Annotated in this window: 47 protein-coding genes (1 of these 47 running past the window's edge); 35 read left to right on the top strand and 12 right to left on the bottom strand. The window is 59.4% G+C overall.

What is annotated here, in order from left to right:
* From HMPREF2822_RS07820 to HMPREF2822_RS07830, 3 genes are all read left to right on the top strand, one after another.
* Positions 1 to 1,345: thiamine pyrophosphate-dependent enzyme (locus tag HMPREF2822_RS07820; RefSeq protein ID WP_070523309.1), on the top strand; the 1,345-nt coding region annotated here is incomplete at its 5' end.
* 12 nt (positions 1,346 to 1,357) lie between these two features.
* Entirely contained in the window at positions 1,358 to 2,692 is a 1,335-nt protein-coding gene (locus tag HMPREF2822_RS07825; RefSeq protein WP_070523312.1) for an aromatic amino acid transport family protein, read from the top strand.
* Positions 2,693 to 2,705: 13 nt separating this feature from the next.
* On the top strand, positions 2,706 to 3,746 hold the full coding sequence (locus HMPREF2822_RS07830) for a histidinol-phosphate transaminase (RefSeq protein ID WP_070523317.1): 1,041 nt from the start codon (positions 2,706 to 2,708) through the stop codon (positions 3,744 to 3,746).
* On the opposite strand, the gene HMPREF2822_RS07835 is transcribed toward HMPREF2822_RS07830, so the two are convergent.
* Positions 3,743 to 4,510 carry a TetR/AcrR family transcriptional regulator gene (locus HMPREF2822_RS07835; RefSeq protein ID WP_083306825.1) on the bottom strand — a complete coding sequence of 256 codons (768 nt, stop codon included), beginning with the start codon at positions 4,508 to 4,510 and terminating at the stop codon, positions 3,743 to 3,745. The two genes, HMPREF2822_RS07830 and HMPREF2822_RS07835, sit on opposite strands and share 4 nt — an antisense overlap.
* 48 nt (positions 4,511 to 4,558) lie before the next feature.
* Here HMPREF2822_RS07835 and HMPREF2822_RS07840 point away from each other — a divergent pair, with 48 nt between their 5' ends.
* The 6 genes from HMPREF2822_RS07840 to HMPREF2822_RS07865 all read left to right on the top strand — a co-directional run bounded on the left by HMPREF2822_RS07840 (position 4,559) and on the right by HMPREF2822_RS07865 (position 13,184).
* On the top strand, positions 4,559 to 6,070 hold the full coding sequence (locus HMPREF2822_RS07840) for a flavin monoamine oxidase family protein (RefSeq protein WP_070523320.1): 1,512 nt from the start codon (positions 4,559 to 4,561) through the stop codon (positions 6,068 to 6,070).
* A gap of 2 nt (positions 6,071 to 6,072) precedes the next feature.
* Positions 6,073 to 7,017: a universal stress protein gene (locus HMPREF2822_RS07845; protein ID WP_070523323.1), complete on the top strand. Its 945-nt coding sequence runs from the start codon at positions 6,073 to 6,075 to the stop codon at positions 7,015 to 7,017.
* Positions 7,014 to 8,567 (top strand): APC family permease, encoded by a 1,554-nt coding sequence (locus HMPREF2822_RS07850; protein WP_070523326.1) that lies wholly within the window; start codon positions 7,014 to 7,016, stop codon positions 8,565 to 8,567. The genes HMPREF2822_RS07845 and HMPREF2822_RS07850 overlap by 4 nt, the downstream gene beginning before the upstream one ends.
* 25 nt (positions 8,568 to 8,592) lie before the next feature.
* Complete coding sequence (locus HMPREF2822_RS07855; RefSeq protein WP_070523329.1) at positions 8,593 to 9,969, top strand: NAD-dependent succinate-semialdehyde dehydrogenase; 1,377 nt, start codon at positions 8,593 to 8,595, stop codon at positions 9,967 to 9,969.
* A gap of 549 nt (positions 9,970 to 10,518) precedes the next feature.
* Complete coding sequence (locus HMPREF2822_RS07860) at positions 10,519 to 11,703, top strand: class II histone deacetylase (RefSeq protein WP_070523333.1); 1,185 nt, start codon at positions 10,519 to 10,521, stop codon at positions 11,701 to 11,703.
* Complete coding sequence (locus tag HMPREF2822_RS07865) at positions 11,700 to 13,184, top strand: APC family permease (protein ID WP_209167620.1); 1,485 nt, start codon at positions 11,700 to 11,702, stop codon at positions 13,182 to 13,184. Before HMPREF2822_RS07860 ends, HMPREF2822_RS07865 begins: the two co-directional genes overlap by 4 nt.
* A gap of 222 nt (positions 13,185 to 13,406) precedes the next feature.
* On the opposite strand, the gene HMPREF2822_RS07870 is transcribed toward HMPREF2822_RS07865, so the two are convergent.
* A complete protein-coding gene (locus tag HMPREF2822_RS07870; RefSeq protein WP_070523337.1) occupies positions 13,407 to 14,636 on the bottom strand; it encodes an aromatic amino acid transport family protein in 1,230 nt (409 codons plus the stop codon).
* A 78-nt stretch (positions 14,637 to 14,714) separates the two neighbouring features.
* Entirely contained in the window at positions 14,715 to 16,043 is a 1,329-nt protein-coding gene (gene gabT, locus HMPREF2822_RS07875) for a 4-aminobutyrate--2-oxoglutarate transaminase (protein ID WP_070523340.1), read from the bottom strand.
* A gap of 118 nt (positions 16,044 to 16,161) precedes the next feature.
* Between gabT (HMPREF2822_RS07875) and HMPREF2822_RS07880 the strand changes: the two genes are divergently transcribed.
* On the top strand, positions 16,162 to 17,607 hold the full coding sequence (locus tag HMPREF2822_RS07880; protein ID WP_070523344.1) for a PucR family transcriptional regulator: 1,446 nt from the start codon (positions 16,162 to 16,164) through the stop codon (positions 17,605 to 17,607).
* 4 nt (positions 17,608 to 17,611) lie between these two features.
* Here the strand turns inward: HMPREF2822_RS07880 and HMPREF2822_RS07885 are convergent, their stop codons facing one another.
* The gene (locus HMPREF2822_RS07885) at positions 17,612 to 19,021 is read right to left on the bottom strand and encodes a helix-turn-helix domain-containing protein (RefSeq protein WP_070523347.1); all 1,410 of its coding nucleotides are present in this window, start codon (positions 19,019 to 19,021) and stop codon (positions 17,612 to 17,614) included.
* A gap of 228 nt (positions 19,022 to 19,249) precedes the next feature.
* On the opposite strand from HMPREF2822_RS07885, the gene gabT (HMPREF2822_RS07890) reads away from it, so the two are divergent.
* From gabT (HMPREF2822_RS07890) to HMPREF2822_RS07920, 7 genes are all read left to right on the top strand, one after another.
* Positions 19,250 to 20,575, top strand: coding sequence for a 4-aminobutyrate--2-oxoglutarate transaminase (gabT, locus tag HMPREF2822_RS07890; RefSeq protein ID WP_070523350.1), 1,326 nt, complete (start codon positions 19,250 to 19,252; stop codon positions 20,573 to 20,575).
* A 35-nt stretch (positions 20,576 to 20,610) separates the two neighbouring features.
* On the top strand, positions 20,611 to 22,059 hold the full coding sequence (locus HMPREF2822_RS07895; protein WP_070523353.1) for a flavin-containing monooxygenase: 1,449 nt from the start codon (positions 20,611 to 20,613) through the stop codon (positions 22,057 to 22,059).
* 15 nt (positions 22,060 to 22,074) lie between these two features.
* The gene (locus HMPREF2822_RS07900; protein WP_070523356.1) at positions 22,075 to 23,055 is read left to right on the top strand and encodes an alpha/beta hydrolase; all 981 of its coding nucleotides are present in this window, start codon (positions 22,075 to 22,077) and stop codon (positions 23,053 to 23,055) included.
* 99 nt (positions 23,056 to 23,154) lie between these two features.
* The gene (locus HMPREF2822_RS07905; RefSeq protein ID WP_070523365.1) at positions 23,155 to 24,465 is read left to right on the top strand and encodes a YkvI family membrane protein; all 1,311 of its coding nucleotides are present in this window, start codon (positions 23,155 to 23,157) and stop codon (positions 24,463 to 24,465) included.
* Positions 24,466 to 24,497: 32 nt separating this feature from the next.
* On the top strand, positions 24,498 to 26,216 hold the full coding sequence (locus HMPREF2822_RS07910) for a helix-turn-helix domain-containing protein (RefSeq protein WP_070523368.1): 1,719 nt from the start codon (positions 24,498 to 24,500) through the stop codon (positions 26,214 to 26,216).
* A 117-nt stretch (positions 26,217 to 26,333) separates the two neighbouring features.
* Entirely contained in the window at positions 26,334 to 27,452 is a 1,119-nt protein-coding gene (locus HMPREF2822_RS07915) for an alcohol dehydrogenase catalytic domain-containing protein (RefSeq protein WP_070523370.1), read from the top strand.
* 102 nt (positions 27,453 to 27,554) lie between these two features.
* The gene (locus HMPREF2822_RS07920; RefSeq protein WP_070523373.1) at positions 27,555 to 29,087 is read left to right on the top strand and encodes a permease family protein; all 1,533 of its coding nucleotides are present in this window, start codon (positions 27,555 to 27,557) and stop codon (positions 29,085 to 29,087) included.
* Positions 29,088 to 29,253: 166 nt separating this feature from the next.
* Here the strand turns inward: HMPREF2822_RS07920 and HMPREF2822_RS07925 are convergent, their stop codons facing one another.
* Complete coding sequence (locus tag HMPREF2822_RS07925; RefSeq protein WP_070708197.1) at positions 29,254 to 29,943, bottom strand: TetR/AcrR family transcriptional regulator; 690 nt, start codon at positions 29,941 to 29,943, stop codon at positions 29,254 to 29,256.
* A 144-nt stretch (positions 29,944 to 30,087) separates the two neighbouring features.
* Between HMPREF2822_RS07925 and HMPREF2822_RS07930 the strand changes: the two genes are divergently transcribed.
* From HMPREF2822_RS07930 to HMPREF2822_RS07940, 4 genes are read left to right on the top strand one after another with little or no spacing between them, the layout of a single operon-like run.
* Positions 30,088 to 31,596 carry a flavin monoamine oxidase family protein gene (locus tag HMPREF2822_RS07930; RefSeq protein WP_070523376.1) on the top strand — a complete coding sequence of 503 codons (1,509 nt, stop codon included), beginning with the start codon at positions 30,088 to 30,090 and terminating at the stop codon, positions 31,594 to 31,596.
* A 13-nt stretch (positions 31,597 to 31,609) separates the two neighbouring features.
* Positions 31,610 to 32,500, top strand: coding sequence for a universal stress protein (locus HMPREF2822_RS12965; protein WP_083299233.1), 891 nt, complete (start codon positions 31,610 to 31,612; stop codon positions 32,498 to 32,500).
* Positions 32,497 to 34,020, top strand: a complete 1,524-nt coding sequence (locus HMPREF2822_RS07935) for an APC family permease (protein WP_070523379.1) — start codon at positions 32,497 to 32,499, stop codon at positions 34,018 to 34,020. The genes HMPREF2822_RS12965 and HMPREF2822_RS07935 overlap by 4 nt, the downstream gene beginning before the upstream one ends.
* An 8-nt stretch (positions 34,021 to 34,028) precedes the next feature.
* Positions 34,029 to 35,402 (top strand): NAD-dependent succinate-semialdehyde dehydrogenase, encoded by a 1,374-nt coding sequence (locus HMPREF2822_RS07940; RefSeq protein ID WP_070523382.1) that lies wholly within the window; start codon positions 34,029 to 34,031, stop codon positions 35,400 to 35,402.
* A 47-nt stretch (positions 35,403 to 35,449) separates the two neighbouring features.
* Here HMPREF2822_RS07940 and HMPREF2822_RS07945 read toward each other — a convergent pair whose 3' ends face one another.
* The gene (locus HMPREF2822_RS07945) at positions 35,450 to 36,631 is read right to left on the bottom strand and encodes an acyl-CoA dehydrogenase family protein (RefSeq protein WP_070523385.1); all 1,182 of its coding nucleotides are present in this window, start codon (positions 36,629 to 36,631) and stop codon (positions 35,450 to 35,452) included.
* An 87-nt stretch (positions 36,632 to 36,718) separates the two neighbouring features.
* Here HMPREF2822_RS07945 and HMPREF2822_RS07950 point away from each other — a divergent pair, with 87 nt between their 5' ends.
* From HMPREF2822_RS07950 to HMPREF2822_RS07970, 5 genes are all read left to right on the top strand, one after another.
* Positions 36,719 to 37,129 carry an acyl-CoA thioesterase gene (locus HMPREF2822_RS07950; protein ID WP_070523388.1) on the top strand — a complete coding sequence of 137 codons (411 nt, stop codon included), beginning with the start codon at positions 36,719 to 36,721 and terminating at the stop codon, positions 37,127 to 37,129.
* A gap of 77 nt (positions 37,130 to 37,206) precedes the next feature.
* On the top strand, positions 37,207 to 38,178 hold the full coding sequence (locus HMPREF2822_RS07955; RefSeq protein WP_070523392.1) for an NAD(P)H-dependent flavin oxidoreductase: 972 nt from the start codon (positions 37,207 to 37,209) through the stop codon (positions 38,176 to 38,178).
* Positions 38,179 to 38,180: 2 nt separating this feature from the next.
* Entirely contained in the window at positions 38,181 to 38,981 is an 801-nt protein-coding gene (locus tag HMPREF2822_RS07960; RefSeq protein ID WP_070523396.1) for an enoyl-CoA hydratase-related protein, read from the top strand.
* A 234-nt stretch (positions 38,982 to 39,215) separates the two neighbouring features.
* Positions 39,216 to 39,596 (top strand): MmcQ/YjbR family DNA-binding protein, encoded by a 381-nt coding sequence (locus HMPREF2822_RS07965; protein WP_209167619.1) that lies wholly within the window; start codon positions 39,216 to 39,218, stop codon positions 39,594 to 39,596.
* 55 nt (positions 39,597 to 39,651) lie between these two features.
* Positions 39,652 to 40,098: a MarR family winged helix-turn-helix transcriptional regulator gene (locus HMPREF2822_RS07970; RefSeq protein WP_070523402.1), complete on the top strand. Its 447-nt coding sequence runs from the start codon at positions 39,652 to 39,654 to the stop codon at positions 40,096 to 40,098.
* A gap of 21 nt (positions 40,099 to 40,119) precedes the next feature.
* On the opposite strand, the gene HMPREF2822_RS07975 is transcribed toward HMPREF2822_RS07970, so the two are convergent.
* Together HMPREF2822_RS07975 and HMPREF2822_RS07980 are read right to left on the bottom strand one after the other, a co-directional pair.
* Complete coding sequence (locus HMPREF2822_RS07975; protein WP_070523405.1) at positions 40,120 to 41,355, bottom strand: M20 family metallo-hydrolase; 1,236 nt, start codon at positions 41,353 to 41,355, stop codon at positions 40,120 to 40,122.
* A gap of 9 nt (positions 41,356 to 41,364) precedes the next feature.
* Complete coding sequence (locus HMPREF2822_RS07980; RefSeq protein WP_070523408.1) at positions 41,365 to 42,957, bottom strand: amidohydrolase; 1,593 nt, start codon at positions 42,955 to 42,957, stop codon at positions 41,365 to 41,367.
* Between the two features lie 141 nt (positions 42,958 to 43,098).
* On the opposite strand from HMPREF2822_RS07980, the gene HMPREF2822_RS07985 reads away from it, so the two are divergent.
* The 6 genes from HMPREF2822_RS07985 to HMPREF2822_RS08010 all read left to right on the top strand — a co-directional run bounded on the left by HMPREF2822_RS07985 (position 43,099) and on the right by HMPREF2822_RS08010 (position 51,013).
* Entirely contained in the window at positions 43,099 to 44,238 is a 1,140-nt protein-coding gene (locus HMPREF2822_RS07985; RefSeq protein ID WP_070523568.1) for a PucR family transcriptional regulator, read from the top strand.
* 138 nt (positions 44,239 to 44,376) lie between these two features.
* Entirely contained in the window at positions 44,377 to 45,729 is a 1,353-nt protein-coding gene (locus HMPREF2822_RS07990; protein ID WP_070523412.1) for an MFS transporter, read from the top strand.
* Positions 45,730 to 45,794: 65 nt separating this feature from the next.
* Positions 45,795 to 46,403 (top strand): cation efflux transmembrane domain-containing protein, encoded by a 609-nt coding sequence (locus tag HMPREF2822_RS07995; protein ID WP_070523415.1) that lies wholly within the window; start codon positions 45,795 to 45,797, stop codon positions 46,401 to 46,403.
* A 408-nt stretch (positions 46,404 to 46,811) separates the two neighbouring features.
* Entirely contained in the window at positions 46,812 to 48,194 is a 1,383-nt protein-coding gene (locus HMPREF2822_RS08000) for a hypothetical protein (protein ID WP_070523418.1), read from the top strand.
* A gap of 219 nt (positions 48,195 to 48,413) precedes the next feature.
* A complete protein-coding gene (locus HMPREF2822_RS08005; protein WP_070523421.1) occupies positions 48,414 to 49,568 on the top strand; it encodes an alpha/beta hydrolase in 1,155 nt (384 codons plus the stop codon).
* 50 nt (positions 49,569 to 49,618) lie between these two features.
* On the top strand, positions 49,619 to 51,013 hold the full coding sequence (locus HMPREF2822_RS08010; RefSeq protein WP_070523571.1) for a GntP family permease: 1,395 nt from the start codon (positions 49,619 to 49,621) through the stop codon (positions 51,011 to 51,013).
* Here the strand turns inward: HMPREF2822_RS08010 and HMPREF2822_RS08015 are convergent.
* From HMPREF2822_RS08015 to mmuM, 3 genes are all read right to left on the bottom strand, one after another.
* A complete protein-coding gene (locus HMPREF2822_RS08015; RefSeq protein WP_070523424.1) occupies positions 51,010 to 51,501 on the bottom strand; it encodes a gluconokinase in 492 nt (163 codons plus the stop codon). The two genes, HMPREF2822_RS08010 and HMPREF2822_RS08015, sit on opposite strands and share 4 nt — an antisense overlap.
* Positions 51,502 to 51,569: 68 nt before the next feature.
* Positions 51,570 to 51,956: a hypothetical protein gene (locus tag HMPREF2822_RS08020; RefSeq protein ID WP_070523427.1), complete on the bottom strand. Its 387-nt coding sequence runs from the start codon at positions 51,954 to 51,956 to the stop codon at positions 51,570 to 51,572.
* Between the two features lie 43 nt (positions 51,957 to 51,999).
* Positions 52,000 to 52,890 carry a homocysteine S-methyltransferase gene (gene mmuM, locus HMPREF2822_RS08025; RefSeq protein WP_070523430.1) on the bottom strand — a complete coding sequence of 297 codons (891 nt, stop codon included), beginning with the start codon at positions 52,888 to 52,890 and terminating at the stop codon, positions 52,000 to 52,002.
* 555 nt (positions 52,891 to 53,445) lie between these two features.
* Between mmuM and HMPREF2822_RS08030 the strand changes: the two genes are divergently transcribed.
* Together HMPREF2822_RS08030 and HMPREF2822_RS08035 are read left to right on the top strand one after the other, a co-directional pair.
* Complete coding sequence (locus tag HMPREF2822_RS08030; protein WP_070523433.1) at positions 53,446 to 54,000, top strand: CAP domain-containing protein; 555 nt, start codon at positions 53,446 to 53,448, stop codon at positions 53,998 to 54,000.
* 82 nt (positions 54,001 to 54,082) lie between these two features.
* A complete protein-coding gene (locus tag HMPREF2822_RS08035; RefSeq protein ID WP_070523436.1) occupies positions 54,083 to 55,423 on the top strand; it encodes an AAA family ATPase in 1,341 nt (446 codons plus the stop codon).
* Between the two features lie 158 nt (positions 55,424 to 55,581).
* On the opposite strand, the gene HMPREF2822_RS08040 is transcribed toward HMPREF2822_RS08035, so the two are convergent.
* On the bottom strand, positions 55,582 to 57,096 hold the full coding sequence (locus tag HMPREF2822_RS08040) for a sodium:solute symporter family protein (RefSeq protein ID WP_070523444.1): 1,515 nt from the start codon (positions 57,094 to 57,096) through the stop codon (positions 55,582 to 55,584).
* 240 nt (positions 57,097 to 57,336) lie between these two features.
* On the opposite strand from HMPREF2822_RS08040, the gene HMPREF2822_RS08045 reads away from it, so the two are divergent.
* Positions 57,337 to 57,671, top strand: the 5' end (the start) of a protein-coding gene (locus HMPREF2822_RS08045) for a FadR/GntR family transcriptional regulator (RefSeq protein ID WP_070523448.1). 382 nt of this gene lie beyond the right edge of the window; 335 of the gene's 717 nt are visible here — the first part of the coding sequence; the start codon lies at positions 57,337 to 57,339; its stop codon lies beyond the right edge, outside the window.

Raw genomic sequence — 57,671 nt, forward strand, 5'->3', positions numbered from 1 at the left:
AAAATCAACGCACTCTAAAACCGGAAGGGCCCCCAAAGCCTGGTTCGGCACCCAAACCAAGCAGATCTTCGTCCTCGACGATCCGGAGCGCGCCTCCCGCGTCGTAGCCGAAGCCTTCTTCCAAGCCCAGCAGGGCCGCCCCGGCCCCGTCATCGTGGGGCTTCCGGAGGATGTTCTCCACAAGGAGTACACCGGCACTATCCACCCGCCCATCCCGGTTGCGGAGGGTGCGCTTTCCGACGATCACCTGGACCTCCTCTCCCGCGAACTGAGCCGCGCAGAACGTCCACTCATTTTTGCCGGCGGTCCACGCTGGACCCCAGAGACCGCGGAGAAGATCACTAGCTTCGCCGAAGAGCACCGTATCCCGATCATTCAAGACTTCCGCGCCGCTGACCGCGTGCCTTTCGACTCCCCCGCCAACGCTGGTTGGCTCGGTTATGGCCGCGACCCACGCGCGGCGCAACTGTTGGAAGCCGCCTCCCTCGTCATCGAAGTTGGTGCCGTTCTCGGTGATGTTCCTACCGACGGCTATACCTTGCGCCAATCACCGCAGGCAGGAAACATTGCTATCAACCCCGATACCAGCTTGCGCGGCCACTCGGTGGCGCTGTTAGAACACATCGTGGCAAGCCCTGTGGCCTTCGCAAACGCCCTGGACCGCTTTTGCGTCGAGGGCAAGGACAAGCGCGGCGAGTGGTTCGACTCCGCACACGCCAACCACCTCGACTTCGCCACCCTTCCCGAACCCGCGGACTACCGCCCAGGCAAGGAAGGAACCGCCCACATGGAGGCCATCCTCGCAGCGCTCCACGAGCAGTTGCCCAAGGATTCCATCTACACCTTTGGCGCCGGCAACCACTGCATCTGGGCCCAACAGTTCCTGCGCTCCTCGGTCTACCCGTCCCAATTCAGCGTGCGCAACGGCTCGATGGGCTACTCCATCCCGGCCGCCGTAGCCACCAAGCTGCAATTCCCAGAGCGCACCGTGGTCACCATTGCTGGCGATGGCGAATACCTCATGAACGGCCAGGAGTTGGCCACGGCACTGCAATACGGTGCGCCCTTCCTCATCATCGTGATGTCCAATGGCGAGTTCGGAACCATCCGCGACCACCAGAAGAAGCACTTCCCCGATCGCGTTTCCGGCACGCAGCTGGTGAACCCGGACTTCGCGGCGGTTGCCCGCGGCTTCGGTGCCCACGGCGAGCTCGTCACCGATGACGCGCAAGCACCAGAGGCAGTGGCACGCGCCCTGCGCGTCATCGCCAACGACGGGGTACCGGCACTGATCAACGTCATCACCGACCAAGAGCATTCCCTGCCTATTCCGCCCACCAACTAAAGGAGGCTCATCATGAGCTCTACCAACACTCCCCCAACAACCACGCCACCCACCACTGAGCTGAAGGAGGGCGAGCACATTGTGGGCGATGGGGTCGTCGCCAAGCAGCGCCCCGCCGCCTCCACCGCATCGTGGATCATTACGCTCTTCGGTACCGCCGTGGGTGCCGGCATCCTCTTCCTACCGCTCAACGCCGGTGGTTTCGGGTTCTGGCCGCTGGTCTTCGCCACGGTCTTCATCTTCCCGCTGGTGTATTTTTCACACCGCACCTACGCGCGCATCGTCGCGGGCGCCCCCAAAGAGGACCACGGCAAGGACATCCTCGAGCTGGTCTCGCAGTACCTGGGCAAGGGCCAAGGAATCGTCTTCGCGGTGCTGTATTGGATCACGGTCTTTTCCACCGTCCTGATTTATGGTGTCTCCATCACCAACGCGGTGGATAGCTTCATCGTCAACCAGCTGGGCGGGCCGTCGCTCGACCGGTGGCTGCTGGCCATGCTCTGCGTCGGCGTCATGACCGGCGCCTTCGCCATCGGCCGCAAGCCCATGATTTGGCTAGCCCAGGTGCTGGTGTACCCGCTGATTATTGCGCTGGCAGTTACCTCCATTTACCTCATCCCGCGTTGGGACTTGGAGAGCTTCCTTCACTTTGACGACGGCTCGGATGGCTACGGCGGCATTTTCAAGGGTATTTTCCTCATCCTACCGGTGCTGGTCTTCTCCTTCTCCCACATGGCAGCGCTGTCGCAATTCGCCCTCGACATGCAGCCGCAGTACGGCGAGAAGACCGAAAAGCGCGTCTCCCGCACGGAGTTCTACACCGCCATCCTGCTCGTCGTCTTCACCATGTTCTTCGTCTGGTCCTGCGTCCTCGCGCTCGGCGCCGACGGCATGAATGAGGCCCTCGAGCAAAACATCCCGGTGCTCTCCTACTTCGCCAACGTCACCGGCACGCCATTCATGGCCTACATGGCGCCCATCGTGGTCATCTGCGCCATCGTCTCCTCCTACTTCGGCCACATGCTCGGCACAGAAGAGGGCACGGAGTACCTGCTGAAGAACGCCGCTCCACAGCTGGCGGAGAAGGTCTCGCACCGCACGCTGCTCAACATCATCTACGTCATCGTCTTCGTGTGCACCACGCTGGTTGCCATCTTTAACCCCTCCATTATTTCGATGATTTCCGTGGTCTCCGGCGTCTTCGTGGCGTTCATCGTCTACCTGGTTCCGGTGTACATGTTCAAGAAGCTGGACGTGTACAAGCACTTCCGCAATGACCCGTGGAACTACTTCGTCTTCGGCATGGGCCTGCTGATTATGGCCGTGACCATCTGGGACATGATTTAGAAAGGACGTGATTATGCTTCGCAATGATCTCTCGAGCTTCCCCGAATACAAGGTGGGCAAGGACTTCCCCAACGCGCTCAAGCTCTCATCCAATGAGGTCCCCTTCCCGCCCGCTGAGGACATCATCGCCGCGGTTGCCGACGCCGCCCGCACCACCAACCGCTACCAACAGCCCGGCAGCCTAGAGCTCACCAACGCCTTGTGCAATTACCTGGGAATTCCGGCGGATAATATCTTCGTCTCGGCGGGTTCCACACCCATCCTGCAGGCCACCATCTTGGCTTCTTGTCAGACGGGTGATGAGGTCATCGTGCCCTGGCGCAGCTTTGAGGCCTATCCCCTGTACGTGCGCATGGCCGGCGCGGAGCCGGTTCTGGTCCCACTCACGGAGGATTACCGCGTCGATCTGGAAGCAGTACTCGAGGCGCTAACGGAGAAGACCAAGCTCATCATCCTGTGCAACCCCAATAACCCGACGGGCACCGTGATTACCCGCGGTGAATTCCGCGCCTTCATGGACCGGGTGCCCAAGGATGTCGTCGTGCTGTTGGATGAAGCCTATTGGGAATACAACGACGCCCCCGATACCCCGGATTCAGTAGAGGAATACCAGCGCTATCCCAACCTGCTCGGCGTGCGCACCTTCTCCAAGGCGTGGGGTTTGGCCGGCATGCGCGTGGGTTACGCGGTGGCAGGCGAAGAGATCATCAATGCTCTGCGTCTGCTCTCCCTGCCGCTGACGGTGACTGCCATGGCGGAAACCGCCGCCGTGGAGGTGCTCAAGCGCCACGACGAGCTTGCCGACGCCGTCGAGATCACCAAAGCACAGCGCGACCGCGTCTGCGCGGAGCTGGGTGCTGAGAAGTCCTACGGCAACTTCGTCTGGCTGCCGCGTGCGGATGCCTCGGAGGTAGAGACGAAGATGCTCGATGAGGGCGTGGTCATCCGCCGCTACCTCGACGAAGGCGTGCGCGTGTCCATCACCGATGAGGCCGAGACCACCCAGTTCTTGGAGGCCTGGCGACGCGCGGGCATTGAGCCTTGGAGGGGCTAGCCATTCTTCTCGTCGGGGAGATCTGACAGGAGGGCTTCAAGGCCTAAGCGGAACGGCTCGTCGGCGTAGGGATTCCTCTGATCCTGACTGTCTGCGATGGAGGCGTCCGGTGAAAAAGCGCCGCGCGCATCGGCCAGTGCCGGTGCGCGCGCCTCACTATCCACCGGAAGGTCAAAGATGTCTTCGGGGGCGTGGACGTCGTAAGCACTGCCATAAATGAAAGATTCCAACGCCACGATGCGTGGCATGATGGCCGAGCTTGGAAGACCAGTCAGCTTCAAAACTCGGGCTAGCACCTCGTACATTTCAACCGTACGAGGTGCTCCAGAAATAGGTGTCAACGCAATAATCCGCACGAGCGGAACATGCCGTGCACAGACATCGCGGTAGGACGTTGCCCAACGTATGAGTGCATCGCGGGGTGAGAGTGTCGGGGTGGCCTCCAATGCGGCATACAAGGAACTGCATTCCACTTGCTCCATGACTGCATCTTCGATCAGCGCGAGCAAGTCATCTTTCCCCGAAAGGTGGTTGTACAACGCGCTGGTTCCCACGTTTAGACGGCGGGCAATGCGCGCCATTGTGAGTTTTTCATATCCTTCTTCCCCCACAATGGTGAGCGCAGCCTTAGCGATTTTTTCGCGCGTAACCAGCGCTTTATGGGGACGACCTTTAGACCGATGTGAATTCCCAGCTTCAAAACCTTGTCTCACGTTACGTTCCTTCTGTACAGTGATACGAGACACAAAATGAATGATGTTCATTTTGCCACACCTGCCCCTTCATCGTCCCATAGGAACGGAGACACCTTCATGACTTCACTCGTCAATCCAGACAATCCCGTTATCGAGCGCGATGTCGTCGTTATCGGCGCCGGCCCCGCTGGCCTCATGGCCGCACATACCCTAAAGAAGAAGGGCCTGAGCGTAGCCGTCCTCGAAGCTCGCGAGCGCGTCGGCGGCCGTACCTGGAACGGCAAGGTCAAGGATGCACAGGGAGTCGAGCACTTCGTAGAGCTCGGAGGCCAGTGGATCTCCCCCGACCAGACCCGCCTCATCGAGCTCGTTGATGAACTCGGCCTCGAAACTTTCTCCCGCTACCGCGAGGGCAAGTCGATCTACGTCTCCCCTGATGGCACCCGCCACGAGTACGAAGGCACTGTATTCCCAGCCGATGAGAAGACCATTGCTGAGATGGACCGCCTCATCAAGATCATGGATGAACTCGCAGCGGAAATGGACCCCGCAAACCCTTGGTCCCACCCGCGCGCCAAAGAGCTAGACTCCATCTCTTTCCGCTCTTGGCTTGAGGAGCTTTCCGACGACACTGAGGCCATCGACAACGTTTCGATTTATGTGGCGTCCGGCATGCTGACCAAGCCCTCCTACACGTTCTCGACTCTTCAAGCAGTGCTCATGGCTTGCTCCGCAGGCTCCTTCAGCAACCTTGTCGATGAGGACTTCATCCTGGATAAGCGCGTCGTCGGCGGTATGCAGTCCGTTTCCTTAACTCTTGCCAAGGGCTTGGGCGACGATGTCCACCTCGGCACTCCTGTGCGCGAGCTTCACTGGGCGGAGCCGGATGCATCTACCGCGGACGAACTCAACAACATCAAGGCAGATGTTCGCAATGGTGTCGCGGGTAATGGCGAGGCTGGAAACGTTACCGCCATTTCGGAGAAGGTCACTGTAAAGGCCCGTTTCGCCGTTCTGGCTGTTCCGCCAAACCTGTACAACCGCATCTCCTTCGTCCCGCCGATGCCGCGCGACCAGCAGATTGCGCACCAGCACATCTCCATGGGACTGGTTATCAAGGTCCATGCCATCTACGACACCCCGTTCTGGCGCGAAGAAGGACTCTCCGGCACCGGCTTTGGTGGCGGTCGCCTCGTTCAGGAGGTTTACGACAACACCAATTACGGCAAGAATTTTGCCGAATCGACCGCAGATAAGGAAGACACCTACGGCACCCTCGTGGGCTTTGTCTCCGACGTTTATGCAGAGGAGATGTGGCACCTGCCGGCTGAAGAGCGCAAAGAACGCATTCTCGACGCCATGGCAGATTACCTTGGCCCAAAGACCAAAGAGCCCATCGCTTTCTACTTGTCTGACATGGCAGCCGAAGAGTGGACGCGTGGTGCCTACGCTACCTCCTATGATCTCGGTGGACTCTCGCGCTGGGGGCACCTCCAGAATCAGCCGACCGGCCCCATCTACTACGCATGCTCCGACATCGCTGCGGAAGGTTACCAGCACGTCGACGGCGCAGTACGCCAGGGCGAGATCGCCGCACTGGCTATCGCAGAGCAAGCAGCGAAGGCTTAAACATGGCTCCCGCAAGTTTCCCTCGCCGCAGCACTAGTGGTTGCATCCTCGTGGGCTACGTCGCTACCGATTTCGGCAAAGACGCGTTGCGCTTAGGAATTGCTCTCGCAAAAGAGCGCAACGTGCACCTCGAACTCGTTATGGTAGCCCCCGCGCATAGCTCCTTCTCGGGCGTTTACCCGCACGACCGTGGCTATGACTCCATTGTGGAGGAACAAATCGCTGGATGGCTGGAGGAGGCTCTCGCGGAGGTTCCTGAAGAAATCACTGCAACCGCACGCATCGTGACGGGAGATTCCGAAGCTGCCGCGCTCTGCGAAACTGCGGAGACCCTTGGTGCTGACTTGCTCGTCGTTGGTGCCCGGAAGGGCGGCCTCTTCGGACGTTTCCAGATGGGTTCCGCGGTCAATGCGCTCTTGCACTCTGCCCCCGTTCCTGTCGCGCTCGCGCCGCGCGGATACTCCTACCCAGGCCCTATCACTCGAGTCACGACCTTCTTTGGCCCTCGCCGTGGCACCTCCGATGTCATTGCGATCGGCCTTGATCGTGCGCGTCGCCGTGAGATTCCCTTGCGCCTCGTCTCGCTCGTCCTAAGCGGTGAGTCTGACATGCATGGGCTCGGAACCGACGTGCCCAGTGCGCTCAATGCTTATGCCAACCGAAAACTGGCTGACTCCGCTCAACACATGCTTGACGCCGGACACGCCACCACCGAGGTGGCGTCTGGCAAGGACGTCAGCACAGCCCTAGAAAAGTTGAGCTGGCAAGACGGCGAAATCGCCGTTGTCGGTTCCTCCCGTATGGCCGTTCCTGGACGGCTCTTCTTAGGCTCAACAGCGTCTCGAATGCTCCGCTTGATCCCAGTCCCCATGATTGTTGTGCCCGCCGGCTACATGCAAGCCGGCGAAGAAAACAATCTTCTATCGAAAGGTGGTGACAACACATGACCACCACGACCCCTTCGACGCCAACCACCCACTCGGTAAATGAGACAGCGTCGGACAAAGGCCTAGCTACGGGCCGCGTCGGATTACTTGGCGCAGTCGTCATTGGCGTCAGTTGCATCGCCCCTACCTATACGCTGACCTCCGGTATTGGCCCAACGATTTCAGCTGTGGGTCAATACGTCCCGGCAGTGCTGTTGCTGGGCTTCATCCCCATGCTGCTTGTAGCGTTTGCCTACCGCGAGCTCAACAACGCAGTCCCTGATTCAGGTACTTCCTTCACGTGGGCTACAAAGGCCTTCGGCCCGTGGGCCGGCTGGATGGGAGGATGGGGGCTTATCACCGCCACGATTCTGGTGCTATCAAACCTGGCGGCGGTGGCCGTCGATTTCTTCTACCTACTTCTTGGTCAGCTCTTCAATAACCCGGCTATTAGTGATCTGACCCGGAACCTGTGGGTTAATATCCCGACTACCTTCGTCTTTATCGCTATCGCGGGCTACATTTCTTACCGCGGACTCGACTCAACTCAAAAGCTGCAGTATGTACTCGTTGCGATTCAGATTGCTGCCATTGTGCTTTTCGACGTCGTCGCAATCCACAACGCCTATAACAACGGCGGATTCGACTTCACACCGATTTCGCTCGAATGGTTCAACCCGGTTGGCATCGGTAGCTTTTCCCTCATTGCTGCGGGCATCTCACTGTCTATCTTCATGTTCTGGGGATGGGACGTAACCCTCACGATGAACGAGGAAACAAAGAACCCCGAAAAGACGCCCGGTCGTGCAGCTACGATCACGGTGCTCATCATCATCGCGCTGTATATCCTCACCGCGCTGGCAGTCATCACTTGGGCCGGCACAGGTGACACGGGCCTGGGCGCTGGTAATCCAGAAAACCAGGAATCGATTTTCGCGGCACTTTCAGAGCCCGTCTTGGGTAAGGCCTCGATCCTGATCTATATCGCGGTCCTGTCCTCTTCCTTCGCCTCCCTGCAATCCACGATGGTGGGCCCCGCCCGCACCTTGCTGGCCATGGGCTACTACCGCGCATTGCCGCCGGTGTTCGCAAAGATCAGCCCCCGCTTCCGTACACCGTCGACGGCCACCATTGTTTCCGCTGCAGCAGCAGCCGTGTTCTACGCGGTAACCCGCCTTATTTCGGAAAACGCGCTATGGGACACCATCGCTACGATGGGCCTCATGGTCTGTTTCTACTATGGAATTACGGCCGTGGCCTGCATCTGGTACTTCCGAACCGAACTGTTTAGCTCGATGCATAACATCGTGTTCAAGTTCCTCTTCCCCACTGTGGGCGGCGGATTCTTGCTCATGATGTTCTTCATCACTGCATTCGATTCCATGGATCCGTCCTACGGATCCGGGTCTGAAATCGGTGGTATCGGCATGGTCTTCATTTTGAGCGTCGCTGTCTTAGGGCTCGGCGTATTCATCATGCTGTTCACTCGCTTTGCCCATCCAGGATTCTTCAAGGGCGAAACCCTCACGCGAATTTCCTCGCGCGACGACGACCAGCAACCGCTGGTCTAACTACACACGAGAAAAGGAGTAATCAATGTCCAACACCTATCGCGTACAGAACCCCGTAACCAATGAGGTAGTCGAAACCTTCGATACCGCTACCGACGCTGAGATCGAAGCAGCACTGGCAAAATCTGCCGCGGCTTATAAAGAGTGGTCTGCACGCCCCATCTCTGAGCGCGCAGAAATCATGACCCGCGTCAGCGAGCTCTTCGAGGAGCGCAAGGAAGAACTAGCCCAGATCGCCGGCGAGGAGATGGGCAAGTTCCACTCCGAAGGCATCGAGGAAGCTGAGTTCTCTTCCGCCATTATCAAGTACTACGCCGATAACGGCGCAGACTTCACCAAGGACCAAGAGATCCCAACTGCCTCCAACGGCACGGCAGTCATCCGCCGCCTGCCTATCGGCCCACTGCTCGGCATCATGCCGTGGAATTTCCCCTACTATCAGATCGCCCGTTTCGTGGCGCCCAACCTGATGCTGGGCAACACCATCATTCTCAAGGATGCGGAAATCTGTCCGCGCTCGGCCCTCGCCGTTCAGAAGATCATGGATGACGCTGGCGTTCCTGAAGGCGTGTACAACAACGTCTTTGCTTCCCACGACCAGATTTCCACCATCATCGCGGACTCTCGCATCCAAGGTGTATCTCTTACCGGTTCTGAGCGCGCAGGCTCCATCATCGGCGCGCAGGCCGGCGAAAACCTCAAGAAGGCTGTTCTCGAGCTCGGCGGCTCTGACCCGTATGTCCTGCTCGATACTGACGACGTCAAGGCAGCTGCGGAGCTGGCATGGGGCACGCGTATGTACAACACCGGCCAGGCCTGCAACTCGAACAAGCGCATGATTGTCATGGAAGACATCTACGACGAGTTCGTCGCTGAGCTCGAGCGCCTCGCCAACGCTGCTGTAAAGTCCACTCCGGACAACCAGCCTGAAGGCGCATACTCTGCGCTGTCCTCCCGTGAGGCAGCCGAAAAGCTGCGTGACCAGCTGGACCGTGCCGTTGCTGCCGGTGCTAACTTGCGTGCAGGCGGCGAGCTCTCTGCGGAAGGCGCTTACGTCTCCCCTGCTGTCATCACCGATATCCCGGTTGGCTCCGATATCTACTACGAGGAGTTCTTCGGCCCAGTCGCGACCGTTTACAAGGTAAGCAGCGACGAAGAAGCCCTCGATTTGGCTAATAACACCCAGTACGGCCTCGGCGGCACCGTGTTCTCCCAGGACCCCGAACGCGCCGCCGCTGTCTCCCGCCGTCTCGAGTGCGGCATGGCTAACGTGAACACCCCCGCTGGCGAAGGCGAAGAAATGCCATTCGGTGGCGTGAAGCGCTCCGGCTTTGGCCGCGAGCTCGGCCCGCTTGGCATGGATGAGTTCGTTAACAAGCAGCTCTACTACGTGGAGAAGTAGCCCGAAATAGATCACTAAAAGGGTGTTGGATTATCGACGGATAATCCAACACCCTTTTGGTTTTCGTACGCCCCAATTGAAGTAAAACCTGTTTCATCAAACTCAATACGAGTCCACCCGTAAACGGAATGAACGCATCCATCGAGGTTGGATTAATTCCTATAACAAATTACAATCCAACAATCCTTCCCGCGAGCCAATATTGCCGCAAATATCGCCAGTAAAACATTGCAAAAGCTTTCACTTCCATGAGATAGCCTGCATGTATACAAATATTTACGCACGATAGATAGACTAACTCGCAACCAATTCACCCTCACAAAGGGGTAGGCAGCCGTTAGCTTTATTCGATTCAAAATGGCTATACCACCATTAGCCAATACCTCTAACAGCAGTTCAAAAACAACGGACTCCACTGCCAATATTAAAAAGCATAATGGCACCTTAGAGAAATTAACCTTCCCCGCAATTAAGGCGAAAACAGTCTCTCAAATCACACTCGACAAGTACTATGGTCTGCAACACTACAGCCGAAAGGAAGGATTGTAAATGTCAACCAAAAAGCAAGATAAAGTCTCTGTGGGTTATCTCTGGGACACGCTCTACGGATGGCACGACACAGGCACGGGTGGCAATGCGCCGGCGAACCCAGCCCTTGGCCTACAACCCGTGAACCGCCACTTCTCTTCGCCGGAACCAAAGCGACGCCTAAACGAATTAGTGCAGGCCTCGCAGCTCCGCAAACACCTCACCAATCTTTCGGCAAAGCCGGCGACGAAGGAGCAACTCGAAAGAATTCACTCCAAAGAACACATCGAGTCGATGCTCCAACAGTCTCAACTACCGAAAGGTGGCGATTGTGGAGATGGAGGATCACCGTTCGGACAAGGAGGCGCAGACATTGCGAAGCTCTCAGCTGGCGGCGCAATTGAAATGACTCGAGCTGTACTAGACGGAGAGGTTGACCGTGGGTATGCCTTGATTAATCCTCCGGGACACCATGCTGAGAGGAACCGTGGCTTAGGCTTCTGCCTTTTCAATAACGCGTCGGCTGCAGCGTCTTTTGCTCTCGAGGAACGCGGTCTAGAAAGAGTCGCAATCGTAGATTGGGATGTTCACCATGGCAACGGAACCCAAGACATCTGGTGGGAAGACAACCGTGTTCTCACAGTATCCATCCACCAAGATAGAAATTTCCCGGTCGACAGTGGTTTCGTCGAAGAACGAGGCTCCGGAAAAGGCAAGGATTTCAACCTGAATATCCCCCTTCCTCCAGGAAGTGGCGACCTAGTGTATGAAACCGCGCTTAATGAGATCGTCATTCCAGCGCTCGAGGAATTCAAGCCAGAATTAATCATCCTTAGTACAGGCTACGATGCCGCGATGATGGACCCTCTAGGCCGCATGATGGTAACAACCTCGGGTTACTACAACATGACTCAGGCTCTTGCAGCTGCTGCAGACAGCCTTTCTGAAGGAAATCTAGTCGTGGTCCAAGAAGGCGGCTATTGCCAGTACTACGTTCCTTTCTGCGGTCTTGCAGTGTTTGAAAGCCTGACCGGTGAAGAGTCCGGTTTCAAGGATGAATACGCCGAAATCGTGGAAGGACAGATTCGAAAGACGTTCACAGATGAACAAATCGAGTATCTAAGAAAGGCATATACCGCTCACTTCAAAGAAGACAGCCCCGCGCTTGAAAGTCTCTCCCCTGCTACAAGTGATGGTGCCGTATGAGCGAAAAGATTCGTACCCTCAAGACGCACAACATTGTCTTTCTAGTAATTGCAGCAGCTGCACCTTTAACGGTGGTTTCCGCCGGAGTAACGGCAGCATACGCCACATCTGGAATGCCAGGAGTTCCTCTCGGCTACCTGCTTTGCGGAGCACTCGTGGCATTCTTTTCAGTCGGCTTCTGCGCTATGGCCAAGGAGATACCCAATACTGCTGCATTCTTTTCCTACGTCTCCGCCGGCCTCGGGAAAAGTCACGGTTTAGCAGCTTCTTCACTGGCTATCGTTTCTTACACTGCTATGCAGATCGCACTTTACTGTCTTCTCGGATACACAGCATCTAGCTTATTTGAATCGATAGTAGGCACCTATATCCACTGGGCGGTGTGGGCACTCATAGCTTTAAGCCTAGTGGCATTTCTAGGCATTAAATCTGCCGATGCCACTTCGAGAATTCTAGGAGTTCTTCTCTTCTTGGAGTCTTGTGCCATCGTGTTCTTCTGTGTTCTCGCAATCCGCAACCCTGCAGATGGGCTCTCGATTGGCACCTTATCTCCGTCCGCGCTCATTGGAACTGGCACAGGAACTCTCCTCGCGTTCACTATCGCCGGGTTCATGGGAATTGAAAGCAGTGCTATGTACTCTGAGGAGGCAATCAATCCGGAGAAAACCATCCCAAACGCGACGCTTATATCAATTCTGATTATTTCCGGCTTTTATGGATTCTCTTCATGGTCAATTGCCCAAAGCACTGGAGAGTCTCAGGTAGTTGATTCTGCGCAAGAATCTGGTTCGGATCTGTTCTTCAACTTTATTGCCAGCCAGGGATACGAGTCCATCGTTCCGCTAATTCAGCTTCTCTTGGTCACCTCCCTCTTCGCAGCCGTTACAGCCTTCCACAATTCTATTTCCCGCTACCTCATGGCGCTGGGGCGAGAACAGGTTATTTGGAAGAACCTCGGCACGACTAGCGAAAATGGTGCCCCTGTTGCGGCATCGCTTTTCCAATCTTGCTTCGGTTTGTTTGCCATCGCCACGGCACTGCTTGCTCAAAAGCTCTCAGGATATGACGAAAGCTTTCCATCAGCAATCGTGTTCTCTTGGATGAGTAACGCTGGTGGTTTCGGACTCGTCTTCTTGCTTCTAACCACTTCGGTCTCGGTTTACTTCTATTTTAGGAAGCACAAAGGGCTTTACCCAGTGTTCGTCACAAAAGTGGCGCCAACTATCGCCATCATTGGGTTCGGCACAATGTTCGTGCTGATCTTGGCCAACTTCGAGAACCTCATTGGCGATGCCGAGCTGTGGTATTTGGTTTTCGTGATTCCAACCATCATCCTCTTGTGTGGAGTAGCTGGCTTTGTTCGCGGCGAGCTGCTCAAGCGCTCCCATCCTCACATCTATAGCAACATCGGTTCTGGACATCCCCCGGCGAAAGCCGCGTGCAGAGTAGGGCAACCGCTGAGCCGAAAAACTCTCAACTAGTCACATCAGCACAAGATTGATCCAAAGCACGAAAACGTGAACACGGTATTGAACGCTTATGGGAAACCTCGGGGACGTACGCCCCGATTGTGCAGAGCTAACGAAATCTACCGGTAACGACAAGAGCGGCGGTGGGCTACTCCGCAGTAGCCCACCGCCGCTCAAGAACATCGCTCGCCTGAGTCTACGATCTCGTACCTTTCTCAGGGCTAATCGCTTGTACTAAGCCCAACCCGCCGGCACCAGCCCGACGATCGAGATGATCGAATAGATGAAAGCCAAGAAATACACCACGATGATGGTTGCCTGAATAGCCGGGTGCGCAAGACCGCCCACGGTCCAGCCGGGATCGCGGTCGCCCTTCTTGCGGGAGGCGTGCAGCAGCATCACCGGGATGACGGACATGATGGCACCCGCAAAGCCGCCCGCATAGGACAGCGCCGCAACGAAGCCACCGAGGCCTGCAATCGAGATCACCAGTGGCGGTACCACCGTCAGCGCCACCGCGATGATGCGCTGCCCCTTCACGCCTTCCCAGTGGAAGATGTCGAGGACGTTGCGCATGGTGGTGAAGCCAATCGCCAGGAATGACGTCAGCATGGCCGCCAAGGCAAAAATGTTGGCCAGGTAGTAGGCAACCGGGCCAAGTGCCTCACCCCAGGCGATGGTCACCACTTCGGTGACCTCCATGCCGAGAAGGCCGAGGGCTGCAAAAGGCACCAGCGCCAGGGTAAAGCCCGTGATGACCATGCCAACGACGATCGCACGCGCGGTCTCCTGCGGCTTCGACGGATCCATGCCTTGGACCAGCTCCGGAACCACATACTGCGCCAGGAATGAGAACACCGCCAGGTTCAGAATCGGGACGATGAAGAAGGGGTGAAGAACCAATAGGTTTTCCACCTTGATACCTGGGCCCAGGATGGTCCATCCACAGAGGACAGCGATGATGATGGCCATACCGGCGGTAACGGCGCCCTCAGTGGCACCTGTGGTGTGCAGACCGCGGTACATCACCCATGAGCCAAACCCAAAGAAGATTAACGTGCCCAGAAGCGGCGGCAGGCCGAAAATGTTGTTGATCAAGTCACCGGAGCCGGCAGCATAGGCAATGAGCGCACCGATACCGTTGACGATGATGGCAACGAAGACCAGCCACCGCCCCCACTGCCCCAGGTAATGCTCGGCCAGTCCCGAGACTTGCAGCTTGGCTTTGGTGCGCATGGCGGACTCGGCCACGTACAACATGGAAATGGTCGTGAGCGTGCCAGCCACGAGCAGGGCGATAACGAGCGCGAGGAATCCACCGTTGCGAGCGGCATAAGGAATGGAGAGAACTCCAGCGCCGATGTTGGTGCCGAAGATGAGGGCAATGCCCTGTACGAAGGACAGCGCGGGCTTGAATTCCTTCGTGGATTCATCCTTCTGCGGCACAGTAATGTTGTTGGACAAAGACTTCTCCAATGACTACTAAATGGCTATTAAAACGTGAACTCACCCGGCCATCGCCGGGTGAGAACTGCATTCGCCTTACTTGTATTCGTTGAACTGCTTGACGACGACCTGCAGCGCCTCACGCCACAAGTCCTCCGGGATGGCCAGCGAAGGCAGGAAGCGAATGACGTTGTGGTCCAGGCCGCAGGTCAGCAGCAGGACGCCCTCGGCCTTGGCACCGTCAGCAATCTTGTGCACCAGCTCAGAGTCCGGCTCGCCCTCAGCGGTCACGAACTCGAGTGCGAGCATGGCACCGCGGCCACGGAACTCGGCCACACGCTCATCGCCCAGGATGGTCTCCAGCTCCTCGCGGGCGACCTTCTCCAGGTTCTGAGCACGCGCACCGAAGTCCTTCTCCTCAAACTCCTTAAAGGTTGCCAGCGCAGCAGCGCACGCCACAGGGTTACCGGTGTAGGTACCGCCCAGGCCACCAGGCTGCGGGGTATCCATGATTTCCGCGCGGCCGGTCACTGCGGATAGCGGCATGCCGGAGGCAATGCCCTTCGCAATGGTCACCATGTCCGGCACGATGCCCTCGTGGTCGGAAGCGAACCAGGTACCGGTGCGCATCATGCCCGCCTGGATCTCGTCGATGATGAAGACCACGTCATTGTCGTTGCACCACTTCTGGATTGCTGCGAGGTAGCCCTCAGCCGGGACGACGAATCCGCCCTCGCCCTGAATCGGCTCGGCAACGACGCAGGCCAGGTTGGTCGCGCCGACTTCCTGCTCGATCATGGTGATGGTCTTCTTGGCTGCCTCGGCACCACTCAGACCATCGCGCAGCGGGTAGGACATCGGTGCGCGGTAGATCTCCGGGGCGAAGGGACCGAAGCCGTTCTTGTAGGGCGACTGCTTGGCGGTCATCGCCATGGTCAGGTTGGTGCGGCCGTGGAAGGCGCGGTCCATGACCACCACACCACGCTTGCCGGTGTAGTTGCGGGCAATCTTTACTGCGTTCTCGACGGCCTCAGCGCCGGAGTTGAACAGCGCGGTCTTCTTCGGGTGGTCACCCGGGGTGACCTCGTTGAGCTTTTCTGCCACGGCCACGTAGGACTCGTAAGGAGAAACGGTAAACGAGGTGTGGGTGAAGTGCGCGACGGCCTCCTGGACCGCGGCCACGACGGCCGGGTTCGAAGCGCCAGCGGAGGTCACGGCGATGCCGGAGGCAAGGTCGATGAAGCGGTTGCCGTCGGCGTCGGCAAGAATGCCGCCGTCGGCATCCACTACGTAACCCGGAAGCGACGGCGCCATGCCCGCGGGCAGCGCGTTCTTGCGGCGCTCATCCAGGGCGGCGCTCTTCGGGCCCGGGACCTGCTGGCCCAGGTGGCGAGACTGCTCAATGTGGTACTGAAGTTCCTGCATGGTCTTCCTTTTTGTGCTCGGATGAATAGTGTGCCCCTTAGTGTGGTCTCCACCACCCTCCGCACACTATGGACGAGATGTATAAATTTCCTCCCCATAGCTGTGTACTCTGTCCACCATGCGTGAGATTTCCTTCCGCTGGCTGCTCAACCAGCGCTCATTAAACCTGCGGAGCATCGTCACCGGTAGCGCCACGTTCAACACCATCCACGCTTCCGAGCTCGCGGACCCCAGCGAGTTCACCTCCCCCGGCGCGCTCATGCTCACGTTGGGGCTTGCCTTCCAGGAAGAACCGGAGGGCTTCGAACGCTATGGTGCGGCCCTGGCCGCGGCCGGTGTGCAGGGCATTGGCTTCGGCACTGGGCTGGCCTTCGGCGAGGTTCCTACAGAACTAATCCACGCCTGTTCCCAACACAACCTCACCCTCTTTGAGGTCCCACGCGCCACCCGATTCGTCTCCATCACCACGGCCGTGGCTCAAGAACAGGCCCGCTTGGACAACAACGCGCACTTTGCACTCCACCGCCAGCAGGAGCGCCTCAACCAGGCCGCGGCCACGAGCATCGGGGCGCTCGTCATGCAAACCAGCAAAGAACTCGGCGCCGCAGTGGCGGTGGCCAGTTCCTCCGGAGCGGTGGTCAGCCGCAGCGATCGCGGTCAGCTCAGTGCGGCCGACGCCGCGGTGGAGGCCGCGGAGCAGACGGGGCGCGGAACGGGGACGTCGACAAGCACAGGCGCAACCATCACCAGCATCTTCGGCTCGGCGGGACGGCGCTGGGCCATCGCGGTAACGCGTGCAGAGAAGTTCGATTCCTACTCCCGCGCGCTCATCCGGCACCTCGCGGGCCTGGCCAGCCTGCTCTTAGATCATCCCGACACCACTGCGCACACGATCCTCGGGGCGTTGGCGCTTGACGCCCAACTGGCCGGGGTTGACTCCCCTGCCTTACAGGCGGCCTTCCATACGGTCGATAGCCACGACCTCGTGGATGTTCTGTTTCTCACGGCACCATCACCCTCCCGCCTCGCGCGGGCATTAAGCGAGATTGGAAAAGCCGAGCCCCTCAGCCTCATCCGCCCGGAGCACGATTCGGCACTTATCGCGCTTCCCCCGGGCACCACGCACCCGAACTTGAGCGGTAAACACACCCGCTACCTCCGAACGTCCATCCTGCAGCGCATCCAATGGCAAGCGTTGACCCCGGCGCTCTTGTCCTCTCTCCAGAGCCACGCGCGCAGCCTGCCCCTCGGTACTGTGGCGACCTTCGATTCGGCTGCCCCTACCTGGCTGGCAGAACCCGGCGTACCCGAGGCCCTCGCTGCCCGGCGCGCGGCGACGATCAGCCTTCTCGCCGAGCACGATGCGCAGCACAACACAGAGTTGTGCGCCACGCTGCGTTGCTTCCTCGTGGGCAACGCCAACTTGGCCACCGCCGCCGCGGAGCTCGGCGTTCACCGCCACACGGTGCGCGCCCGCTTGGACAAAATCGAGCAACTCTGCGGCGTGGACCTGAGCAATCCCGTCACCCGCGCGGAGCTGCTCTTGCTCAGCCTTGATTCTTAAGAACTCAGTCCGGAACGCTCACGCCTAGGATGAGAAGCTCCGCTGCCACGAGAGGATCCTTAAGATCAACCTCCAATAATTCCTCCAAGTCCGCGATGCGCTTGCGCACGGTGTGGCGGTGCGAATGCAGCTCCTCAGCGGTGCGGCTTACATGCCCGCCGGCGCGCAAGTAAACCTCCAGTGTTTCCGCCAAGTCGGTGCCGTGCTCGGCGTCAAAGGAACGCACCTTGCCCCAGGTTTCCTTCGCGCGGTTGTGCACCGCTCCTTTAACCCGAGGGTCCCTAGTCCAGCTCAAGGTGCGCGATTCCGGCCCCGCGAGCATCCCCGGCTGCAGCCCGAAAGCGAAAGACTCCAGCTCGTGGACAATCCCCACCCCCAGCTCGGCCCACGGCATAGGTTGGCCCACGACGATCCGCTTGCTCCCGCGAATATCGCGTAACAAATCCTGCAGGTTTTTCATCGTTCGGCTTCCCCTAAAGAGCAGGAGGCTGGAGGACTTATCCAGCGCGTACTCGAAGAGCAAACGCCCGTGATCTTGAAGGCGGGCGTCCAGGGCCTGCATGAAGCGCTGGTGAGCCCGCTCCCCCTCGGATTTCACCAAGACCGGGCGCACCCTCCCCTGCGCATCACCCACGAGGTGGAAGATGCGCCGCATGGGATCTTCGGGTTCGTCCAACCCCAGCTGAATGGCCAAAGCCATGGAGTTGAGCTCATTCTGTGTGCGCCGCAGCTCTTGTGGGCGCTTCACGCTAAGCTCCGCTAGGCCCGCGGCCTGCTTGAGCAGCGCGCGCTCGTTCACACCGAAGCCATCACGCGACACTGCCAAGAGCCCGAAGGAGCGCGCACCGTGGTCGGCCAAGCGCTGGGCCAAAACACTCCACCCGCCCACGCGGCGCGCGGCGTAGAAGTTCTGGGCGCGAGTATCGGCGATCACCGTTGCCCAATCCACCGGAGGCAGCCCCGGGTAGCTCGACTGCGCAAAGACGCGCCCGTCTTTATCGACGAGGCAGGAATGCGCACCCAGGAGGCGACTGGTCTTGTCCACGAGGGCATCGAGGCCGGCCACGGCAGCGTCGTTCAGCGCGCCCTGCTGAGCAATGAAGCGCTCCAACCCTTCCTCGCGCTGGCGCTGCAGCTCGTCGTGCAAACGCGCGAGCACCGAGACGAAAGGTACGCGCCGCGCCACCGTGAAGAGCGAGATATTGCATTCCCGAGCGGCCTCCAGCATGCCGGGCGGAACCTCGGCAAAGGCCAGTCCAACGCCGAAACCCACCCCCGTCACCCCACCCTCGGCCACCTTGCGGATGTACTCTTCCAGTTCCTCAGGCCGTCCTTCAAATGCCATGCCGGTGAGCAAAATGACGGCCCCGGATCCCACGAATTCGCGCGGATCGCGCAGTTCACACGGGTGCATCACGGAAAAGGAACGCCCACAATCGTGCAGAATTTCTATCCCCAAATCAGGCTGATTAGCCAACCATCTCAGGGAAACGCTTCCCTCTTCCAGCCCGACCGCTACTCCCGTATCCAATGTGGACAAATTCTCACCATTCTTTCACCCAGTTGTCTATGGCCCTTATGAAGTTTAGCCGCCAGAATGACCTACGTCATAAAAAATCCCGAGTATTAAGGAGCAGACAGCATGCAGGATCTCAAGCACCGCCTCCCCCAGGAGCGGAATGTCTCCAGCGCAATCCCTGGCCCCCGCAGCCAGGAGCTGAATGCCGCCCGTGAAGCAGACGTCGCTGCTGGCGTCATCCCGGGCTACCCCTCCTACGTCACCGACGGTGATGGTGGCGTGCTTGTCGACGTCGACGGCAACACCATCGTCGACTTCGCATCCGGCATTGCCGTGACTTCTGTCGGCGCGTCCAACCAGCGCGTTGCCAAGGCCGTTGCCGAGGCTGCCAGCCACCTGACCCACACTTGCTTCCTCAACGCCCCGTACCAGGGCTTCGTCGAGGTCTGCAAGAAGCTCAACGAGCTGACCCCGGGGACCCACGAAAAGAAGTCCTGCCTCTTCTCCACCGGTGCTGAAGCAGTGGAGAACGCCATCAAGATCGCTCGCCGCTACACCGGCAAGAACCGCGTCGTGGTCTTCGACGGCGCCTTCCACGGCCGCACCAACCTCACCATGACCATGACCGCCAAGAACAAACCCTACAAGCAGGGTTTTGGCACCCTGGCCGCTGATATCTACCGCGCGCCGATGTCCTACCCGCTGCGCGACGGCCTCGACGGCAAGCAGGCAGCAGCGCGCACCCTGCGCTACATCGAGCAGTACGTCGGCACCGAAGAACTGGCCGCCGTCATCATCGAGCCGGTTCAGGGCGAGGGCGGCTTCGTCGAGCCGGCCAAGGGCTTCCTCCCGGCGCTGCAGGAATGGTGCACCGACAACGGCGTTGTCTTCATCGCCGATGAGATCCAGGCCGGCATCTGCCGCACCGGCTCCTGGTTCGCCTGTGAAGACGAGGGCATCATCCCGGACCTCATCACCACCGCCAAGGGCGTGGGCGGCGGCATGCCACTGTCCGCTGTGACCGGCCGCGCCGAAATCATGGATGCACCGGACCCGGGCTCCCTGGGTGGCACCTATGCCGGTAACCCGGTGGCCTGCGCTGCTTCCCTGGCAGCCTTCGAGGAAATGGAGGAGCTGGACCTCAACTCCCGCGCTCGCGAAATCGAGGCCATCATCCGCGAAGAGCTGGAGCCGCTACTTGAGCTCACCACCGTTGCTGAGGTCCGCGGCCGCGGCGCCATGATCGCCATCGAGCTGGTCGATGACAACAACCAGCCGAACGCCGACCTCACCGCCAAGGTAGCCAAGACCTGCCGCGAGCAGGGCGTGCTCATCCTCACCTGTGGCCTCGACGGCAACGTCATCCGCCTCCTGCCGCCACTGGTCATCAACGAGTCCACCCTGCGTGACGGCCTCCAGGTTCTGGCTGAAGCTATCCGCGCGAACTAATCCGAAACACCAACACCTCAAGGAGACACACCACTATGAAGATCTACGACTGCATCATCCTCGGCACCGGCTACGGCGGACTGGGCATGGGCGCCCAACTTGTTCGCGACGAGCAGCAGGACTTCCTCATCCTCGAAGCAGCCGACGAGGTCGGCGGCGTCTGGCGCGACAACACCTACCCGGGTGCTGCCTGCGATACCCAGGCTCTGATCTACTGCTACTCCTACTTCCTCAACCTCGGCGTCTCCCGCATGTTCGCCGGTCAGGACGAAATGCAGGGCTACCTCAAGGCCCTCGCCGAGGAGTTCAACCTCTACGATCACATCAAGTTCAACCACCGCATCACCCGCGCCGAGTGGAAGGAAGACCTCAAGGCGTGGGAGATTGAGGCCAACGGTGAGACCTACTACGGCCGCGTCTTCGTCGGCGCCTGGGGCCAGCTCTCCAAGCCGAAGATCCCGAACTTCCCGAACCGCGAGGCATACCAGGGCGTGCAGTTCCACTCCGCCGAGTGGAACCACGACGTCGACCTGAACGGCAAGAAGGTTGCCGTCATCGGCAACGCGGCCTCCGCTGTCCAGCTGGTTCCGGAGGTTGCCAAGGAAGCGGAGAAGCTCTCCGTGTTCCAGCGCTCCGCAAACTACATCCTGCCGCGCAACCAGGTCATCTTCACCGAGGAGGAGACCAAGGAATTCCAGGAGAACCCGGATTCCTACCGCGCCATCCGCCAGGAAATCCACGAGGTCCGCGAGGAGGGCTTCGACCGCACCCGCAAGGGCACCGACTCCGCCGCCGAGGGTGTCGAGCAGGCAATGGAGCACCTGCGCTCCCAGGTCAACGACCCGGAGCTGGTGGAAAAGCTCACCCCGACCTTCGCCTTCGGCTGCAAGCGCATCCTGCGCTCCGATGACTTCTACCCCACCTTCAACCGTGACAACGTGGAGCTTGTCACCGCTGGTATCGAGAAATTCACCGAGACCGGCATCCGCACCGAGGACGGCGTCGAGCACGACTTCGACGTGGTCATCTACGCCACCGGTTTCCACTCCCAGGAATTCCAGGGCGACCTGCCGATTGCTGGCCGCGACGGCGTCGACCTGCGCGAGCGCTGGGGCAACTCTCCGGAGGCTTACCTGGGCATGACCGTGGATGGCTTCCCGAACTTCTTCATGCTCTACGGCCCGAACACCAACCTCAACCACCACTCCGTGGTGGCCATGCTCGAGGCACAGGACCGCTACATCTCCCAGGCCGTTGCTTACCTGCGCGAGAACCCGGAGGCAGCCCTCGACGTGAAGAAGAACGTCATCGACGAGTTCAACACCCGTATCCAGAAGGAACTCGAGGAATCTGCGTTCTCCGCTGACTGCTCCTCCTGGTACAAGAACGAGGAAGGCCGCGTCATCAACAACTGGTCCGGCAACGTTGCTGAGTACTACGAGCTTACCGACAAGCTGGAGATCAACGACTACGAGCTGGTCTAGAAGGTAGTGATCACGATGCACACTCTGCACGACGAATACTCCGGGCGCCCCGTCGCCGAGGATGCGTGGAAGGCGCTGAAGCCCTTCCGCGATGGTGGAGCGAAGTCCTTCCATAACTTCCCCATCCCGCAGGTGCGTGAGAACTACGTAGCCTCGGCCCACGCCAACCCACTCCACGAAGAGAAAGAACCTACGACCACAGATTTCCAGGTCGACCAGTTCCAGGTTCGCCTTTATGACCCCCGCCCGGAGGCAGAACGCGACCAGGAGACCCCCGCGGTGCTCTACATGCACGGCGGCGGCTGGCTCATGGGCAACCTGGAGACCCACCACTCCTCGGTACGCCGTATCGCGGTGCTGACCGGACTCCCGGTCGTCGCGGTGGATTATCGCCTCGCCCCGGAGCACACCTACCCGGCGGCTATCGACGATTGCCGCGCCGCCTACCGCTGGCTGTCCAACCCCGAGGCAGAGCACGGACTGACCGTGACCTCCATCGCGGTCGCCGGTGATTCAGCCGGCGGCCAGCTGGCTGCCACGTTGGCGAATGAGTTCGCGGTGCTTGATGACGTCGCCAAGCTCAGCGCCCAGATCCTGCTCTACCCGATCACGGATTGCTCCCGCGAGCGCACCACGAACGGCGCCTCCTACAAGCGTTTGGAAGAGGGCTTCCCTCTCGCCTCCGACACCATGCGGTGGTTCATCGATACCTTCGTCACGGAAGAATCCCAGCGCACAGCCACGGATCTCTCTCCGCTGCTGTTGGAAGAGCTGCCGGAGGGCCTGCCCCCGTCACTCGTCATCACGGTGGACAACGATCCGCTGGCGGATGAGGGCATCGAGTATGCCGGCAAGCTAGCTAAGGCTGGCGTGGATGTCACGCACAAGCACCTTCTGGGATACCACCACGGGCTCTTTACCTCCGCGGCGATCATTGACCGCGGCGAGGAGGAGCTTGCTGGAATCGCCGAGTTCATCAAGGCGGTGACGAGCTAACAGCTTTCGCTCCATCACACACGGGGCAGGCACCTTTCCTAGGCGGCCTGCCCCGTCTGCATAAGTAGAAGCAATTATCCATCCACAGTTAGGTTCACCATGCTTAAACGCTCATTCGGCATCGCGATGGCCTTCATCGGCGTGCTCGCGGGGGCCTCCTTCGCGTCCGGCCGTGAGGCCCTCCAATACTTCGTTGCCTTCGGCAACATGGGCATCGTCGGTGCCATCGTCACCGCACTGGCCATGACCATTTCCGGAATCACCATTCTCCAATTGGGTTCTTATCACCGCGCCAAAGAACACACTTCTGTGTTCAACGCGGTATCCACGCCAATTGTGTCGAAGATCCTTGACTTCGCCACGCTGACCTGTCTCTTCTGCATCGGCTTCGCCATGTTCGCCGGCGCCGGCACCAACCTCAACCAGCAGTGGGGCTGGCCGGTGTGGATCGGTGCGATCCTCATGCTCATTCTCACGCTGCTGACTGGTTTGCTCGATGTGGACAAGGTGACCATCGCCATTGGCGCTATCACCCCGTTCATCATCATCCTGTTGACCATCGGCACCGTATATACCGTGTTGACGTCCAGCCCCGATTGGTCACACCTCAACGAGCAGGCGCAGAACATTCCCACCACGCTGCCCAACTGGTGGGTCTCCGCCATCAATAACTTGGGCCTCAACGTCATCGTGGTGGTCTCCATGATGATCGTCATCGGCGGCAACTTCCTCGATGCCAAGGAAGTGGGCTATGGCGGCATCCTCGGCGGCCTGTGCTTCCTGTTCCTGCTTGCGGTCCTGGTGGGCGGCCTCTACGTTTCGGTGGGTCCGATTACCGACGCCGAAATGCCAACCTTGGCCATGATTGAACAGATTCATCCAGCGCTCGGAGTCGCCATGTCCATTGCTATCTACGGCATGATTTATAACACCGCCATCGGCATGTTCTATGCCTTTGCCAAGCGCCTGACCCGTGGCAAGCCACAGCACTTCTACAAGGTTTATGTCATCTCGGTGCTCATCGGATTCGTGCTCTCCTTCGTCGGCTTCTCTAACCTCATCGGATGGGTATACCCGATTCTGGGCTACATGGGTATCGCCATCATGTTCATCATCGGCTTTGCTTGGTTGAAGAACCGCAAGGACCTGCAGTCTGAGGCCGATCTGCGCCGCCGTGCGCGCGAACTACTCAAGAAGCGTTTTGAGAATGACAACCACCTCTCTGATGAGGAAATGCGCGAGCTTTCCGCTATCGCCCGCAATTCCTCCATTCCCGAATCTGACTTCATCAGAGAAATCATGACTGAGGTCGATTCCGAGGACGTGCCCGAAGAGCTACAGATTGGTGATGGCAAGCTCCACGCGCTCATCACTGGCAAGCCCATTCCGCGCACTAAGAAAAAAGTCTGATCCTAATAATCTGATCCAAATAAACTATAGGCATGTCTCTCCTCGGCACCGTACTCTCCCACCTCGCCAGCGGCACCCGCGTCCCCGACGAGCTGCGAGAGCAGCTGGATGCCGAGGAGCTCAGTTCGCTTCGGGCCGTTGAGGAGACCATGCGCGCCAACCACACATGGCGGGTGATGTCGACCAAGCTGCTCGATGTTTCCCAGATGCTCAACTCGGGCCGCGAATCCTCTGACATCTTCCACGCCATCGTGCGCCACGCGCGCACCACTATTGGCACGGACGTGGGCTACCTCAGCCTCAACGATGAGGACACCGGTTTTACCAAGGTGCTGGCCACCAGCGGTGTCGTCACCGAGGACTTCCGCACCATCAACATGCCGATGGGCTCTGGAATCCTCGGCATTGTGGCCGCTACCAACCGCCCGGCGTGGACCTATGACCATTCCGCCGACCCTAACGTCACGCACGTGGATTACGTGGACCGCGCGGTGGAGGCCGAAGGCATCCGCGGGATCCTCGGCGCCCCGATTCGAATTGCCGGGCGCACCATCGGTGCGCTGCTCGTGGGTGACCGCCACCCCCGCCACTACACGCACGAGGAAATTGCCGCGCTCGAGGTGCTTGGCTCTATCACCTCTGTGGCATTGGAGAATGCGCAAGTCATCGAGAGCCAGGGCGAATCCGTTGCCGAGCTAACCCGATCGCAGATAGCTCTGAGCCGCCATGTAGAAGAGCTGCAGTGGCTCAATGAGGTCAACGCGAAACTGCTCCACGTGCTCATGAACAATGCCAGCTTCGAAGAGCTGGAACGCGTGCTGACTGAAAGTCTCGACGCTCCGGTGATGCTGTGGACCACGGAGGATGCCCCGGACGCTCCCCCAGCAAGCACGTTCCCCGTGGAGTTTAATGGCCGCGCACTGGGCACGATTGGTGTGGACAAGCAGCTCAGCGACGCCGAACTGCGCGTCATCAGCCATGCTTCCGCGGCCTTTACCGCGATTGCCCTTTTTGCCGAGGCGCTTGTCGACGCCACCGCGCGCAAAGTCGATGACCTGGTCTATGCCGTGGCGCTGGGTAATGCCGGGCGTGAGGAGATCGCCCGCCTGCGACACCTGACGGGTATCAGCCTGAACTCCTCAGCACAGCTGTATTTCGTCGGCCTGCACTCAGCAAAGGGCCTGCCCACTCGTCCGCAGCTGGAACACCTCTTGCCGGGTAATGCCGCTATTACGCACCACGATCAGCACGTGTGCGTGCTGTACCAGCCGGATCGAGGTATCGATGCGGCGCTGGCCCCGCTGCTATCTGAGTTCCCCGATTTAGCGGTCTCCGCCATCGGCTTTGATGGCCTGAGTGAAGCACGCAGCGCACATGATTCCGCCATGTCTTACCTGGAATCAGCGCTCGCCCTGGGAGTGCGCGGCCGTCTGATCACCGAGGACTCCCTGGGCACGGTGGGCCTCATTTTAGGCGCGGACCCACACGCATTGAACGCTCTTTCCACACGCACCATCGGCCCGCTGCTGCGTTATGACGAGGAGCATTCCACGGAGCTGACCGATACCGCCCACCACTACCTGCTCTCTGGACACAGCATCCCGCAGACCGCCCAGGCGATGTTCATCCACCCCAATACGGTGCGCCAGCGGCTCGACCGGATCTCGGAGTTGATGGGTGATGAGTGGGCCGTCGGCCAGCGCGGGCTCGATGTCTTCGTGGCGCTGCGCGCCCACACGCTCAGCAAGTAGAGAATTCCCTATCTAATTAGCCGTCTGATGTAATTTCTCCCATACCATTCCTGCTCTCATCGATATCCTGTGGCGTACATTACGTTGCATTAGCCCACCCGATGTCTGGAGGTAGATATGTCTGACACGATTACCATTCGCGGCGCCGTCCTGGAACGCTCCGGCGATGAGCGTCCCTACGCCGACTCCAAGCCCATTACCGTGAGCGAGCTCGAGCTCACCGCCCCCGGCGAAGGCGAGATCTTGGTCAAGATCACCGCCGCTGGCCTCTGCCACTCCGACCTCTCCGTGGTCAACAACAACCGCCCCCGCCCGCTGCCGATGCTGCTGGGCCACGAGTCCGCAGGCATCGTCGAGGAGATTGGCCCGGGCGTTACCAACGTCAAGGTCGGCGACCACGTGGTCATGACCTTCCTGCCGCGCTGCGGCGAGTGCGCTGGTTGCAAGACCGACGGCAAGATGCCGTGTGAGGTTGGCTCCAAGACCAACAACGAGGGCACCCTCATCCGCGGTACCCGCCACCTCACCCGCAATGGTGAGATGGTCCAGCACCACCTCGGCGTTTCCGGCTTCGCAACCCACGCAGTGGTTTCCGAGCTCTCCGTCGTACCGGTTGGCTCCGATGTCCCGGCGGATATCGCCGCCATCCTCGGCTGCGCCATCCTTACTGGCGGCGGCGCCATCCTTAACGAAATTGATCCGAAGCCGGAGGACAGCATCGCCGTCGTCGGCCTCGGTGGCGTGGGCATGGCCGCCATCATCACCGCCGCTGCGCTCGGCGTGAAGGAGATCGTGGGCATTGACATGCAGAAGGACAAGTGCGAGAAGGCCCTCGAAATCGGCGCCACTTCCGCCATGACCCCGCAGGAAGCTGAAGAGTCCGGCAAGAAGTTCACCGCCGTCGTGGAGGCCGCCGGCCACCCGAAGGCCCTGGAAACCGCCTACAAGGTCACTGCACCGGGCGGCCTGACCGTCACCGTTGGCCTGCCAGCACCGGGCTCCACCATCACCATCGACCCGCTCGTGATGACCTCAGAGGCACGCCGCGTACATGGTTGCTACCTGGGTTCTTCCGTTCCGTCGAAGGACATCCCGAAGTACGAGCAACTGTGGCGCGAGGGCAAGCTCAACGCCGAGGCCCTGATCTCCGACCACATCAAGCTCGAGGACATCAACACCGCCATGGACCGCCTGTCCGACGGTGTGGCGCTGCGCCAGATCATCGAGTTCGACTAATCAAGACTCGGCTAAACCTCAACCACTTCACCTTTCCTCACCAAGCCCTGCGCGGTTCGCGCCCGTAGGGCTTGGTCCCTTTTTCTTTGAAAGGAGGCCGTCATGGCCGCAACCACCGAAGCCGCCGAACCCGAAGAACAGGGAATCGGTCAAGCTTCGCCCCACTGGAAGATGGGGCCCTTTGATGTCCGCTTGCCGTTCGTGCACTACCGCATTGAGTGGCCAGACTTCGCACAAGGCTTGTTCATGTGCGTGGTCGATCTGGGTGCTATCCCCCTCATGACTGAGGCCCTCGGCATGCCCTATGAGGCGGCACTGGCCGTCGTCATGCTCAACGGCCTTCTCTACCTGACCCACCACCTCTTGGGTGACCCGGTTGTCCCGGGTTGGATTACCCCAGCTATTCCGCTGCTGACGGTCTACATCCAGACCTTCCCGGAAGGAGAGCAGCGAATCTGGGCGCTCATCAGTTTCCAGCTCTTGTTGGGCATATTCTCCTTAACACTGGGTATAACTGGGTGGGCGTCAAAGGTCGTTCGCCTCATTCCTTCAGGCCTGCGCGCCGGTATCGTGCTTGGTGCCGGTATTGCAGCGATTATCTCGGTATTTCAAGAAGACGGACGTTTCCACTCCTTCCCTATCACCATCACCATCGCGGTGGCCGTGGCCTTCTTCCTCATGTATTCGCGCGGCTTCCAGGCACTGCGGCAGAAGGCCGCCGGCTGGCGTTTCCTGGCTTCGCTAGGCATCCTGCCCGCCATCTTCGTCGCGGTCTTCGTCGCACCGCTGGCCGGCGAGGCACCGTGGCCGGACGTGGAGTGGGGCTTCTCCAAGCCTGACTTCATCACGCTGTGGTCTGAGTACACGGTCTTCGGCGTTGGCTTGCCGCCGGCGCACATGTTCCTTACCGCCATCCCCACAGTGTTGGCTGCCTACATCGTCGTCTTCGGTGACGTCCTGCAAGCCAACGCCGTTCTCAAGGAAGCCGACCATGTCCGTACGGATGAGGCCGTGGTCTACAGCCCGTCGCGCGCACACCTCCTCTTCGGCGGCCGCAACATGCTGATGTCCATCATCGGCCCAGACATCGCCATGTGTGGTCCACTGTGGGCGGCGATGCACGTGGTCATCGTTGAGCGCTACAAGCAGGGCAAGCGCGCCATGCGCACCATATTCGGTGGCGCGGGCTCCTTCCGCTGGGGCACCAACACGGGCCTCCTCCTGCTACCGATTACCTCTTTCGTTGAGCCTATCCTGCCGGTGGGCTTGGCACTGACGCTCATCATCCAGGGCTTCGTATCCGTGCGTGTGGGCATCATGGAGGCCAAGAACCAGAAAGACCTCGGCATCGCAGGCATAACCGCTGGCGTGCTGGCCACCCAGGGCGCCGCGTGGGGATTCGCCGCCGGCATCATTATGGTGCTGGTCATCTACGGCAAGGACATGTTCAAGGACGAGCGCGACGGCACCATCCGCAACTTCGATGAGATCGATCCGGAGGAAGGCTTCGCCGACGCGCAGGCGGATTTCACGGAGCTGGCAGAACTCAATGATCTAGACGCTGACGGGCACCCGATCGATCCGAACGCCCACCGCACAGGATCCAAAGAATCTCCAAAATCTAGCGAGGCCTAAGCTCAACCAGCTTATTCCCCAAGGTGCTTCCCTCCCCAATAGCAGTTCACCCCTAGCTGCAGGGGAGGGTTTCGCACGTCATCCTTCTTTGTCAGCTATTCGAGAAGCTGCTGGATGGAATCCGTTTTATCCGTGGGGCTGTGTTCTCTAAATAGACGTCACAAATCTAAGCCTCATTTGATGATAGGAACTGTTCCAACAGGGCTTCCAAACCAGTTTCAAACGACTTGTCCGCACGAAGTTTAGATTGTTCGCTCTCCTCCGAAGACTGCTCTCGGAATTGAGCCAAGTAGATGTCATTCATCTTGTTCAATGGACTATCTCCAGGCCCAGGCGATTCAAAAATATTCAAAGGCGCATGAACGTCGTAAGCAGAACCAAAAACAAAAGACTCTACTGCGACAAGCCTCGTAATAACTTCCGCTTCGGGAACTCCAGCGAGTGCAATTACTTGGACGAGCAATTCGTACATCGAAATCGTTTGGGGCGAACCATAAAGTGGAAGCTCAGTAATTACGCGAATCAGCGGAATATTATCAGCCAGAATATCCCGATACGACCATGCCCATTGCCGAAGCGCATCAGCTGCTGGTAGTTCCCCTGCAAGGGCGTGCTTCAGCGACGAAGTATCGACCTTTGCAATGATGTCATCTTGTACCAGAGCCAGCAGTTCTTCTTTGTTGGAAATGTGATTGTAGAGCGCTGCCGTACTAACCTTCATTGACCTAGCTACCGCTGACATCGATAAGGCTTCAAGCCCCTTGCGCTCAACAATTTGCAGTGCGGCTGATGCTATTTTTTGCCGGTTCACCAGCGCTTTCAATGGCCGCCCTTTGGGGCGCGAAACATTTACCACTGTGATCCCTACAATTCTTGCCGCGCGTTTGTTACTGTAGTCACAACGTTAAATTAAACCCTTTAATTTAACGTTGAAACACCATCGTCCATACGAAGGTCTCACTCACCGCATACCTACTGCACGCGAAGGAGAAACGCTCCAATGGTCACGCAACGTAATGGTAATCCCAACGCCGAAGAGCGCACAGTCGATGTTGTAATCATCGGCGCCGGTGCTTCAGGGCTAATGGCTGCCCGCACTCTCAAGAAAGCAGGAAAATCAGTCTGTGTTCTCGAAGCCCGCAATCGCGTGGGCGGCCGTACCTGGAACGGAAAGGTACTCGACGACCAAGGTACTGAACACTTCATTGAGATCGGCGGCCAGTGGATTTCCCCCGATCAAACGCGCCTCACCGAACTCGTCCAAGAGCTCGGACTCGAGACTTTTGATCGGTACCGCGAAGGAAAATCAGTCTACGTGTCCCCAGACGGCACGCGCCACGAATTTGAGGGAGATACCTTCCCAACGTCAGAGGAAACCGCCTCCGAGATGAATCGATTGATCGCTGAGCTCAATCAGCTGGCCGAGGAAGTCGACGCTAACGCCCCTTGGGAGCACCCACGAGCCAAAGAACTCGATAGCCAATCCTTCCGTGACTGGTTAGAAAGCCTATCTGACGATTCTGAGGCAATTGACAACATCTCGCTTTACATTTCCTCTGGAATGCTTACTAAGCCTTCCCGCACCTTTTCCGTACTTCAAGCAGCTCTGATGGCTTCATCTGCTGGTTCTTTCGACAACCTTGTTGATGAAAACTTCTTGCTTGATAAGCGAGTTGCCGGCGGCATGCAGTCAGTTTCCATAACGATGGCAGAGGAACTCGGCGATGACGTCATTCTCAGTTCACCTGTTCGCACTCTCGAATGGGCTACGCCAGATCCTTCTACGGCAGACGCCCCCAACAATGTTGAAGCGGACGTCCGCAATGGTGTGGACAACAATGGTGGACCGGGAACCGTAACTGCCTATTCTGATCGCGCTGTTGTCCATGCTAAAAACGCTATCCTTGCGGTTCCGCCAAACCTCTATAATCGCATTTCCTACGTGCCTCCCCTGCCGCGAGAACAGCATGTTGCCCATCAGCACATTTCCATGGGTCTCGTCATCAAAGTTCATGCAGTCTATGAAACTCCCTTCTGGCGTGAAGAGGGACTGTCCGGTACTGCATTCGGTGGCGATCGACTCGTTGCCGAAATCTATGACAACACCAATTACGGCAAAAACTTCGCAGGCGGTGAGGAAGGAAAAGAAGACGCATTCGGCACATTGGTTGGCTTTGTTTCCGACGTTTACGCCGAAGAGATGTGGGCTCTCCCCGCTGAAGAACGCAAAGAGCGCATCCTCGATGCAATGTCCATTTACCTTGGTGACAAGGTGAAGAAGCCAATCGCATTCTTCCTCTCCGATATGGCGGCCGAAGAATGGACTCGCGGAGCCTACGCAACGTCATACGATTTGGGTGGACTATCGCGTTGGGGCCATCTTCAGAACAAACCAACCGGCCCTATCTATTACTCCTCTTCTGACATCGCTGGTGCAGGTTACCAGCACGTCGACGGCGCGGTGCGTATCGGTGAAGCCGTTGCGAAACAGATTCTTGGGCAGGGATAAGCGGTGACTGTTCATGAATCCACCCACAGATTTTCCGCGCCGCAGGGCTAACGGCTCTCTGCTAGTCGCATACATCGACACCTCTGACGGTCATGATGCTCTCCATTTAGGAATTGCTCTCGCGCGTGAGCGCCAGGTCAACCTGAAGATAGTCTCGGTTATTCCTCCTGTTAGTCCTCAAGGTTTTGGTGTTCAGACTCAAGATCCTGGTTACAACGCGATTGTGCGAGAACAAACCGAACAGCGTCTCGCCAGTGCGTTAAATAGTCTTCCCGCTGACATTTCTGCGACATGGCACGTCGTCGAGGGGACAGAACCCGCACTTGCCTTGAATGATGCCGCGCAAAAACTTGAGTGCGATTTAATCGTCGTCGGAGCACGCTCAGGCGGACTTTTGAACCGATTCCGCATCGGTACAGTACCAAGTTCATTGCTATACACAGCACAAACACCAGTAGCGCTAGCTCCTCAAGGCTATTCATATCCAGGACCGATAACGAGCATTTCTGCCCTTGTTGGCCCGCGCCGAGGACGATCAGATGTCGCGGCAATCGGACTCGACCGCGCAAACCGCCGAGAGATTCCATTACGCATCATTACTTTGAAGATCTCCGGAGAAGATGCCGGGCACGGATTTGAGCTCCCACTCTCAGAGGCAATCGAAGGAGCGGTTTCCAAGGGACAAGCGTCACGCATCACTACTTCGGGATCAAGTGTCCAGTCAGCGCTGCGAAACCTTAGCTGGGAAGAGGGCGAAGTGGCAGTTCTTGGTTCTGCGCGTATTGCCGGCGATGGTCGGCTCTTCCTTGGCACAACTGCTCATCGAATCCTCAAGCACTTACCAGTTCCAACCATTGTTGTCCCTTCGGGCTACATGTCGCTGAAAGGAGGTGCTCCCTCATGAGTGAACAACCAGCAGTTTCAGAGAAAGGATTGGCAGTCGGCAAAGTCGGTTTGCTCGGAGCTGTCGTCATTGGCATTAGTTGTTTGGCGCCAACTTACACACTCACTTCGGGAATCGGTCCTGCCATCTCGGCCGTGGGCGTCTTCGTTCCAGCCGTTCTCATTCTGGGGTTTATCCCCATGCTGCTTGTGGCCTTTGCTTACCGCGAGCTCAACAACCGTGCTCCTGATTCAGGAACCACTTTTACATGGGCGACCAAAGCCTTCGGCCCGTGGGTCGGTTGGATGGGTGGCTGGGGTCTGATCGCCGCCACGATATTGGTCCTATCGAACCTTGCCGCAGTGGCCGTTGACTTCTTCTATCTGCTCATCGCACAGCTTGCCGGTAGACCAGAGCTCGCTGAACTCACACGCAACCTCTGGGTAAATATTCCAACCACACTTGTGTTCTTAGTTGCTGCAGCTTGGGTCGCGTATCGAGGTATGGACACAACGCAGAAGATGCAATACATCCTCGTTGCAATTCAAATCATCGCAATTGTCTCCTTCGATGTCGCAGCATTATGGAGGGCTTACAACGGAGATGGATTCGATTTCACCCCCATCCAATTCAGCTGGTTCAACCCATTTGAAATCAAGGACTTCTCGGTGGTTGCTGCCGGAATCTCCCTATCCATCTTCATGTTCTGGGGCTGGGATGTCACCCTAACTATGAATGAAGAAACGAAAAACCCAGAAAAAACTCCTGGCCGGGCGGCTACCGTCGTCATCGTCATCACGATCATTTTGTATGTACTTACAGCGGTAGCCGTTATGGCATGGGCGGGCATCGGCGAAAGCGGACTAGGCGCCGGTAACCCAGACAATCAGGAATCAATTTTTGCAGTGCTTTCTTACCCGGTTATGGGCCCATTTGCCATCCTTATTTATATCTCGGTTCTAGCTAGCTCTTTTGCATCCTTGCAATCCACGCTGGTTAGCCCCGCCCGCACGATTCTGGCGATGAGCTATTACAAAGCTCTTCCCCCACAATTGGCTCGAATCAGCCCACGATTCCAAACTCCAACCGTCGCAACGATTGTCGCAACCGTCGTTTCTGGAGCCTTTTATGCCATAACAAGAGTGCTCTCAGAGAATGCACTTTGGGACACAATTGCTGCTCTTGGTCTCATGATTTGTTTCTATTACGGCATCACAGCAGTTGCCTGTCTGTGGTATTTCCGAAAAGAACTCTTTACTTCAGTAAGGAACTTCCTGTTTAAGTTTCTATGCCCGTTGCTGGGCGGTGGCTTCCTTCTCTTAATGTTTTTCATCACCGCTTATGACTCCATGGACCCGAGCTTTGGTTCCGGTTCTTCTCTTGGAGGGGTCGGAATCGTCTTCATCCTGGGCGCCAGCATCCTCGTGCTCGGATTAATCCTCATGTTCATTACCCGACTCCGCAACCCAGATTTCTTCACGGGCTCAGTAATCAGCCGTAGTGAATCCAGTTCAGATACAACAACCCCAAACTTTTCCTAGGAGGAAAAATGTCTCAGTACCGTGTACAGAATCCAGTCAACAACAAGATCATTGAAACTTTCGATGCTCTCGATGATGCTGCTATTGAGCCAATCCTCGAAGCTTCTTCCGTAGCTTTCACCGAATGGTCTGGAACTCCAGTCTCACAACGAGCAGAAATTGTGGCCAAGGCAGCTTCACTCTTTGAAGAACGCAAAGAAGAACTCGCTGCCATCATTGCTGAAGAGATGGGGAAGCCACTTCCGGAAGGCGTTGAAGAAGCCGAGTTCTCATCTGCCATCATCCAGTACTATGCGGACAACGCGGAGAAGTTTCTCGCGGATCAAGAGATCCCTACGGAGGCGGACGGTAAGGCATTCATTCGCCGCCGCCCATTCGGGCCTCTGCTCGGCATCATGCCGTGGAACTTCCCGTACTACCAGGTAGCGCGATTTGCAGGACCCAACCTTGTCGCAGGAAACACCATCATCCTTAAACACGCGGAGATTTGCCCGCGTTCTGCTCTGGCGATCGAAAAGATCTTTCTCGATGCCGGCCTTCCGGCAGGGGTGTACACCAATGTTTTTGCTACCCATGAGCAAATCTCTACCTTGATCGCAGATCCCCGCGTTCAAGGAGTTTCTCTTACCGGATCCGAGCGGGCCGGAGCTATCGTTGGTGCACAGGCTGGCCAGCACCTCAAGAAAGCTGTACTCGAGCTTGGAGGTTCAGATCCATATGTCATCCTCGACACGGATGATGTTAAGGCTTCAGCCGAACTCGCTTGGGGTACGCGTATGTACAACACCGGCCAAGCCTGCAATTCAAACAAGCGGCTTATTGTCGCAGAAGACATTTATGACGAGTTTGTTCAAGAACTAGTTAATCTTGCGCAACAAATGGAGCCAGGACTACCGGATACTGCCGGGGAAACTGTGTATGCCCCGCTATCTTCCCGTAGCGCTGCAGAGAACCTCAAAGAACAGATCGAGCGCGCTGTTTCTGCTGGAGGCCAGCTACTGGCGGGTGGTGAACTCTCAGAGGAGGGCGCCTACATCTCCCCTGCAGTAATCACAGATATCCCTCGAGGTAGCGATTCCTATTATGAGGAATTCTTTGGACCGGTCGCCACGGTCTACAAGTTTAAGACTGATGAGGAAGCGCTCGAGATAGCTAACGACAATGTCTTCGGCCTTGGCGCAGCAGTGTTCTCTCAAGACTCCAAGCGAGCCCAAGCAATTGCTGAGCGCATCGAATCTGGCATGAGCAACGTCAATACACCAACTGGTGAAGGTCCTGAACTCCCCTTTGGTGGTGTCAAGCGTTCAGGTTTCGGTCGCGAGCTTGGTTCACTTGGTATCGAGGAGTTCATCAATAAACAGATGTACTTCATCGCCAACTAAACACAGCTAGGCCCGAAGCCTCTTCATCAAGGGACTTCGGGCTACTTTTAGCTAAACGCCTGCTCCCCCGTCAGCACACGCCCCAGAATCAGCGTGTGGATCTCATCGGTGCCCTCGTAGGTGCGCACCGATTCCAGGTTGGCGGCGTGCCGCAGCGGCGAGTAGTCCGCGGTGACGCCGTTGCCGCCCAAGATGGTGCGGGCTTGGCGGCAAATCTCGATGGCGGTGCGGCAGTTCGCCAGCTTGCCCACCGAAATTTGATAAGGCTCCAACGTTCCCGCGTCCTTGGCGCGGCCCAGGTTGAGCGCCAACAGCTGCCCCTTGTTCAGCTCCACCGCCATATCGACCAGCTTTTGCTGCGTGAGCTGGAAGGATGCCAACGAGCGGTCGAATTGCTTGCGCTCCTTGGCATACTTCAGCGCCACCTCCAAGGAATCGCGCGCAGCGCCCAAAGCGCCAAAGCTAATGCCGAAACGCGCCTCATTAAGACACATGAACGGCCCCTTGAGGCCAGGGTGCTTGGGCAGCAGGGCGTCGCCAGGCACGGCCACACCATCCAGCGAAATATCGCACTGGATGGAAGCGCGCATCGACAGCTTGCGAGTGATTGGGGTAGCTCTAAAACCCGGCGTAGATGTCGGCACAATGAACCCGCGCACGCCCGCCTCCACCCCGGCGGCGGAGGCATCCTCCTCGGACACCTTGGCCCAGATGATGGCCACCCCGGCCACGCTTGCCAGGCCAATCCAGCGCTTCGCGCCATCCAGAACCCACTCGCCTGAGCGGTAGCGCGCCACCGTCGCCATGCCCGCCGGGTCGGAGCCCGCGGTCGGCTCCGTTAGCCCGAAGCAACCGATGACGTCACCCGCGGCCATCTTAGGCAACCACTGCTTCTTCTGTTCCTCCGAGCCGTGTTTATAAATGGCCGACATCGCCAGCGATCCCTGCACCGAGACCACCGTGCGAATTCCCGAATCGCCGGCCTCTAGCTCCTGCATGACCAACCCGTATTCCACGGCAGTGCGCCCGGCGCAGCCGTAGCCTTCCAGGTGCATCCCGAACAGACCAGCCTCCGCCAGCACCGGGAAGATCGAGTCCGGCAGCACCGCTTCCTCGTACCACTGCGCCACGTGCGGGCGGATGTGCTCATCCACCAGTGCGGCCACGCGGTCACGCGTGGCTTTTTCTTCTTCGCTCAGGAGGGCATCGATTCCCAGCAGATCCATCATTGCATTCTCCTCACGGTTCGAGTGACGAACCACAATTCGTATGTATAGTAATACGCATCACTCTACCCGCTCCCCCAAGGAGGAACAATGCGCGCGCCCGCCAACGCCATCCCAGTGCCCCTCGCTTTGCGGTGGTCCGACCAGGACGCGAACGCCCACGTCAACAACGCCACGATAGTCACCCTCCTCGAGGAGGCACGCGTCCGCGCAGCCGCCGCACTGACCGGACCCGTCGCCACCGATACCTACGCTCACGTGGTGCGATCCCTCGAAGTGCAGTACGAGGCCGAGCTCACCTACACCGATTCCATCGAGGCGCGGGTCTGGATTTCCCGCATCGGCAACACCTCCTACCAGGTCGCCCACGAACTCATCCAGGACGGCACCTCGTGCGTGTTCGCCACGGCGACGCTGGTGCTTATCGACGTCTCCGCGCGCCGCCCCATCCCCCTCCCCGAGGACCTCACCGAGCGCCTGCGCGCTCATTTCTCCGAATAGCCATTCACTGCCTATCGCCCAAAACTTCCATCCGCTTCTCTCCAATTGCTAGTCACTCACAAAGGAGCACCACCCTCATGATTTCCACCCGCGTCACCGAGATGCTCGGCATCACTCACCCCATCATCCAAGGCGGCATGCAGTGGGTCGGCCGCGCCGAGCTCGCCGCCGCTGTATCCAACGCCGGCGGCCTCGGCGTCGTCACCGCGCTCACCCAGCCCACCCCGGAGGATCTCCGCCACGAGATCCGCCGCACCCGCGAGCTCACAGACAAGCCCTTCGGCGTCAACCTCACCATGCTGCCGGCGATTACCCCGCCGCCCTATGCGGAGTACCGCGACGTCATCATCGAAGAAGGCGTAAAGATCGCCGAAACCGCCGGCAACAATCCCAAGGAGCACATGCCGGCCTTCAAGGACGCGGGTATCACCGTCATCCACAAGTGCACCTCCGTGCGCCACGCGCTCAGCGCGCAAAAGGTAGGCGTGGACATCGTCAGCATCGATGGCTTCGAATGCGCTGGCCACCCTGGCGAGGATGACATCCCGGGCCTAGTCCTCATCCCCGCCGCCGCGGATCAACTCGATATCCCCATCATCGCCTCGGGCGGTTTCGCGGATGGCCGCGGCCTGGCCGCCGCGCTCGCTTTGGGCGCCGAGGGCATCAACATGGGCACCCGCTTCGTAGCCTCCGCAGAGGCGCCGGTGCACGAGAACGTCAAGCAGGCCATCGTGGAGCGCTCCGAGCTGGATACCCAGCTCATCCTCCGGGAGCTGCGCAATTCCACCCGCGTGGCCAAGAATGCCGTGAGCGATGAGGTAGCCGAGCGCCTCGCTCAAGGCGCGGAGTTCGGCGATATCCGCCACCTCGTTGCCGGCAAGCGCGGCCGCGCGGTCTACGAGACCGGTGACTTGGATGCGGGCGTGTGGACCTGTGGTACCTCGCAGGGGCTTATCCACGACGTCGCCCCGTGCTCCGAGATCGTCTCCCGCATTTCCGCCGATGCCCAGCGCATCATTTCCTCCCTCACCGAACTCGTTAAGGACTAACCATGACCGACGCCATCCTCACCCGCCGCGAAGGCTCCGCCCTTATCGCCCAAATCAACAACTCCGCGCGGCGCAACGCCATTGCCAAGGAACACTGCGAAGCACTTTCGGCCGCGCTTGCCGACGCCTCCCAAGACCCCTCCATCCGCGCCCTCATCATCACTGGTGATGAGACCGCCTTCTGCGCGGGCGCGGACATCGTGGCGGCGGCACAGGCTGCGGCTGCAGCGCAGCAGTCAGGCGAGACCCCCAACCCGGCTGAGTCGACGATGCTGCCGCAGCTCAACGCGCTCGTCACCGAAATCCAGGCCGCCGAGATTCCCGTCATCGCTGCGGTCGAAGGCGCAGCCGCCGGCGCTGGGGCATCGCTGGCCTTCGCCTGCGATCTCATCGTGGCCGGCGAGCAATCTTACTTCACGCTGCCCTTCGGCAAAATTGGTCTCATCCCCGACGGCGGTGTCAGCCTCACCGCGCTCGCCTCCGTGGGGCGCCACCGCGCTCTTGCCTTGGCACTGCTGCAGGACAAGCTCGGCGTCGCCGAAGCGGAGGCGGCTGGGATCGTCGCCAAGCGCGCGCCCCAGGGCCAAACCCTCGAGGCCGCGCTGCAGCTAGTCCAACGCCTGCATATCGCGCCACGTGACGCCCTGGCCAAGGCCAAGGAAGCCATCAACCGCACTGCGCTTGGACAGCTCGATGAGCAGCTCGCCTGGGAGGAGCCCACGCAGTACGCACAGATGGATTCGGCAGGCCACAAGGAAGGCGTCATGGCTTTCCTGGAGAAGCGGCCCGCGCGCTTTGATTAGCGGCGGTTTTGACTAGTAGAAAACTGCCAGGGAGACCACATGGTGAATCCAGCGTCGCCCGCCATACTCATTCTTGTGCGTTTGAGAGAGCGCATGCGAGAGAGAGAACCCCTCACCCTCCAGAGGGCGGCCAGTGGCCGATACACGGAGGGACTTGATAGAGACGCCGTTGGGCCCCTTTCTTCGAGAAATCGAAAAAGGGGCCCAACGGTGTTTTCACCTAGTGTGGACCTCATGAGCACCGCTGCCCTAGACCTCCATGCCTGCGCCACCGCACGCGCTGCGGAGCTTCCCGGCGCCACGCTGACACACCCCTTCGGGCCGGACTGGGACGTCTTTAAGGTACGCGGCAAGGTCTTCCTACTTCTCACCGCCGTGACTGGTTCCCAGCAAGCCATCCTCAAGGTCGAGCCCCTCGATGGCGAAGCGCTGCGCAGAGAGTATTCCTTCATCGCACCTGGCTACCACATGAATAAGCGCCATTGGGTTTCCGTGTATCCCGACGCCAAGCTCACCCCGCAGCTGCTGGCCGAACTCGTGACGGACTCGTACCGCCTCGTGGTGGAGAAACTCCCTCGCTCGCAACGGCCCATCGATCCCTCCACCTTTGGTTAGGGTTGTCAACGTAAACATTTGCGGACGCGAGTCCTCAACTCTTACGCTGGATCGCGTGAGCAAAAATGAGCTAATCGATGAGACCATTGCGGAATATCGCCGCTTCGAGCGCGCCCGCGCGCGGTTCGATACGGAAGCGCGCCGCGAATACGGGATCACCGGCTCCCATCTTTCGCTTCTCCGGCTCATCGATAAGAAGAGCCCCATCCCCATCCTGCAGCTGCGCAAGGAGTTGGGATGGCAGCCCGCCACCATCGGGCAGGCGGTCAAGCGCTTGGTGCGCGATGAGCTTATCTCCATCGATGATGATCCGGAAGATCTTCGCCGCCGCCTGTGCAGCATCACCGAGGAAGGCCAGCACTTCTTGCTCCACGTCCCCCTCACCGGCCCGGTGCGCCTGCGCACCTACGAGCACAGCGAGGAAGAACTAAAAGCAATGAAGCGCGGATTCGAAATCGCGATGAAGGCCTTCGGGTATGAACCGTGGAGCGATGAGGACTAGCGCGTCGTCCGCGCTAGCAACCTAGCGCTCGCCGCACCCGGATTCCACGAGGCGCTGAGCCACGTGCGTCAACACGTCCACGCCGGCCACGCAGTCCTCTTCCGTGGTGAACTCCTTTTCGTTGTGTGAGATGCCGTCGACGGACGGGATGAAGAGCATGACCGTCGGCACCACCTCTTTCAGGTTGGTCGAGTCATGCCCGGCCACCGTGTAAATCTCTTGGTGCGGATACCCGAGCTCCTGCACGACCTCACGGGCTAATTCCACGCCGGCGGCCGGGTAAGGGTTAAGCGCCCACTCGTGCGTCGGGGTCAGCTCAACCGAAGTGCGTGATTCCTCTTCCGCCGCAGAAATGATCTCCTGCAGGCGCGCTTGGGCCTTGTCCAGTACCTCCGTGGAGGGCGAGCGCACATCCACGTTGAAGCGCACCTCCCGGGCGATGGTTACCGGCGAATTCGGCTCCAGTGTTAACTGCGAAACCGAGGCCTGCAGCTGGCCTTCATCGAACTCGTGGGTCAGGCGCTCCACCGAAGCAATGATGAGGGAGGCACCGAAGAGCGCATCCTTCCTATCGGCCATGAGAGTGGAACCGGTATGGCCCTGCTCACCGGAGACCACCGCCTGGAATTTCTTCGCGCCCCACGTGGCGGTGACCAGACCAATCGTGTTGCCGGCGGCCTCAAGTTCCTTACCTTGCTCGACGTGAATCTCCGCATAGGCCGCGAGCTTCGGGGCTTCACCGCGTGGGGACCAGCCCGCTTCCTCCTGGGCTTGCGCGACGGTGACGCCGGCAAGGTCGGTGGCGCAGTGGGCGCGCTCAAGCGCCAGCGTTCCCACAAACACGGAGCTGCCCATCATGGAGGGTGCAAAGCGTGAGCCCTCCTCGTTGAACCAGTTGATGACCGCCAGGTTATAGCGCGCCGTGGCTCCCGATTGCGCCACGCGCCCGGCCGCGTGGGCTGCGGCCAGCACGCCATAGGCACCGTCGAAACGGCCGGCCAAGGGCTGCGAATCCAGGTGCGAGCCTAGGCCCACGTACTCGGCGCCGGGGGCGATCTCGAAGAGTCCGTACTGGTTCCCAATCTCGTCGTAGATAACGCGCGCCCCGAGGGATTCCAGGACCTCATGGAACCAGGCGCGGTTGAGGTTATCGCCGGCACTGGCAGCCTGGCGCTCCACGCCGCCGCCCGCAGTGGCGCCGTTGGCGGACATGGCCTGGAAATCGGCCAGGAATTGTTCGTTAGTGGTTGCTCGCATGTCTACTCCTTAAAAGCTTCCGTAGCGCAGCTCGCCGCCCACGATGGTGGCGGCCACGTCGATGGTGGAAAGGTCATCAGTGTTCAGAGGGTCCTGGGAAAGCAGCACGAAATCCGCCAGCTGCCCCGGCACCACCTGCCCCTTGCGCCCGGCCCACCCCGTCGCCGCGGCCGAGCCGGCGGTATAGGCGTAGAGAGCCTCGGCGGGGGTCAGACGATCCTTAGGCCCATAGTCCCGGCCCGAGGCGGTGCGCCGCTCCACGAAGGCCTGCATGACCTCCAGCGGCACACCGGGCGCCACGGGTTGATCGGAGCTGCCGGGGAGGATGAGGGAGGCGTCGAGAAGCCGCTTGCCCGGGTAGCTCCACGCGGTGCGCTCCGGGCCGAGGGACTCCGCCATCGCATCACCGAAAGCCGGGATGAACAGCGGCTGCGGCACCACCACGATGGGCTGGCCGCGCAGGCGCTCGATCTGGTCGGGGCGCACCACGCCGCCGTGCTCGATGCGGTGCGGCATCGCAGGCGCGCCATGCTTGTCGACGGCCTCCTCCAGCGTCTCTATCGCAAAATCCACTGCCGCATCGCCGATGGCGTGAATGGCCAAGGACCAGCCGGAATTCGCCGCCTGCAGCGCACGTGTTCGCATCTGCTCAGGATCGCCCTGGAAGTAGCCGTGGTGGGAGCAGCAGGCGTAATTCTCGGTCAGCGCGGCGGTGGTCCCCAGCAGGGAGCCATCGCTGAAGATCTTGACAGGGCCAACCTGTAACCACTCGTCACCGAAGCCTGTGCGCAGGCCGCCATCCAGGCCCCAGCCGGGACCGTCGGAGGCGTGGCCAGGAATCTCGTGGAGCACGTCCATGGTCACCATCACCTGCATGCGTGTGTGCAGGGTGGCGTTCTGGTAGGCGGCGATCTCGCGCGGGCTGTGCCCGATCCAGCCGCCGGCGACCCCGGCATCCGTGACGGAGGTCAGCCCGCGCTCGAGGTAGCGGCGCGTGGCCAGCTCTAATGCGCGGCCGATTTCCTCCCCGGATTCCGGTAGGGTCACGTCCTGGATGGCGCGCATGGCGTTTTCATCGAGCAGCCCCGTGCAGTGCCCATCGGCATCGCGGACGAACTCGCCGCCGTCCACCTCGGGCGGGTTGGTGGGATCGACGCCCGCCGCGCGAAGGGCCGCGGTGTTGACCGTGTAGGCATGGCCCGAGTTGTGCTTGATCAGCAGCGGAGCACCGCCGGTCGCGTGGTCAAGCTCTGCGATCTCCACCGGCGCATCCAGCCCGGAGGGGCGAAACCCTGCGGCCACCACCCAGCCGTCGGGGTTCGGCTCGGCGTCGCGCACGGCGGTGTAGACCTCCTCGGGAGTTGTGACCTGGGAAAGATCCACCTCGAGCAGCGTCTGGCCGAACCACACGGTGTGGGAATGCACATCGTTAAAGCCAGGGGTGAGCGTGCGCCCGCCGGCATCCCACGTCTCGTCGGCGGGCAGGGCGTGGGCGGCCTCCCCCACCGCGAGGATGCGCCCGTTGGCAAAAGCCACCGAATCCGCAACCGGCCGCGCGGGATCCTGGGTCAGGATGTGGGCGTTGTCGATGCGCGTGATCATGCGTCCTCCTGAGTTCTCCTGTTTCTCCGGCAAACTGCACGCGGCGCGTGCTGTGCTAGTCCCCACATGCTAAACGCAGCAGTGATACACCTCTCCACATAGAGGGCAATTCACCAGCGCCCAACGTGTAGCGTTGTGCACATGCACGAGAAGCGCTGGCACGATATCGTCGCGGAGGTCCACGGCACCATCCCCCGCTTGGTTGAGGATTTCCTCGCCGCCTTTTCCCGCTCGGGGCGCTACGGCGATTCCTTGGTGAGCGAGGACGAGCTGCGCCTGACCGCCTTCGAGGTTTTCGCGCGCATCACTGACGTGCTGGTTGGGGCGATGGATGAGGAGGAACTGCGCACCCACGCCCAGAGTTTGGGCCGGCGGCGCGCGCACCAGGGCGTGGAGCTAGCCACACTGATCGACGCCATCCAGCTCGACTTCACCGTCCTCTGGGAGCACCTGCGCCGGGCCGCCGGCGCGGATCAAGAGGCACTCATCGACCACGTGGCGCAGGTGCACTCCGTTGTGACGATGTACAACCTAGTTGTGCGCGATGCCTACCGCTTGGAGGAGGCTCGCGGTCAGCACGACGTGCACCGCGCCCACGCCCGGCACTTGGAGAGGCTCTTCGCCGCCGAATCCCTGGGCGCGCTCGGCATCGCGGAAATCACCCGCGCGCTCAACCTGGACGCTGACTGCCACTTCGACGTCGCGGTGGCCCACCCCACCGCGGCGGTGGAGCTGCGCGCGCTTCTCGACGCCCCCATCTCCTCCGGCGAAGCCTTCGGCCATGGCGTGCGCGGGATGTTCGTTGCCTTCTGGCCTATAAGTCAGAGACCCAGCGGACAGTCCACAAGGGACATCGGCGCAGGGCTAGCGACGATCTCGGGCATATTTTTCCGCGACGTCATCGGCTTAGCCGGAGTTCGCGCGGCGGCGCAGCAAGCGCCGCGCATCTTCGACGCCACCGGGCCGCTGGACCACTTAACCGAAGCACCCGACGCCCTCTGGGCCGTCGCCGGCGATGCCATTGCAGACTTCCCAGCCAGCGGCATCACGGAGCTCACGCAAGCCATCACCGAGTTACGCCTTGCCAACGCGCCGCTCTACCAAACCATCACCACCTACTTGGATTGTGGCTCCATCAAGGACTCCGCCGAGGCGCTGCACTGCCACCGCAACACGGTGCTCAACCGCCTGCGCCAGGTCACGGAACTCACGGGGCTCGACATCACGCGGCCGAAAGACGCCGCGCGAGCATTGCTGGCGTTGCACCGGACAAAGCGATAGCTCTTGTGCAGAGGAACAAGATTCCCTCTCCGTTAATGGGTCGATGCATAGAAAATGCTTCCAACCATTCACCGGGAGGTGATGTGCGCCTAACGTTTCCCAGAAAGGTAATGCGTTTCACATAAGGAGCACTTCGATATGACTACCCACGCACCCCCTTCCAACCCGGCCCAATCCGGCAGCGAGGAAATCCAAGTCGAGTCAAAGGACGTCTTCCGCATCGCCAGTTCCGCGTTCGTCGGTACAGCCCTCGAATGGTACGACTTCTTCCTCTTCGGCACCGCGGCCGCGCTCGTCTTCAACGATCTCTTCTTCTCGGGGATGTCAGGCACCGGCGCAACCCTGGCATCCTTCGCCACCTTCGGAGTAGGCTTCCTGGCACGCCCACTCGGCGCGGTCATTTTCGGTCAAATCGGCGACAGGATGGGCCGCCGACCGGCCCTCATCATCTCCATCGTCGTCATCGGCGTGGCCACCGGCGTCATCGGCCTGCTTCCCACTTTCGACAGCATTGGCATCTGGGCGCCCATCACACTGGTCATCCTGCGCCTGCTTCAGGGCATTGCCGTCGGCGGAGAATGGGGCGGCGCTACAACCATGGCCATCGAGCACGCCCCAGCAGAGAAGCGCGGTCGCTATGCCGCTTTCGTGCAGATCGGTTCCCCCGCCGGCACGTTACTTTCCTCCGGCGTCTTCGCGCTTGTACTCATGCTGGACGATGCCACAGTGAGTTCCTGGGGTTGGCGTGTGCCTTTCCTCATCGCCTTTCCTTTCCTAGCGGTAGCACTGTGGATTCGCACGAAGGCTGAAGAATCTCCTGTTTACAAGGCCCTTGAAGAGGAGGCAGAAGCAGACGAGGCCGCACACCAGGGCTCACTAAAAGAGCTCTTCACGGAGCATTTCTCACAGCTGTGCCTTGCTTCCGCGGCGGCCTTCCTCGGCATTGGTGGCTTCTTCGTCATGAGCACCTATGTCCTCTCCTACGCCACAACCACGCTGGACTTCGAACGCCAGACCGTCGTGAACGCCACCCTCCTCGGCGCCGTGTGCCAGATCTTCATCAACATCATCTTCGGCCGCATCGGCGAAAAGATTGGCCCCGGTCGCGTTATTGGATACGGCGCGCTTGCCACCGCCATCATGGCGTGGCCGCTGTGGGCAATGATCGACACTGGGAACCCCGTACTCCTCACGCTCGCTGTCTGTCTTGGCCTGTCGCTAGTTACGATCACCTATTCCGTATCTGGAGTCCTCCTCTCGGAGGTCTTCCCTGCGAACGTCCGCTATTCCGGCGTGGCTATCTCCGCCAACATCGCGTCGGCAGTATCGGGGCTGCTCCCCTTCTTCGCCACTGCATTGAACGCATCCAATGAGACCCCCAGTTCTACACCGGGAATCATCATCTTGGCCGTCACCGCCTTGATCACAGCCTTCGGCGGTTTCGCCGGCGAGAAGCACCGCCGCGAAGACGACGTCACCATCGTCGACTAGCCCGAAACAGTTCATAAGAAAAACAAGTTGGGACACGGCGCTCAAGCCCATTAAGCTCAGGTACCGTGTCTCACAATCTCTCCTCCTCCACCCTGAACGCACGCGCCCGGCGGGTTGTCGCCTGGGTCGCTGCCTTGAATCTCTTTGGCTTCTTCGTCGAATTCGTCGTCGCCTGCATCATCGGCTCGGCCTCACTCTTCGCTGACGCAGCCGATTTCCTCGAGGACTTTCTCATCAACGCGCTCGTGCTCTTAGCGCTGCGCTGGTCGGTAGAGGGGCGTCGCAAAGCAAGCTATGGCCTAGCCGGGCTCATCCTGATCCCCGCCGTGGCGTCCTATGGCATGGCGATATGGAAGATCATCAACGGCGCCGTTCCTGAGCCACTCACGCTTTCCGGCACGGCCATTTTCGCCATGCTCATCAACCTGCTCTGCGCGGTGCTGCTGGTGCAATTGCGACACGGAGGTGCGCTCACGCGTGGGGCGTGGTTGGCCGCACGCAATGACGTCGCCGCCAACATTCTTATCCTCGGCGCAGGCCTTCTCATGCTGGCGTGGGCGAGCCCCTGGCCGGACATCGTGGTCGGCCTCATCATCGGGACTATCAACCTGCGCGCGGCGGCTGAGGTCTTCGAACAGGCACGCGCGGAAGACCCAGAGATCGAAGAAGACTAACGCGCCGTTTTTAAGAATTACTTAAGCAAACGGTGGTCGGTTGGGTTCTACCCCTTAGACCACAGAGGCTGAAATTGAGCGTGACACGACCCCACAAACACCCTTTCACTCCCCCTAATGGGGTCATTCTTTAGTTTGTGCACGAACGGTCAAAGAGACGTTTTCCCAGAATACGGTCTAGTTAGACAAAACCAAGGTCGGCGCAAATTTCTTATTCAATTGTTCACCCGGGAGCCACCCGATCGAAATGTATTTCTGCATTCAAAAATATAAACAATTCAAGGGGTGCGCGATCCTGAAAAGGGCCTTATTGTTGCAACACGTCACGCACTGGGCACGACAGCGCAAACACAGTGCCACCACAGTGCGTCACCGCATTGCCCCAAACTTTCATCCAGGAGAACAACAATGACCCAGCGTCGTCGTACCGCCGGCCTCATCGCCGGCCTTGCGATCGCAGGCACCGCCCTCATCGCGCCGGCTGCTTCCGCAGCCACCCAGACCGAGTCCTACCCGGAGACCCCGGCCGTGAACGCAAAGCTGCCTATCGTTCACACCACCCACGGCTCCGACCACATGAAGGCCAACGTGCTCAACCCGCGCCCGGTGTGCAACCCGTGGGAGGATCACCGCACCGTAGTTTACAAGGTGACCGACAACTTCATGCCGGCTGGCACCATCTCCACCACCAACCAGACCAAGAAGGACATTCCGCTGCAGCAGGACCTGTCCAAGTCCCAGTCCATCACCCTGTCCGTCAACGGTGACCGCACTGAGACCACCTCCATGAACATGGGCGGCAAGGGCTCCGGCAAGGGTGCTGAAGGTTCCTTCGGCATCTCCCACCAGATTGCCACCAAGCTCGGTGCTTCCGCTTCCTACTCCCTGTCTTGGGAAGCTGGCCAGTCCATCGGACCGTACGATGTTCCGCCGAACCACACCGGTGAGGCTACCTACGGCTTCCGCGTTCTGAACATGACCGGTACCCAGCAGTACTGCAAGCCGAACGGCACCTGGTCCACCCCGACCTTCTGGTCTGCAATGCAGCCGATGAAGAACGAGGTTCGCGTCAAGCTGTACGACGACATCGCTGATTCCTACGCTCCGAACAAGGACGCTCAGAACACCACCGACGTCAACGACCCGAAGGTTGTTGAGGAGGAGAAGTCCCCGGAGGCTGACGCTGAGGTCATCAAGGACAACGAGGTCGCTCCGGAGGAGAAGGCCGTGTCCGAGGCTGAGGCCAAGAAGGAAGAGGAAGCCGACAAGAAGGTCCAGGAGGACGTCGAGAACGGCAAGACCGACGAGGCTAAGCAGAAGCTGGACCTGAAGCCGGTTCTGACCACCTCCGGCGCTAAGCACGCTGGTTACGCTGGCACCGTTGCTCTCCGCCTGGAGAACGTCGGTTCCGAGCGTTACTACGGCGACTTCCCGGCTGTTCAGTACCGCGTTGACGTTAAGACCGCTGAGGGCCCGAAGGGCGTTGACCGCCTCATCACCCCGCGTTCCTCCAACGGCGCTCACATCCGTGACCTGGGCTTCGACGAGAAGTCCTCGACCCGCTCCTTCGAGGTCACCCTGGCCAACCCGATTAACGCTGGCGAGTCCGCTCGCGTTGCCAACCTGGACTTCGGCGACGGCAACACCAAGGAAGGCCGCCTGAAGAACTACATCGAGGTCACCCAGATTTCCCGCCTGAAGGGCGACAACTCCACCGACAACGACCAGAACGTTGACTCCCGCGAGATCACCGTGAAGGACACCGGCAAGAAGGCTGAGGGCCTGTTCTAAGGAACACCCCTCGCCCACTGCAGAGAGTGTGCACAGCCCGCCGGCGCTTAGTCCGGCAGTGAGAGAGTGAGAGGACCCCGACCGCTTGATGAAAGCGGTCGGGGTTTCTTTATGCCCTTAATCCGCTTCCACCAACTGTCCCGCAGCTCTCCCGCTGCCCCGCCTTCGTTAACGCCGGGGAAATTCTGCGCTGCAGGGTTAGTTGGCTATTGTGAACTAATGAAATTCTTTCGCTCCGCACTTGCGGGCATTCTCTCGGCGGGGTTGATCATCTCCCCCGCCCTCGCTCAGCCGGCACACGCACAAGCACTGGATACGATGAGCAGCGATGCCGCCAACATCGATCAGCACTCCAGCGCCCTCGATCCCATCGCCCTGGGACCGCTGGCACCTCTACTCTTCGCCGACAACATTTTCGCCGCCTGGTCACAGGTGCTTCAACAATTGAAAGTCCCGGTGTTGGCACCAGACGCTACGCGCCCACCGGTGACAGCAGCCCCGGCACAACTGCGCGAACTGCGTCACGTCCAGGACAACGTGTGGGAGCTCAAGGCCTATTCACCGGCCATGGACCGTGTCATCACCAACGACATCATTCTTCCTCCAGGAGGATTGGAGAACACGCAGCCCCGCCCGAGCTACTACCTACTGGGTGGTGCCGGCGGTGGCGAGGACGCACTGTGGTGGGACGGCGGCGGGGCCTCCGAGTTCTTCCGGGACAAGCAGGTCAATGTCATTTCCCCGCGTGGCGCATATGGATCGATGATGTCCGACTGGGCGCAGCCTCATGACACCCACGGAAAATACAAGTGGGCCACCTATCTGACCAAGGAACTCCCGCAGCTTATCGACGCCGAGTTCCACGGCTACGGCCGCGACGGAATCGCGGGTCTAAGCAACTCCGGTGGCCCCGCATTGGAGCTGGCTACGTTCGATCCGCGCTTCAAGGTGTCTGGTTCCTTCTCCGGTTGTCCCTCGACCACAGGTGTTCTCGCGCAGTCCTTTGCGTGGGCAAGTGCTGCGTTCTACGGCACTGACCCGGCTCGCTCCTTCGGCGCGCCGTGGGATCCGGCGTGGGCGCAGCATTCGCCGGTTCTCAACCTCGATCAGCAACGCGGGCGTAAAACCTTCGTCATCGTCTCCCGCGGCGGCCCGGCCGATTTTGACGTCGACATCGAGGACTCACCACTTCCCGCGCTGGGCCTCAACGAGCGTTTGGATTATTGGTGCAGCTCTTATTACGCCAAGCAGGCCACCGCAGCTGGCGTAGACCTTGACTATTACGAGCTTCCCGCGGGGCGCCACACATGGGGGCTGTTCCGGCGCGAGCTGGCCATCAGCTGGGCCACGGTGGGCCCAGCGCTCGGGGTGTAACCCCTAGATCACCGCAGGCTGCAGAAGTAAAATCAACATTCATGAATGTCATGGATACTTGGGAGCCCACGCTGGGCACCGGACCACTGTTAGGGATTGCGGTTGCGGCCATCGCCGTCATCCTCGTCCTCGTCATCTACTTCAAGGTGCACGCTTTCGTCACACTCGTCACGGTCTCCGCGCTTACCGCCCTGGCCGCTGGCATCCCGCTGGATGGTGTGGTTCCCACCATGACGAGCGGCTTCGGCTCAACGTTGGGATCCGTGGCCTTGCTGGTGGGGTTGGGCGCCATGATCGGGCGTCTGGTGGAAACTTCCGGCGGTGCTAAAACGCTTGCCGACGCCCTCGTGAAACTCTTCGGCGAAGACAAAGCGCCCCTAGCACTCGGCGTGGCCTCCCTCATCATGGGCTTCCCCATCTTCTTCGACGCGGGTCTCATGGTTATGCTGCCGGTCATCTTTGCCGTCGCCAGGCGCCTGGACGGCCCAGTTCTGGCCTACGGCATCCCCGCCGCCGGCGCTTTCTCCGTCATGCATGTCTTCGTGCCGCCGCACCCGGGCCCTGTTGCCGCCGGTGAGTTCTTCAGCGCGGACATCGGTCTGATCCTCATTTTTGGCCTCCTCGTTGCGCTGCCCACGTGGTATCTCTCCAGCTACCGCTTCGGTCTCCACCTAGGAAAGAAGTATCCCTACCGCCTCGAGGAAGCCATCACCGGCGCCTTGGTCAGCGATGCCGAACTCCCGGATCGCCCGGCCTCCCCGGCCTCAGTAATTGGCATCCTGCTCATCCCCATGGTCCTCATCTTCGGCAATACCGGGTTGACCACGCTGGGCACCGCTGGTGTTGTTGATCCTTCCGCCACGTGGGTTCGCTTCTTCGTCTTCTTGGGCCAAACACCCATCGCGCTGTTGATTACTACTCTTGCAGCGATGGCCGTGCTGGGCCTGCGCCGCGGGGAGGGCAAGAGCGCAATTGAGAAGACCGTGGAGTCTTCGCTCGGACCGATCTGTTCCGTCGTCCTCATCACCGGTGCGGGCGGCATGTTCGGTGGGGTGCTGCGCACCAGCGGTATCGGTGATGCGCTGGCGGACTCCATGTCTAACCTCGGCGTCCCTGTCATCCTGGCCTGCTACCTCATCGCGGTAGCCCTGCGTCTGGCGCAAGGCTCGGCCACCGTTGCGCTGACGACGGCCGCCGCGCTCATGGTGCCTGCCGTGGAGGCTGGCGGCTTCAGCGAAATCCAGTTGGTCCTCATCACGCTCGCCACCGCAGCCGGCTCCGTCTTTGGCAGCCATGTCAATGACTCGGGCTTCTGGCTCGTTGGCCGTCTCATGGGCATGGACGTGTCCACCACCCTGAGGACGTGGACCGTCAATCAGGCGCTGATTTCCTCGATTGGCTTCGGCATCGTCCTTATCTTCTACGGCGCCGCCGCGCTGTTCTAGGCCTGCAGGTACTCGGCCGCCGCGGCGGCCAGCTCCTCCGGGGTGGCGCTGACATCCAGCACGATGCCTGCCTCCTCCGGCCGAAGTTCCTCTAGAGTCTCGAACTGCGAATCAAGCAGGGACACCGGCATGAAGTGTCCGGTTCGCCGGCTCATGCGCTCCTTGAGCAATTCATAGGAGCCGTGCAGGTGGATGAAGACCGTATCGGGTGCTGCGGCGCGGATGATGTCGCGGTAGGAATGCTTGAGCGCGGAACAGCCCACGATGGCCCCGGACTCTTGTTCGGCGAGAAAGCGGCCGATGGATTCGAGCCAGGGTTTCCGGTCATCGTCGTCAAGCGCCTGCCCCGAGGCCATCTTCTCGATGTTCGCCGCCGGGTGCATATCGTCCCCATCCCGGAAGGGAAGGCCGGTGCGCTGCGCCAGCAACTCCCCGACCGTCGATTTGCCGCAGCTCGAGACTCCCATGATCACCACGTGCTTGCGCATCAATCCTCCTTAAGACAGCATCCGATCCTACGCGCTACGGGGCGTCGCGCGGCTGACCACAGCGCGGCTTAGCCCAGTGGCCCGTAGCCAAAGTCGCCGCGCTGCACCTCGCCGCGGGCATTCGGATCAAAGGTGGCGCACAAAGCCGCCGCCACGTAGCGCACGCCGCCCTCCGGCGCGGAGGAGCCGACGCGCTCTGCGCAATTCTCAAGAGCAGGCATGCCGATGCTCTGCCCCGGCATAGTCATGGAAAAGAAGGACGCGGCCATCATGGTGTTGCCATCGGCGCGCACGTACTCCGAGGAGCCCTTGATGGCCTGCCAGGCAACTGCCCCGACGGGATCGGTGCGGAACTGATCCCGCTCAGTCTGGGTCAGCTCGGCATTGGCGGCGGGCACGGACAGCGTTGTGATGAGAAGTGCAGCGGATGCGGCGAGTAGAGAAAACTTTTTCATAGGAACACTCTATCCTCTCGCCAGAGGATTGTCGCGGCGTTTTCTATTTGTCTTCGAAGCGGATCGATCGGCACAGCTGCTGAATCTCAGCGGGCCCCAGGCGGCAGCAGCCGCCCAGTAGGCTGACCCCAGCCGCGCGCATCTCGGCCGCCGCCTCAGTCAATCCCACCGCGCCGGCGGGAGCAGGACGCCAGTCACGGGCGCCCTGGTCCCAGATCTCCCCGCTGTTGGGACATGCTAAAAGCGGCTTATCCGTTCCAGCGCGCAATGCCTTCGCCACCGCCCATGCCTGCGGTGGGCGCACACAATTCACACCCACCGCACCCAGCAACGGTGTCTGGTTGGCCAGCGCGATCACCTGTGAGAGCTTCATCGGGTCGGCCGCGATGGCACCGGTGATGCTCAATGCAAAGGGCTTGGGCTGGGCCGAGAGCAGCTCCAGAAGCACCGCGGCCTCATCAGCGTTCGGGATGGTTTCTGCAAGGAGGAAGTCGGCCTCCGTGTCCGCGAGCACCTCTACCCTGCGGGCATGCCAGCGGCGCAATTCGTGCGCCGAAAGACCATAGGCCCCGTCGTACTCGTTGCCCCGGCCCGGGCCTGCTCCATAGGGGCCAACGGATGCGGCAACCAATAGATCACCGTGGGCAGCATGTCTGTCGCCGGCCTTGCGGGCGGCGTCACGCGCTACCGTGACGCTGCGGCGCAAAAGAGACTCCGCCTCCCTGCCCAGCACATCGAAGGTGATTTGATAGGAGGCCGTGGTGGCAATCTGGGCGCCGGCGGCAAAGAAATCCGCATGGGCAGATTCGATGAGGGCGGGGTTCTCACGCAGCACACGCGCCGACCACAGCGGACCCGAGATGTCGTACCCCAGGGCCTCGAGGTGGGTTCCAAGGCCGCCGTCGAAAAGCAGCGGCGCGTCAAAGAGGGCCATGGCGCACGAGCCTAGCAATGCGTGGGCAGCCGACCCCCACCATGCCAATAGGTTTCATTAATAGTTGCATTACTTTTCTTAATCTTTTACCTTCTGACACTGAGCCTCAACAGCCCTTCTTCCTGCTCATTGCCATGCTTTTCGACGTTCCCCTCTCACTCAGGTTCCTCACCGGAGGATAAACGCAAACTATACTTTCCCAGCCTTAATCCAGGGATTTTTGAAGAAATTCCTGAGTTTTTGAGAATAGTTGACACATCACCAGCACTTTCTTGGGAAAGCTTTCCATCAACCTAAGAAGCCACCCCCAAGTGCCACCCCCGCCGCCCGTCATTTCTAAAGAAAACTATGCGATTTCAAGCCTTCAGGGCGGCAAACCCAAAAGAAACTTAAACCCGCCGCGCGAAGACACATAAACTCACAGACAAACCTTAAAACTGCTGGTCAAGTGGCTTTTGAGTACCCCGAAGAGCTTTAATTTTAAGTGAAAGTACCGCTCGGTACGAGGTCGAAAAAGCCTCCACTTAACACCTGAAGCAGAAAGAGGTGCCCGCCATGTTCCGCCTCCCATTCGGACATAAAGCCACAAAGATCGTCGCCCCGGTTGCTGCCGTTGCAGCTCTCTTCGCCGGTTCCATCAACGCCCCTGCTCAGGCTGGCAGTTCCTTCGGTGCATTCAACCCGGCCGACTTCGGCTTCACCATGCCCTCCGCTGCCGGCCCGGTAGCCCCGGCTCCGCACGCTACAGCCAGCGTTCAAGGCCTTATTAATCAAACCAATGCGCAACGTGTGGCCAATGGCCTCGCACCGCTACGCGTTGACCCGAACCTGACCAACCTGGCACAGGATTGGGCCAACACCTTGAGCCGCGATGGCAGGACTCGCCACCGCCCGAACTACTGGACCTTCTACCCCGCCGGCCTGCCCGCTGGTGGTGAGAACGTCCTCCAGGCATGGAGCGACTACTCCGATGCCAGCCTGGTGAAGCTGTGGATGGATTCCCCCGGCCACCGCAAGAACCTGCTCGACCCCCGCGCTAAGTCCGTGGGAATCGGCCTGACCGTCGCTCCCGACGGCCGGTTGTACGCCGTGCAGAACTTTGGGCGGTAGATCTAAAACCCGAAAGGGGCGCAGTTAGGCGGCTCATCCTGCGCCCCTGGGTGTTCACTCGCTGCACGCTATAGTGGACTCCATGCTCACGCGACTCGAAGTTGATGGTTTCAAGAACCTCAAGAATTTCAGCGTCGATCTCGGCCCTTACACCTGCATCGTGGGCCGCAATGCTGTCGGCAAGTCAAATATCTTCGACGCAATTTCTTTCTTCGGCTCAACAGCTAATGCCTCTCTCAACGATGCCGCCGCCAATCTCCGCGGTCTGCGTGGCGATATCAGCGAAATCTTTGGCAACGACACGAACTCGATCACGTTTGCCGCCGAGATGATCGTCCCCGCGACTTTTCGAGATGACTTCGGACAAGAAGTAGAAATCACCACGACTTTCCTGCGGTACGAGCTTGAGTTCCAACTCGTCGAGCAGGAATTCACTGCGGATCAAGTCGTGCGAACCATCGAACTTGTCCGTGAGGATCTCACGGCACTCACCCAAAAGGATGCTCGTGAGAGGCACCCCTGGGCTGCAGAAGCATTTCGCAAGACTGCTATTAAAAGCACCGGTGGCCGTCCGGCGTTCATTAAGACAACGGCCGAAGACTCTATCGAGGTTAAGTCGGGCAGACGGGGGCGCAATCCGCACCTTCCCCTGAAGGAAGTTCGCTCCACGGTTCTATCCGTCTACGGGCGCAGCGCGGATTACCCAGCAATTGCTGCAGTACGCAGAGAACTCTCCACATGGAAGCTACTGGGCCTTGAACCGAGTGCGATGCGTGCTCCGAGCGCGATGAGTGATCCGTCAAGCGTCGATGCCCGCGGCGCCAACCTCCCGGCGACCCTCGCCCGCCTCACACAGGAAATCGGCGATCAAGCAACTGTTCAATTAGAAGACACGCTCCTCGATCTCGTTGATGTTCGCTCGATTGACCTCGACATCGACAGCTCGCGTCAATTGATCACGCTTCAAGCAGAAATTGGCAATGCACCGCTGCTTCCCGCGCGTGCGCTCTCGGATGGAACACTGCGTTTTATCGTCCTGGGTCTCCTCGCCATCGACCCCAGCACGAACGACGTTTTATGCTTCGAAGAACCAGAAAACGGCATTTATCCTGACAAGCTTCGCGCTATGTATACGCTCCTGCATGAGTTGGCTGTCGATTCACGCCACCAAGTGGGCTCGGACAATCCCCTGCAGCAAATAATTGTGAACTCCCACTCCCCTGCCTATTTATCCCTACACCAAGAGGATTGGGGCGAACTACTTGTCGCCGATAGCCACCCCCTTGACAACTCTTTAAGGCTCCTTCCAGTCCTTGGCAGCGAGAATTGGCGGACCATAAATCCAGGAACACCGGGCGTTATTGCAACGGTCATCGAAGAAATCCTCCACGTTTCCTTGAAGCATCAGGATGAAGCTGCTTGAAGCACAACTACTGGGACACCGGTCCAGAGGCGGCAACCCCACCGACCACAGCAACAGCGTCGAAGCCCCTCCACACTCGTTACGAGCACGCCGCGGCCATGCGAGATGTACCCCACGGAGAGCAACAACTCACGCTGCGTGGGCTTAACTTACTTGATTTAAGCAACAGGCGTTTGCATGGCGCTACGCCGCGTGTACTCAAGGTCCTTTCCGTAAATAGTCAAGCCCGTGATGTCGTGCTGGTCCGATTTCCGGAAGATGAAGGATGCCAGATAGCCGATAACGAGAGTTCCTACGAACGCGACAATCGAGACCAAGAATGGGCCTTGGTCCAGCTTTCCAGCGAAGTACGCAGCAATCGCTCCGCAAAGGAGCCCGATGAGAACGCCATTGGAATTTGCGGACTTCGTAAAGATACCCAAGACAAATACCGCAGTGAGCGGAACTCCAAAAAGACCGGTGATCGCGAGGAACAGGTCCCACAGGTCCGACTGGTTGGTAATGATGAGATACAGCGCAACGGCCAATCCGAAGGTTCCGGCAACGATGATGACCAGGCGAGAGAAAGTAACCGACGCTTCCTTCGGGGAGAAGCGGTTATAGATATCCATGACAACGCACGCGGAAATCGAGTTGAGCGAAGAAGAAATTGTCGATTGCGCAGCCGCCAAGATGGCAGCAATCAAGAGTCCGGCAATGCCTGCAGGCAGCTCCGAAAGAATGAAATACGGCACTACAGCAGAAGTGTTGACTCCCTCAGGCAGACCACCCTTCGCTTCGTAGAAGTTATACAAAGCCGTTCCCATCCCGTAGAACAGCGGAATAGTTATCAGCGCCAGAATTCCGTTGACGATGAGAGACTTCTTCGTCGCTTGAATCGTAGGAGTCGTTTGGTAGCGCTGAACGACGTCCTGAGAAGAGGTGTACTGGTGCAAGCTGTTCAGTACATTTCCGATAAAGATGAATGGTATCGAGGAGAAGACTGCATTCGTGGTGAAGTTGTCCGCTGAGTAGAACTTTCCTTCTTCAGCGGCGTTAACCACCGCACCGCTAAATCCGTCGGGAGTCATAGCCATGGCCGTCAGCACTACCGCTGCAGCGCCAGCCAGCAGCAGGACACCCTGAATCACATCAGACCAAATCACGCCTTCCATGCCTCCCAGGAAGGTGTACACAATACAAAGAGCGCCTACAAACGCGGCGACGACCAGCGGGTTGATATCTGCCACCGACGTGATCGCCAATGTTGGCAAATAGATAACGATGGCGATGCGCCCGACGTGATAAAGAACGAAGAGGAGCGAGCCGAGGACTCGGAGGGCTACGGAGAATCTCTCCTCGAGGTATTCGTAGGCCGTAGTGACATCCAGCTTCCTGAAGAACGGAACATAGTAACCGATCAAAATTGGAACAATGGCAAAAATAGCGAGGTTACCAGCCGAGTAAGCCCAGTCAGTCAGATACGCCTTTTCCGGAGTGGACATAAACGTGATGGCAGACAGCGTCGTGGCATAGATTGAGAATCCTGCCGCCCAGCCAGGAATCCTGCCACCCGCTTTGAAGAATTCGTCCTGATCACTGCCGGCCCTACGCGCAAAATAAGCGCCGACAAGAAGCATTCCCAGGAGATAGAGGATCAGAACTATCCAGTTGAGTGTTCCGAATGATTGCATTTGGCCTTCCCTTCAGGGCTTTCGATATAGAGAGCTAAATCACTCTCTAATTTGTCTGTGCAACAAAGCATGTTAGAAGATACAATACATCAGACGTCTGATGTTTGAAGGGATTTAAGATATAGCCGTCTACCCCTGATCGTCAGAGCGGAGTGCTACTCCCCCGCAGCGCTCATCCTTTAAGTACCCCGCCAACGTGGAAGGCTTAAGATATATCGAAAAGAAAAGAGGGATTAACCAGTGCACACCGGAACGTGGGGATTCAGTGAAGCCACACATCGCCCTGCCTCAACCACCCAGCAGGCTGTAGAAGGCATCAAACAATACATTCGGGACAACGCCCTCAAGCCCGGGGACACTTTGCCAACCGAATCAGAGCTCTGCGAAGAGCTTGGCTTCTCTCGCTCCTCTGTCCGAGAGGCCATCAGAATCCTAACGACGCTAGATATCGTCGACGTCAGGCACGGAACAGGAACGTTTGTCTCCAGCACGTCCCTCAAAGCTCTAGTTCAAGGACTCATTTTTCGAGCGACTCTCGACGCTGATGACAACCTTGAAACACTTCGTGATGTAGT

Origin of the sequence: Corynebacterium sp. HMSC062E11 (genome assembly GCF_001811845.1) — a bacterium.
GTDB classification, from domain to species: Bacteria; Actinomycetota; Actinomycetes; order Mycobacteriales; family Mycobacteriaceae; genus Corynebacterium; species Corynebacterium hesseae.

Coding starts and splice junctions, on each gene's coding strand:
- HMPREF2822_RS08015 (WP_070523424.1), bottom strand. CDS start 51,501: ATGCGCAAGCACGTGGTGATCATGGGAGTCTCGAGCTGCGGCAAATCG.
- HMPREF2822_RS07950 (WP_070523388.1), top strand. CDS start 36,719: ATGCGCGCGCCCGCCAACGCCATCCCAGTGCCCCTCGCTTTGCGGTGG.
- gabT (WP_070523340.1), bottom strand. CDS start 16,043: ATGCAGGAACTTCAGTACCACATTGAGCAGTCTCGCCACCTGGGCCAG.
- HMPREF2822_RS12965 (WP_083299233.1), top strand. CDS start 31,610: ATGAATCCACCCACAGATTTTCCGCGCCGCAGGGCTAACGGCTCTCTG.
- HMPREF2822_RS07900 (WP_070523356.1), top strand. CDS start 22,075: ATGCACACTCTGCACGACGAATACTCCGGGCGCCCCGTCGCCGAGGAT.
- HMPREF2822_RS07955 (WP_070523392.1), top strand. CDS start 37,207: ATGATTTCCACCCGCGTCACCGAGATGCTCGGCATCACTCACCCCATC.
- HMPREF2822_RS07990 (WP_070523412.1), top strand. CDS start 44,377: ATGACTACCCACGCACCCCCTTCCAACCCGGCCCAATCCGGCAGCGAG.
- HMPREF2822_RS07985 (WP_070523568.1), top strand. CDS start 43,099: ATGCACGAGAAGCGCTGGCACGATATCGTCGCGGAGGTCCACGGCACC.
- HMPREF2822_RS08010 (WP_070523571.1), top strand. CDS start 49,619: ATGGATACTTGGGAGCCCACGCTGGGCACCGGACCACTGTTAGGGATT.
- HMPREF2822_RS07905 (WP_070523365.1), top strand. CDS start 23,155: ATGCTTAAACGCTCATTCGGCATCGCGATGGCCTTCATCGGCGTGCTC.
- HMPREF2822_RS07915 (WP_070523370.1), top strand. CDS start 26,334: ATGTCTGACACGATTACCATTCGCGGCGCCGTCCTGGAACGCTCCGGC.
- HMPREF2822_RS07935 (WP_070523379.1), top strand. CDS start 32,497: ATGAGTGAACAACCAGCAGTTTCAGAGAAAGGATTGGCAGTCGGCAAA.
- HMPREF2822_RS07960 (WP_070523396.1), top strand. CDS start 38,181: ATGACCGACGCCATCCTCACCCGCCGCGAAGGCTCCGCCCTTATCGCC.
- HMPREF2822_RS07945 (WP_070523385.1), bottom strand. CDS start 36,631: ATGATGGATCTGCTGGGAATCGATGCCCTCCTGAGCGAAGAAGAAAAA.
- HMPREF2822_RS07930 (WP_070523376.1), top strand. CDS start 30,088: ATGGTCACGCAACGTAATGGTAATCCCAACGCCGAAGAGCGCACAGTC.
- HMPREF2822_RS07910 (WP_070523368.1), top strand. CDS start 24,498: ATGTCTCTCCTCGGCACCGTACTCTCCCACCTCGCCAGCGGCACCCGC.
- HMPREF2822_RS07980 (WP_070523408.1), bottom strand. CDS start 42,957: ATGATCACGCGCATCGACAACGCCCACATCCTGACCCAGGATCCCGCG.
- HMPREF2822_RS07850 (WP_070523326.1), top strand. CDS start 7,014: ATGACCACCACGACCCCTTCGACGCCAACCACCCACTCGGTAAATGAG.
- HMPREF2822_RS07865 (WP_209167620.1), top strand. CDS start 11,700: ATGAGCGAAAAGATTCGTACCCTCAAGACGCACAACATTGTCTTTCTA.
- HMPREF2822_RS07895 (WP_070523353.1), top strand. CDS start 20,611: ATGAAGATCTACGACTGCATCATCCTCGGCACCGGCTACGGCGGACTG.
- HMPREF2822_RS08020 (WP_070523427.1), bottom strand. CDS start 51,956: ATGAAAAAGTTTTCTCTACTCGCCGCATCCGCTGCACTTCTCATCACA.
- HMPREF2822_RS08035 (WP_070523436.1), top strand. CDS start 54,083: ATGCTCACGCGACTCGAAGTTGATGGTTTCAAGAACCTCAAGAATTTC.
- HMPREF2822_RS07965 (WP_209167619.1), top strand. CDS start 39,216: ATGAGCACCGCTGCCCTAGACCTCCATGCCTGCGCCACCGCACGCGCT.
- HMPREF2822_RS07855 (WP_070523329.1), top strand. CDS start 8,593: ATGTCCAACACCTATCGCGTACAGAACCCCGTAACCAATGAGGTAGTC.
- HMPREF2822_RS08030 (WP_070523433.1), top strand. CDS start 53,446: ATGTTCCGCCTCCCATTCGGACATAAAGCCACAAAGATCGTCGCCCCG.
- HMPREF2822_RS07835 (WP_083306825.1), bottom strand. CDS start 4,510: ATGAACATCATTCATTTTGTGTCTCGTATCACTGTACAGAAGGAACGT.
- HMPREF2822_RS07885 (WP_070523347.1), bottom strand. CDS start 19,021: ATGCACCCGTGTGAACTGCGCGATCCGCGCGAATTCGTGGGATCCGGG.
- gabT (WP_070523350.1), top strand. CDS start 19,250: ATGCAGGATCTCAAGCACCGCCTCCCCCAGGAGCGGAATGTCTCCAGC.
- HMPREF2822_RS07860 (WP_070523333.1), top strand. CDS start 10,519: ATGTCAACCAAAAAGCAAGATAAAGTCTCTGTGGGTTATCTCTGGGAC.
- HMPREF2822_RS07825 (WP_070523312.1), top strand. CDS start 1,358: ATGAGCTCTACCAACACTCCCCCAACAACCACGCCACCCACCACTGAG.
- HMPREF2822_RS07920 (WP_070523373.1), top strand. CDS start 27,555: ATGGCCGCAACCACCGAAGCCGCCGAACCCGAAGAACAGGGAATCGGT.
- HMPREF2822_RS07975 (WP_070523405.1), bottom strand. CDS start 41,355: ATGCGAGCAACCACTAACGAACAATTCCTGGCCGATTTCCAGGCCATG.
- HMPREF2822_RS07940 (WP_070523382.1), top strand. CDS start 34,029: ATGTCTCAGTACCGTGTACAGAATCCAGTCAACAACAAGATCATTGAA.
- HMPREF2822_RS08040 (WP_070523444.1), bottom strand. CDS start 57,096: ATGCAATCATTCGGAACACTCAACTGGATAGTTCTGATCCTCTATCTC.
- mmuM (WP_070523430.1), bottom strand. CDS start 52,890: ATGGCCCTCTTTGACGCGCCGCTGCTTTTCGACGGCGGCCTTGGAACC.
- HMPREF2822_RS08000 (WP_070523418.1), top strand. CDS start 46,812: ATGACCCAGCGTCGTCGTACCGCCGGCCTCATCGCCGGCCTTGCGATC.
- HMPREF2822_RS07845 (WP_070523323.1), top strand. CDS start 6,073: ATGGCTCCCGCAAGTTTCCCTCGCCGCAGCACTAGTGGTTGCATCCTC.
- HMPREF2822_RS07830 (WP_070523317.1), top strand. CDS start 2,706: ATGCTTCGCAATGATCTCTCGAGCTTCCCCGAATACAAGGTGGGCAAG.
- HMPREF2822_RS07880 (WP_070523344.1), top strand. CDS start 16,162: ATGCGTGAGATTTCCTTCCGCTGGCTGCTCAACCAGCGCTCATTAAAC.
- HMPREF2822_RS08005 (WP_070523421.1), top strand. CDS start 48,414: ATGAAATTCTTTCGCTCCGCACTTGCGGGCATTCTCTCGGCGGGGTTG.
- HMPREF2822_RS07840 (WP_070523320.1), top strand. CDS start 4,559: ATGACTTCACTCGTCAATCCAGACAATCCCGTTATCGAGCGCGATGTC.